This window comes from Pseudomonas lalkuanensis, assembly GCF_008807375.1.
In the GTDB taxonomy this organism is placed as follows: domain Bacteria; phylum Pseudomonadota; class Gammaproteobacteria; order Pseudomonadales; family Pseudomonadaceae; genus Metapseudomonas; species Metapseudomonas lalkuanensis.
This window is the reverse complement of the sequence record NZ_CP043311.1, coordinates 4,385,244-4,442,914: the sequence shown is the minus strand read 5'-3', so window position 1 is coordinate 4,442,914 and position 57,671 is coordinate 4,385,244. Positions and strand designations below refer to the sequence as shown.

The 57,671-nt window shown below is 64.2% G+C and carries 48 protein-coding genes and 1 tRNA gene (2 of these 49 cut by a window edge); 35 read left to right on the top strand and 14 right to left on the bottom strand.

The features are described from left to right. A protein-coding gene (gene phnN / locus FXN65_RS20610) for a phosphonate metabolism protein/1,5-bisphosphokinase (PRPP-forming) PhnN (protein WP_151135885.1) crosses the window boundary here: on the top strand, nt 1-166 show its 3' end. The gene continues 419 nt to the left of window position 1, outside the view; 166 of the gene's 585 nt are visible here — the last part of the coding sequence; the start codon falls outside the window, past its left edge; it ends in the stop codon at nt 164-166. Nucleotides 167-169: 3 nt separating this feature from the next. Here the strand turns inward: phnN and FXN65_RS20605 are convergent, their stop codons facing one another. Beyond that, nucleotides 170-637: an Lrp/AsnC family transcriptional regulator gene (locus FXN65_RS20605; protein WP_151135883.1), complete on the bottom strand. Its 468-nt coding sequence runs from the start codon at nt 635-637 to the stop codon at nt 170-172. A 200-nt stretch (nt 638-837) separates the two neighbouring features. On the opposite strand from FXN65_RS20605, the gene FXN65_RS20600 reads away from it, so the two are divergent. From FXN65_RS20600 to FXN65_RS20560, 10 genes are all read left to right on the top strand, one after another. Continuing rightward, the gene (locus tag FXN65_RS20600) at nt 838-4,305 is read left to right on the top strand and encodes an indolepyruvate ferredoxin oxidoreductase family protein (RefSeq protein WP_151135881.1); all 3,468 of its coding nucleotides are present in this window, start codon (nt 838-840) and stop codon (nt 4,303-4,305) included. A gap of 92 nt (nt 4,306-4,397) precedes the next feature. After that, nucleotides 4,398-5,450, top strand: a complete 1,053-nt coding sequence (locus FXN65_RS20595) for a Glu/Leu/Phe/Val dehydrogenase dimerization domain-containing protein (RefSeq protein WP_151135879.1) — start codon at nt 4,398-4,400, stop codon at nt 5,448-5,450. A 108-nt stretch (nt 5,451-5,558) separates the two neighbouring features. Continuing rightward, nucleotides 5,559-5,635, top strand: a tRNA-Arg gene (locus FXN65_RS20590). Nucleotides 5,636-5,753: 118 nt separating this feature from the next. After that, nucleotides 5,754-5,891, top strand: a complete 138-nt coding sequence (locus FXN65_RS28020) for a hypothetical protein (protein ID WP_178119374.1) — start codon at nt 5,754-5,756, stop codon at nt 5,889-5,891. 130 nt (nt 5,892-6,021) lie between these two features. Then, entirely contained in the window at nt 6,022-6,210 is a 189-nt protein-coding gene (locus FXN65_RS28015) for a helix-turn-helix domain-containing protein (RefSeq protein WP_178119373.1), read from the top strand. A gap of 350 nt (nt 6,211-6,560) precedes the next feature. Further along, entirely contained in the window at nt 6,561-7,427 is an 867-nt protein-coding gene (locus FXN65_RS20580) for a LysR family transcriptional regulator (protein WP_151135875.1), read from the top strand. A gap of 270 nt (nt 7,428-7,697) precedes the next feature. Then, nucleotides 7,698-8,759, top strand: coding sequence for a putative 2-aminoethylphosphonate ABC transporter ATP-binding protein (locus FXN65_RS20575; RefSeq protein ID WP_151135873.1), 1,062 nt, complete (start codon nt 7,698-7,700; stop codon nt 8,757-8,759). A 1-nt stretch (nt 8,760) separates the two neighbouring features. Continuing rightward, a complete protein-coding gene (locus FXN65_RS20570) occupies nt 8,761-10,482 on the top strand; it encodes a putative 2-aminoethylphosphonate ABC transporter permease subunit (protein ID WP_151135871.1) in 1,722 nt (573 codons plus the stop codon). Nucleotides 10,483-10,522: 40 nt separating this feature from the next. Next, nucleotides 10,523-11,542, top strand: coding sequence for a putative 2-aminoethylphosphonate ABC transporter substrate-binding protein (locus tag FXN65_RS20565; RefSeq protein ID WP_151135870.1), 1,020 nt, complete (start codon nt 10,523-10,525; stop codon nt 11,540-11,542). A 159-nt stretch (nt 11,543-11,701) separates the two neighbouring features. Then, entirely contained in the window at nt 11,702-12,832 is a 1,131-nt protein-coding gene (locus FXN65_RS20560; RefSeq protein WP_151135868.1) for a TIGR03364 family FAD-dependent oxidoreductase, read from the top strand. Between the two features lie 156 nt (nt 12,833-12,988). On the opposite strand, the gene FXN65_RS20555 is transcribed toward FXN65_RS20560, so the two are convergent. From FXN65_RS20555 to FXN65_RS20540, 4 genes are read right to left on the bottom strand one after another with little or no spacing between them, the layout of a single operon-like run. Beyond that, nucleotides 12,989-14,068 (bottom strand): ABC transporter permease, encoded by a 1,080-nt coding sequence (locus tag FXN65_RS20555; protein ID WP_151135866.1) that lies wholly within the window; start codon nt 14,066-14,068, stop codon nt 12,989-12,991. Next, entirely contained in the window at nt 14,065-15,012 is a 948-nt protein-coding gene (locus FXN65_RS20550) for an ABC transporter ATP-binding protein (RefSeq protein WP_212632319.1), read from the bottom strand. Before FXN65_RS20550 ends, FXN65_RS20555 begins: the two co-directional genes overlap by 4 nt. Beyond that, nucleotides 15,002-15,961, bottom strand: coding sequence for an HlyD family secretion protein (locus FXN65_RS20545; protein WP_151135864.1), 960 nt, complete (start codon nt 15,959-15,961; stop codon nt 15,002-15,004). Before FXN65_RS20545 ends, FXN65_RS20550 begins: the two co-directional genes overlap by 11 nt. Then, a complete protein-coding gene (locus tag FXN65_RS20540) occupies nt 15,958-16,605 on the bottom strand; it encodes a TetR/AcrR family transcriptional regulator (protein WP_226282412.1) in 648 nt (215 codons plus the stop codon). The genes FXN65_RS20545 and FXN65_RS20540 overlap by 4 nt, the downstream gene beginning before the upstream one ends. A gap of 185 nt (nt 16,606-16,790) precedes the next feature. Between FXN65_RS20540 and FXN65_RS20535 the strand changes: the two genes are divergently transcribed. From FXN65_RS20535 to FXN65_RS20525, 3 genes are read left to right on the top strand one after another with little or no spacing between them, the layout of a single operon-like run. Then, nucleotides 16,791-18,779, top strand: coding sequence for an FUSC family protein (locus FXN65_RS20535; protein WP_151135860.1), 1,989 nt, complete (start codon nt 16,791-16,793; stop codon nt 18,777-18,779). After that, a complete protein-coding gene (locus FXN65_RS20530; protein ID WP_028626407.1) occupies nt 18,766-18,972 on the top strand; it encodes a DUF1656 domain-containing protein in 207 nt (68 codons plus the stop codon). The genes FXN65_RS20535 and FXN65_RS20530 overlap by 14 nt, the downstream gene beginning before the upstream one ends. Before the next feature lie 11 nt (nt 18,973-18,983). Next, nucleotides 18,984-19,838 carry an efflux RND transporter periplasmic adaptor subunit gene (locus FXN65_RS20525; RefSeq protein WP_151135858.1) on the top strand — a complete coding sequence of 285 codons (855 nt, stop codon included), beginning with the start codon at nt 18,984-18,986 and terminating at the stop codon, nt 19,836-19,838. 240 nt (nt 19,839-20,078) lie between these two features. On the opposite strand, the gene FXN65_RS20520 is transcribed toward FXN65_RS20525, so the two are convergent. Both FXN65_RS20520 and FXN65_RS20515 read right to left on the bottom strand, forming a co-directional pair. Then, on the bottom strand, nt 20,079-20,549 hold the full coding sequence (locus FXN65_RS20520; protein ID WP_151135856.1) for a MaoC family dehydratase: 471 nt from the start codon (nt 20,547-20,549) through the stop codon (nt 20,079-20,081). Beyond that, complete coding sequence (locus FXN65_RS20515; RefSeq protein ID WP_151135854.1) at nt 20,546-21,505, bottom strand: alpha/beta hydrolase; 960 nt, start codon at nt 21,503-21,505, stop codon at nt 20,546-20,548. Before FXN65_RS20515 ends, FXN65_RS20520 begins: the two co-directional genes overlap by 4 nt. A gap of 225 nt (nt 21,506-21,730) precedes the next feature. Between FXN65_RS20515 and fadD2 the strand changes: the two genes are divergently transcribed. The 4 genes from fadD2 (at nt 21,731) to FXN65_RS20495 (ending at nt 30,186) form a co-directional block, all read left to right on the top strand. Beyond that, on the top strand, nt 21,731-23,419 hold the full coding sequence (fadD2, locus tag FXN65_RS20510; RefSeq protein WP_151135852.1) for a long-chain-fatty-acid--CoA ligase FadD2: 1,689 nt from the start codon (nt 21,731-21,733) through the stop codon (nt 23,417-23,419). A 332-nt stretch (nt 23,420-23,751) separates the two neighbouring features. Then, entirely contained in the window at nt 23,752-25,458 is a 1,707-nt protein-coding gene (fadD1, locus tag FXN65_RS20505; RefSeq protein WP_151135850.1) for a long-chain-fatty-acid--CoA ligase FadD1, read from the top strand. Between the two features lie 187 nt (nt 25,459-25,645). Beyond that, nucleotides 25,646-29,650, top strand: a complete 4,005-nt coding sequence (hrpA, locus tag FXN65_RS20500) for an ATP-dependent RNA helicase HrpA (protein ID WP_151135848.1) — start codon at nt 25,646-25,648, stop codon at nt 29,648-29,650. Further along, entirely contained in the window at nt 29,650-30,186 is a 537-nt protein-coding gene (locus FXN65_RS20495; RefSeq protein ID WP_151135846.1) for a DUF3087 domain-containing protein, read from the top strand. Before hrpA ends, FXN65_RS20495 begins: the two co-directional genes overlap by 1 nt. A 172-nt stretch (nt 30,187-30,358) precedes the next feature. Here the strand turns inward: FXN65_RS20495 and FXN65_RS20490 are convergent, their stop codons facing one another. Beyond that, nucleotides 30,359-31,309 (bottom strand): LysR family transcriptional regulator, encoded by a 951-nt coding sequence (locus FXN65_RS20490; RefSeq protein ID WP_151135844.1) that lies wholly within the window; start codon nt 31,307-31,309, stop codon nt 30,359-30,361. A gap of 178 nt (nt 31,310-31,487) precedes the next feature. Between FXN65_RS20490 and FXN65_RS20485 the strand changes: the two genes are divergently transcribed. Genes FXN65_RS20485 through FXN65_RS20470 form a run of 4 tightly spaced genes read left to right on the top strand, consistent with a single transcriptional unit; the run spans nt 31,488 to nt 36,352 of the window. Next, nucleotides 31,488-32,996 carry an efflux transporter outer membrane subunit gene (locus FXN65_RS20485; RefSeq protein ID WP_151135842.1) on the top strand — a complete coding sequence of 503 codons (1,509 nt, stop codon included), beginning with the start codon at nt 31,488-31,490 and terminating at the stop codon, nt 32,994-32,996. 9 nt (nt 32,997-33,005) lie between these two features. Then, nucleotides 33,006-35,243 carry an FUSC family protein gene (locus tag FXN65_RS20480; RefSeq protein WP_151135840.1) on the top strand — a complete coding sequence of 746 codons (2,238 nt, stop codon included), beginning with the start codon at nt 33,006-33,008 and terminating at the stop codon, nt 35,241-35,243. Continuing rightward, nucleotides 35,233-35,433 carry a DUF1656 domain-containing protein gene (locus FXN65_RS20475; protein WP_151135838.1) on the top strand — a complete coding sequence of 67 codons (201 nt, stop codon included), beginning with the start codon at nt 35,233-35,235 and terminating at the stop codon, nt 35,431-35,433. The genes FXN65_RS20480 and FXN65_RS20475 overlap by 11 nt, the downstream gene beginning before the upstream one ends. 7 nt (nt 35,434-35,440) lie before the next feature. Then, complete coding sequence (locus FXN65_RS20470; RefSeq protein ID WP_151135836.1) at nt 35,441-36,352, top strand: efflux RND transporter periplasmic adaptor subunit; 912 nt, start codon at nt 35,441-35,443, stop codon at nt 36,350-36,352. 207 nt (nt 36,353-36,559) lie between these two features. On the opposite strand, the gene FXN65_RS20465 is transcribed toward FXN65_RS20470, so the two are convergent. Beyond that, nucleotides 36,560-36,781: a helix-turn-helix domain-containing protein gene (locus tag FXN65_RS20465; RefSeq protein WP_044870091.1), complete on the bottom strand. Its 222-nt coding sequence runs from the start codon at nt 36,779-36,781 to the stop codon at nt 36,560-36,562. 104 nt (nt 36,782-36,885) lie between these two features. Between FXN65_RS20465 and FXN65_RS20460 the strand changes: the two genes are divergently transcribed. The 3 genes from FXN65_RS20460 (at nt 36,886) to FXN65_RS20450 (ending at nt 40,188) form a co-directional block, all read left to right on the top strand. Beyond that, nucleotides 36,886-37,476, top strand: a complete 591-nt coding sequence (locus FXN65_RS20460; protein WP_151135835.1) for a hypothetical protein — start codon at nt 36,886-36,888, stop codon at nt 37,474-37,476. Then, complete coding sequence (locus tag FXN65_RS20455) at nt 37,473-38,873, top strand: DEAD/DEAH box helicase (RefSeq protein WP_151135833.1); 1,401 nt, start codon at nt 37,473-37,475, stop codon at nt 38,871-38,873. The genes FXN65_RS20460 and FXN65_RS20455 overlap by 4 nt, the downstream gene beginning before the upstream one ends. Nucleotides 38,874-39,198: 325 nt before the next feature. Then, a complete protein-coding gene (locus tag FXN65_RS20450) occupies nt 39,199-40,188 on the top strand; it encodes a site-specific integrase (RefSeq protein ID WP_151135831.1) in 990 nt (329 codons plus the stop codon). A 559-nt stretch (nt 40,189-40,747) separates the two neighbouring features. Here FXN65_RS20450 and FXN65_RS28490 read toward each other — a convergent pair. The 4 genes from FXN65_RS28490 to FXN65_RS20430 all read right to left on the bottom strand — a co-directional run bounded on the left by FXN65_RS28490 (nt 40,748) and on the right by FXN65_RS20430 (nt 44,398). Then, nucleotides 40,748-41,035: a BPSL0761 family protein gene (locus FXN65_RS28490; protein ID WP_342212761.1), complete on the bottom strand. Its 288-nt coding sequence runs from the start codon at nt 41,033-41,035 to the stop codon at nt 40,748-40,750. 297 nt (nt 41,036-41,332) lie between these two features. Then, complete coding sequence (gene tatA / locus FXN65_RS20440; protein WP_151135827.1) at nt 41,333-41,539, bottom strand: twin-arginine translocase TatA/TatE family subunit; 207 nt, start codon at nt 41,537-41,539, stop codon at nt 41,333-41,335. A gap of 147 nt (nt 41,540-41,686) precedes the next feature. Beyond that, entirely contained in the window at nt 41,687-42,544 is an 858-nt protein-coding gene (locus tag FXN65_RS20435) for a GNAT family N-acetyltransferase (RefSeq protein ID WP_151135825.1), read from the bottom strand. 519 nt (nt 42,545-43,063) lie between these two features. Then, nucleotides 43,064-44,398 carry an OprD family porin gene (locus FXN65_RS20430; protein ID WP_151135823.1) on the bottom strand — a complete coding sequence of 445 codons (1,335 nt, stop codon included), beginning with the start codon at nt 44,396-44,398 and terminating at the stop codon, nt 43,064-43,066. Nucleotides 44,399-44,831: 433 nt separating this feature from the next. On the opposite strand from FXN65_RS20430, the gene FXN65_RS20425 reads away from it, so the two are divergent. Then, nucleotides 44,832-45,542 (top strand): cupin domain-containing protein, encoded by a 711-nt coding sequence (locus FXN65_RS20425; protein WP_151135821.1) that lies wholly within the window; start codon nt 44,832-44,834, stop codon nt 45,540-45,542. A gap of 259 nt (nt 45,543-45,801) precedes the next feature. Here FXN65_RS20425 and FXN65_RS20420 read toward each other — a convergent pair whose 3' ends face one another. Beyond that, the gene (locus FXN65_RS20420; protein WP_151135819.1) at nt 45,802-47,127 is read right to left on the bottom strand and encodes an NAD(P)/FAD-dependent oxidoreductase; all 1,326 of its coding nucleotides are present in this window, start codon (nt 47,125-47,127) and stop codon (nt 45,802-45,804) included. 578 nt (nt 47,128-47,705) lie between these two features. Between FXN65_RS20420 and FXN65_RS20415 the strand changes: the two genes are divergently transcribed. The 9 genes from FXN65_RS20415 to FXN65_RS20375 all read left to right on the top strand — a co-directional run. After that, on the top strand, nt 47,706-48,695 hold the full coding sequence (locus tag FXN65_RS20415; protein WP_151135817.1) for an ornithine cyclodeaminase family protein: 990 nt from the start codon (nt 47,706-47,708) through the stop codon (nt 48,693-48,695). Nucleotides 48,696-48,730: 35 nt separating this feature from the next. Next, entirely contained in the window at nt 48,731-49,729 is a 999-nt protein-coding gene (locus tag FXN65_RS20410) for a threonine/serine dehydratase (protein WP_151135815.1), read from the top strand. A 310-nt stretch (nt 49,730-50,039) separates the two neighbouring features. Then, on the top strand, nt 50,040-50,744 hold the full coding sequence (locus FXN65_RS20405) for a haloacid dehalogenase type II (protein WP_151135813.1): 705 nt from the start codon (nt 50,040-50,042) through the stop codon (nt 50,742-50,744). Beyond that, nucleotides 50,744-51,820, top strand: coding sequence for a phosphotransferase (locus tag FXN65_RS20400; RefSeq protein WP_151135811.1), 1,077 nt, complete (start codon nt 50,744-50,746; stop codon nt 51,818-51,820). Before FXN65_RS20405 ends, FXN65_RS20400 begins: the two co-directional genes overlap by 1 nt. Continuing rightward, nucleotides 51,804-53,156, top strand: a complete 1,353-nt coding sequence (locus FXN65_RS20395; RefSeq protein WP_151135809.1) for an aspartate aminotransferase family protein — start codon at nt 51,804-51,806, stop codon at nt 53,154-53,156. Before FXN65_RS20400 ends, FXN65_RS20395 begins: the two co-directional genes overlap by 17 nt. Nucleotides 53,157-53,177: 21 nt before the next feature. Next, nucleotides 53,178-53,681 (top strand): Lrp/AsnC family transcriptional regulator, encoded by a 504-nt coding sequence (locus FXN65_RS20390; RefSeq protein WP_151135807.1) that lies wholly within the window; start codon nt 53,178-53,180, stop codon nt 53,679-53,681. Nucleotides 53,682-53,979: 298 nt separating this feature from the next. Then, nucleotides 53,980-55,449, top strand: a complete 1,470-nt coding sequence (locus FXN65_RS20385; RefSeq protein ID WP_151135805.1) for an aldehyde dehydrogenase family protein — start codon at nt 53,980-53,982, stop codon at nt 55,447-55,449. Nucleotides 55,450-55,735: 286 nt separating this feature from the next. Then, a complete protein-coding gene (locus FXN65_RS20380; RefSeq protein WP_151135803.1) occupies nt 55,736-56,404 on the top strand; it encodes a haloacid dehalogenase type II in 669 nt (222 codons plus the stop codon). 26 nt (nt 56,405-56,430) lie between these two features. After that, a protein-coding gene (locus FXN65_RS20375) for an NAD(P)/FAD-dependent oxidoreductase (RefSeq protein ID WP_151135801.1) crosses the window boundary here: on the top strand, nt 56,431-57,671 show its 5' portion. The gene runs 34 nt beyond the window's last position; the window shows 1,241 of its 1,275 coding nt (coding positions 1-1,241); it begins with the start codon at nt 56,431-56,433; the stop codon falls past the right edge of the window.

The following is a 57,671-nucleotide window of genomic DNA, read 5'->3' as shown; positions in this document are numbered from 1 at the left end:
CGAAGCCCGCCTGGCGCGCAATGCCGGATTTGCCGACACCCTGCTGGCTGGCGAGAACGCCGATCTCCGCCTGCTGGACAACTCCGGCTCCCTCGCCGAGACCTGCCAGCGCCTGTTGCAGCTCATCGAAGACCACCGTCCCCTTGCCTGGCCCGACTCCGCCTGATCCTCAATCCAGCGGCAGCTCCGTGGTGCGCTTGACCTCGCTCATGGCGATGTTCGAGTGCGCTTCCAGCACGTGGGGGCGCTGCAGCAGCTGGTCCCGCAGGAAGCGCTCATAGCTGGCGATGTCCTTGGCCACCACCTTCAACAGGTAATCCGAACCGCCGGCCATGGTGTAGCACTCCAGCACTTCCGGATAGCCAACGATCGCCTCCTCGAATTCCGTGAGGTTGTTGCGCCCGTGGGCGGACAGCTTGATGTTCACGAAGACCGTGATCGAGAAACCCAGCAGCCTGGGGTTGAGCAGGGCGACTTTGCGCTCGATCAGACCTTCCTCCTGCATGCGGTGAATACGCCGCCAGCAGGGGGACTGGGACAGTTCCACCTTCTCGGCCACCTCGGCGGCGGACAGGTCGGCGTCGTGCTGCAACAAGCGCAGGATCTTGCGGTCGATGGGGCTAAGCGGGTTTTGCATGAATCAGTCCGAAATCTTGTACTTGTTGGAAGGATCATGCGCAAGTCTGGCGTTGGAACGCGAAAATAGAAAGAAAAAATCAGCACCGTCCGGTCATAGTCTTGGCATGTGTCCGACACAGCGATCCTGCGTCGGGCTGAACAAGAGATGGCACTCACCGTTGCCATCTAGGTCGCCATAAAAATAAAAGGAGCGCCCGCATGTCTCTGGCCGAGATCCGCCTGGATGACAAATACCGCCTCGAAACCGGTCACCTCTACCTCACCGGCACCCAGGCACTCACCCGCCTGCCGATGCTGCAGAAGCAACGGGACAAGGCCCACGGCCTGAATACCGCCTGCTTCATCTCCGGCTACCGGGGCTCGCCGCTCGGCAACCTCGACAAGAGCCTCTGGGAGGCCAAGTCCTTCCTCAAGGAAAACCACGTCCACTTCCAGCCCGGCGTCAACGAAGAACTGGCCGCCACCGCCTGCTGGGGCAGCCAGCAGACCAGCCTGTTCCCCGGTGCCCGCTACGACGGCGTGTTCTCCATGTGGTACGGCAAGGGCCCGGGTGTCGATCGCTGCGGCGACGTCTTCAAGCACGGCAACTCCGCCGGCGTATCGCCCCACGGAGGCGTCCTGCTGCTGGCCGGTGACGACCACGGCTGCAAATCCTCCAGCATCGCCAACCAGAGCGAGCACGCCTTCATCGGCGCATCCATTCCCGTACTGAACCCGGCCAACGTCCAGGAAATCCTCGACTACGGCATCATCGGCTGGGAGCTGTCGCGCTACAGCGGCTGCTGGGTGGCGCTCAAGACCATCGCCGAGAACGTCGACTCCTCCGCCGTGGTGGAAGTGGACCCGCTGCGGGTCGAGGTGAAGATTCCGCAAGACTTCGTCCTGCCGGAAGACGGCGTGCATATCCGCTGGCCCGATCCGCCCCTGGCGCAGGAAAAGCGCCTGAACATGTACAAGATCTACGCCGCTCGCGCCTTCGCCCGCGCCAACAATCTCAACCAGGTGATGCTGGACTCGCCCAACCCGCGCCTTGGCATCATCACCACCGGCAAGTCCTACCTCGACGTGCGCCAGGCCCTCAATGACCTGGGCCTGGACGAGGAACTCTGCGCCAAGGTCGGCCTGCGGGTGCTCAAGGTCGGCATGAGCTGGCCGCTGGAGCCCGTCTCCGTCCACGAATTCGCCGAAGGCCTGGATGAAATCCTGGTGGTAGAAGAGAAGCGCAGCGTCATCGAGGACCAGGTCACCGGCCAGCTCTACAACTGGCCTGTGGACAAGCGTCCGCGCGTCGTGGGCGAGTTCGACGAAGAGGGCGTATCGCTGCTGCCCAACCTCAGCGAACTGACCCCGGCAATGATCGCCCGCGTCATCGCCAAGCGCCTGGCGCCCATCTACTCCAGCGAGCAGATCGAATCCCGCCTGGCCTTCCTCGCCGCCAAGGAAAAGGCGCTCGCCGCGCCCAAGCACACGACCACCCGCACGCCGCACTTCTGCTCCGGCTGCCCGCACAACAGCTCCACCAAACTGCCCGAAGGCAGCCGCGCCCAGGGGGGTATCGGCTGCCACTACATGACCCAGTGGATGGACCGCAACACCGATACCTACACCCAGATGGGCGGGGAGGGCGCCACCTGGATCGGCCAGGCGCCGTTCACCGATACCCCGCACATCTTCCAGAACCTGGGTGATGGCACCTACTTCCACTCCGGCCAGCTGGCCCTGCGCGCGGCCGTCGCCGCTGGGGTCAACATCACCTACAAGATCCTCTACAACGACGCCGTGGCCATGACCGGCGGTCAGCCCATAGACGGCGAGTTGCGCGTCGACCAGCTCAGCCAGCAGGTCTTCGCCGAAGGCGTGAAGCGCATCGCCCTGGTCACCGACGAGCCGGAGAAATACCCGACCCGCGATACCTTCGCGCCCATCGTCACCTTCCACCATCGCCGCGAACTGGATGCCGTGCAGCGCGAGCTGCGCGAGTTCAAGGGCGTGTCGGTGCTGATCTACGACCAGACCTGCGCCACTGAAAAGCGTCGTCGCCGCAAGCGCGGCAAGCTGGTGGACCCGGCCAAGCGCGCGTTCATCAACCCGGCTGTGTGCGAAGGCTGCGGCGACTGCAGCGTCAAATCCAACTGCCTGTCCGTGCTGCCGCTGGAAACCGAGCTGGGGCGCAAGCGCCAGATCGACCAGAACGCTTGCAACAAGGACTTCTCCTGCGTGGAAGGCTTTTGTCCGAGCTTCGTCACCGTGCATGGCGGCAGCCTGCGCAAGCCCGAGGCCGCCGGTGCCAAGGCGCTGTTCGTGGCCCTGCCGGAACCGCGCCAGCCGAGCCTGGAGCGTCCCTGGAACATCCTCCTGCCGGGCGTTGGCGGCAGTGGCGTGACCACCGTTGGCGCGCTGCTGGGCATGGCCGCGCACATCGAAGGCAAGGGCTGCACCGTACTCGACCAGGCCGGCCTGGCGCAGAAGTTCGGCCCGGTGATCACCCACATCCGCATCGCCGCCAAGCAGGACGATATCTACGCCGTTCGCATCGCGGCCGGTGAGACCGACCTGCTGCTGGGCTGCGACCTGGTAGTAGCCGCCAGCGAGGAAGCGCTGGCCAAGCTCAACGACCGTATCGCCCACGCGGTGGTCAACAGCCATGAGGCCGCCACCGCCGAGTTCACCCGCAACCCCGACGCCCAGGTCCCCGGCCAGGCCATGCGCGACGCGCTGGTTGAGGCGGTTGGCAGTGCCAAGACTCACTTCGTCGACGCCACCCGCCTGGCCACCCGCCTGCTGGGCGACAGCATCGCCACCAACCTGTTCATGCTGGGCTTCGCGTACCAGCGTGGCCTGGTGCCGATCTCTGCCGAAGCCATCGAGAAGGCCATCGAGCTCAACGGTGTCTCCGTCACCCTCAACCAGCAGGCGTTCCTCTGGGGCCGCCGCGCCGCCCACGATCTCGTGGCGGTGGAAAAGCTGGCCAAGCCGGCGGAAGTGGAAGCGCCGCGCTGCGAAACCCTGGAAGAGATCGTCCAGCATCGCGCCGATCACCTGCGTGCCTACCAGAACGCCGACTATGCCGAGCGCTACCGCGCCCTGGTGGAGCGCGTGCGTCAGGCCGACAGTGGCGAAGACAAGGCCCTGAGCCGCGCCGTCGCCCGCTACTACGCCAAGCTGCTGGCCTACAAGGACGAGTACGAAGTGGCGCGCCTCTACAGCGACGACGCCTTCCGCAAGCAGCTCGAAGCCCAGTTCGAGGGTGACTTCCACCTGGAGTTCTACCTGGCGCCGTCCTGGCTGGCCAAGCCCGACCCGGTCACCGGCGAACCGCGCAAGCGCCGCTTCGGACCCTGGATGCTCAAGGCGTTCGGCGTGCTGGCGCGCTTCAAGTTCCTGCGTGGCACCGCCTTCGACCCCTTCGGCCATAGCGAGGAGCGCAAGGTCGAGCGCGAGCTGATCGCCGGGTACGAAGCCACGGTCGACCTGCTCATCAAGGAGCTGAAGCCGAGCAACTACGCCACCGCCGTCGCCCTCGCGGAACTGCCGGAGCAGATCCGTGGCTACGGCCCGGTGAAGGAGCGCGCCCTGGCCAAGGTCCGCGAGCAGGAGAAGCAGCTCCGCAACCGCCTCACCGCCAGCGACATCCAGGTGCTGCACCTGTTCGACCCGGCTGCCTGAGTCCAAACCCCTTCAGCCCTTCTCCTTTCCTTCGGGAAAGGGGAGGGCGCTCTTCGACTTGAAACACGCCTACACCGATTCGAGGTACATCCATGTCCGTCTTCACCCATGTCGAGTTCGATCATCACGAGCAGGTGGTCTTCGGCCACGACAAGGCCACCGGTCTCAAGGCCATCATCGCCGTCCACAACAGCAACCTCGGTCCGGCCCTCGGCGGCTGCCGCATGTGGCCTTACCTGAATGACGAGCAGGCCCTTCGCGATGTGCTGCGCCTGTCCCGTGGCATGACCTACAAATCCGCCCTGGCCAACCTGCCGCTGGGCGGCGGCAAGGCCGTGATCATCGGCGACCCGCACCGCGACAAGAGCGAAGCGCTGTTCCAGGCCATGGGCGATTTCGTCGACAGCCTGGGTGGCCGCTACATCACCGCCGCCGACTCCGGCACCGGCGTCACCGAGATGCGCATCATGGCCGAGCGCAGCCGCCACGTGGCCGGCGCCGGCACCCGCGAGGCCCTGGGCGGCGGTGTGCGTGACGGCAACCCCTCGCCGTCCACCGCCTACGGCACCTTCGTTGGCATCCGCGTGGCGGCCAAACATCGCCTCGGCCGCGACGACCTGACCGGCCTGCGCGTGGCCATCCAGGGCGTCGGCCAGGTCGGCTTCAGCCTGGCCCAGTACCTCAAGGAGGCCGGAGCGCAGCTCTGGGTCTGCGATATCCACGAAGCCAACGCCCGCAAAGCCGCCGAGCAGCTGGGCGCCCAGGTGGTGGGGCAGAACGAGATCTATGGTCTGGACGTGGACGTTTTCGCGCCCTGCGCCATGGGCGGCATCATCAACCCGCAGACGCTGGAAGCCCTGCGCGCGCCCATCATCGCCGGCGCCGCCAACAACCAGCTGGCCGACGCCGGCCTGGCCGAGGAACTGCGTCGTCGCGGCACCCTCTATGCACCGGATTACGCCATCAATGCCGGCGGTATCATCGACGTCTGGTACGAGCGCAGCGGCGGCAGCGAGGCCGAATTGCGCAAGCACGTGGAAGGCATCGGCGAGACCCTGCGGGAAATCTTCGTCCGCGCCGACAGCGAAGGCCGCACCACCACGGCCGTGGCGGACCGCCTGGCCGAAGAGCGCTTCGGACGTTGACGGAAGTGCCTCGCGGGGCGAGTGTTCCGCGAGGCATGACAAATTGCGCGGACGTCGCTAACATGCCGGCCGTCCTCAGGACCTCGCCCCCCCTGGCGAACCCGCCGCGTCCCAGTAGCTCAATTGGATAGAGCATCCCCCTCCTAAGGGGAAGGTTGGTGGTTCGAACCCACTCTGGGACGCCATTTTCCCTGCACCTTCATGACTCCTCATCGCCCCATGCCGCTTGCCGCCTGTGCTTGCGGGGCCTTGTGCTGCACGCTTGACTGAAAGATGGGGGACTCACCTCTCGGGAGAACTCAGATGCTCAAGCGCTTGATCCCCTTGGTAATGGTGGCGTTGTTCATCGCGATCAGTGGCTCGACTTGCGATGGCGGCAACGGTGGTGGCGGTGGCTCGCAGCAGAGCGAGCCCATGGGCGGCGGAGGCGGCGGTTACTAGTAGGAACGAGCCCCGCCTGGTGTGCGGCTTTTCATGTCCCGCGCCCGTTGCAGGCGTCTACCCCGATCACATGCTGGTGGATGAAAGCCGCGGCAGTGAGCACCGCTTGCGTTCACGGGAGGCCGAGGTCATGCACGGGCGGCACGTGGATCGCGCCATCGCCCGGATGAGGCAACTGATGGCTTCGGCCAACGGCGCTGACGAACTGTCTGAGGTGGTCGGCATCAGCCGCCGCCAGCTGGACCGGCTGTTCCAGGCCAGCCAGGGGGTGACGGTGAAGGCCTACTGGACCGAGATGCGGCTGAACCATGCGAGGTGACGCCTGCTGAGTTCCAGCCACATCCTTGCGCTGATCGCCGAAATTGGCGCGGTGGATACCCGCCACCTCGCAAGGCTGTTCCGCAAGCGCTTCGGCCTCTCCCAGGCCGCCTTCCGGCAGCAGGCCCAAGTGCGCGGATACTGTTGTTCCGACGGCTTTTCCTGCAAATAGCTTCACCAGCGCTGCGCCAGCCGTGCCGATCAGTCCTGGAGCCTTGCCTGTTCGCTGAGCGTCCGAGGACGGGCAGGACTGTGTCCAGCATCGCGAATGAATTCGCCCCCACAGCTATCGGAGCTGTCCTGCTGTACGGCTAGAATGCCCGCACTTCCCCGTTCCGAGGTTCCGTCGCCATGCTCAGCGCCGAGCTCAAGGCCTTCTACATGGTCGCCCGCCTGGGCAGCATCACCCAGGCGGCGAAGAAGCTTGGCCTCAGCCAGCCGACCGTGACCACGCAGATCCGCAACCTGGAAGGCCAGTACGGCGTCGAGCTGTTTCATCGCGGCGGGCGCCGCCTGACGGTGAGCGAAGAGGGCGCGAAGCTGCTGCCCATGGTCAAGGTGCTGCTGCAGCAGGAGGCCGACATCGAGTTCTTCCTGCGCAATTGCGGGCAGATGCAGGGCACCCTGCGCATCGGCGCCACCGCGCCTTACTACATCCTCGACCTGGTGCGCAGCTTCCGCGAACGCTTTCCGCAGATCGACGTTTCCCTGGATATCGGCAACTCCCAGCAAGTGGTCGAAGCCCTGGAGGAATATCGCGTCGACCTCGCCGCTTCCTCGCAGAAACTGGACGACGCCCGCCTGGTGCGCATGGTGCTGGGCAGCGACCCGCTGGTGCTGGCCGTGCACCGTGAACACCCCCTGGCGCGACGCAAGTCGGTGAGCCTGGAGGACCTGAAGGGCCATTGCCTGCTGATGCGCGAACCGGGCTCCACCACCCGCCAGCTCACCGAGGACATGCTCAAGGACGCGGGCATCGCCATCGGCCCGCTGCTGGAAATCGGTAGCCGCGAATCCATCCGTGAAGCGGTGATCCGTAACCTCGGCATCAGCATCATCGCCCGCCATGAAGTGCCGGATAACCCGGAGCTACGGGTTATCGAACTCAAGGGCGCGCCGCAGATAGACGAATACCTCTACTGCCTCAAGGAGCGGCGACAGGCGCGTCTGCCGGCCGCATTCCTGGCGGTGGCGCGGGAAACGGCTGACCAGCCGTAGGCTGGCGCTGTAGGCGCGAATTCATTCGCGAAGCGGGCCGAAGGACACGTCCTGCGTGTCTCAAGGAAACGGGAAGCGGAGCTGCCCTTCGCGATTGAAATCGCTCCCATGAGGATTGCGCAAACGCCGATCCGGGGCACATCCAAAATCCGCCAATGACACTATCGGCGTAATTTGCCCAAACGCCATCTGGCGTTCGCATTGCCTCCCTAGCATCAACCTCGTCGAGTCGTGCCCCCGTGCACGCCAACTGCTCAACGAGGTACCGCCATGTCCCATTCCGACCAGCACGCCACCCATATGCGGGTGCGAGATATCCACAAGCGCTTCGGCCAGTTCACCGCCTTGGGCGGAGTGTCCCTGGATATCGCCGAAGGCGAGCTGGTGTGCCTGCTGGGGCCGTCCGGTTGTGGCAAGACCACGCTGCTGCGCTGCATTGCCGGCCTGGAGCAACAGGACAGTGGCACGCTGCATATCGGCCAGCGCGACATTTCGCGCCTGCCGCCGCAGGCCCGTGACTACGGCATCCTGTTCCAGTCCTATGCGTTGTTTCCCAACCTCACCGTCGAGCAGAACATCGCTTACGGCCTCTCTGGCAGCGGCCGCGAGCAGGTGCGTGCCCGCGTGGCCGAGATGCTGGAGCTGGTGGGCCTGGCAGGTAGCGAGAAGAAATTCCCCGGCCAGCTCTCCGGTGGCCAGCAGCAGCGCGTGGCCCTGGCCCGCGCACTGGCGCCGGCACCGTCCCTGCTGCTCCTCGACGAGCCGATGTCGGCGCTGGACGCCCGCGTTCGCGAGCATCTGTGCACCGAGCTGCGACAGCTGCAGAAGAGCCTCGGCATCACCACGCTGATGGTGACCCACAACCAGGACGAGGCGATGCTCATGGCCGATCGCATCGCCGTGATGAACCAGGGTCGCGTCGAGCAGTACGGCACCCCCCGGGACATCTACCGCCAGCCCGCCACGCCCTTCGTCGCCGAGTTCGTCGGCCAGGGCAACTGGTTGCCCTTCGAGTCGCGCTTCAACGGTCACGCCCGTGTCGGCAGCCTGGCGCTGCGCCTGCCGGAGTCGGCCAATGGCGCCGCCAGCGGCCGCCTGTTCTGCCGCCCCGAGGCCGTCGCCATCAACCCCTCCGAGCAGCAGGACAATCGCTTCCGCGCCCAGGTACGGGAGATCACCTTCCTCGGCAACCGCTGCCGCATGAGCTTCGAGCTGGAGCAACTGCCGGGCCATGCGCTGCTGGCCGAGCTGGACCCGGAAAGCCTGCCACGTCTCGGCACCCCGGATATCTGGGTAGCGCTGCCCTCCCGCAGCCTTCAGGTGTTCGCCTGAGATGGAGGCGGTGATCAAGCTGGACAAGATCCCGGCCAGGGACGCTGCGCGCGGCGACCTGGGCGACCGCCTTTTTGTACAGGGTGGAAAATACCTGTTCCTCGGCCTGCTGATCCTCGCGGTGCTGCTGCCACTGCTGGCGATCTTCTGGCGCGGCTTCAGTGGTGACGCGGGGCAGGGCGGCGGTTTCGTCGCGGCCCGTGAGCTGTTCGCCAGCGCCAACTTCCACTGGCTGCTGGGCAACAGCCTGAAGGTGTCTTTCAGCGTGGCCACCATCGTGGTGCCCTGCGCCTACCTGTTCGCCTATGCCTTGCAACGCACCCTGATTCCGGCCAAGGGCCTGTGGCGGGGGATTTCCCTGCTGCCGCTGTTGGCGCCGTCGATGCTGCCGGGCATTGCGCTGATCTACCTGTTCGGCAACCAGGGCCTGCTGCGCGACTGGCTGCCGGACAATATCTACGGCTTCTGGGGCATTGTCCTCGGTGAAGCCATCTACACCTTCCCTCATGCGCTGATGGTGCTGCTCTCGGCCCTGGGCGTGGCCGACGCGCGCCTGTTCGACGCCGCCGCCAGCATGGGCGCCGGCCCCTGGAAGGCCTTCCGCAGCATCACCTGGCCGGCCACCCGCCAGGCGGTGTTCGCCGCCTTTTGCCTGGTGTTCACCCTGACCATCACCGACTTCGGCGTGCCCGTGGTGGTGGGCGGCGACTATCAGGTGCTGGCGTTGGAAGCCTACAAGGCGGTGGTCGGCCAGCAGCAGTTCGGCCGTGGCGCGCTGATCGGCATGGTGCTGCTATTGCCCGCGCTGCTCAGCTTCGGCGTCGATGCCTGGCTGCGCCGCCGCCAGGGCGAGGCCATGAGCGGCCGAGCGCAGGTTTTCCACCCGGCGCCGTCGAAGGTCCGCGATGCCTGCTTCCTGGCGCTGGTGCTGGTGGTCTGCGCCATCCTCCTGCTGGTGCTGGGGATGGCGGTGTATTCGTCGCTGGTGAAGTTCTGGCCGTACAACCTGTCGCTGTCCCTGCGTCACTATGCCTTCGAGGAAACCGCCGGCGGCGGCTGGCTCGCCTATCGCAATAGCCTGACCCTGGCCACCTGCACCGCGATGTTCGGCGGCGCGCTGATCTTCACCGGTGCCTACCTGATGGAGAAAACCCGTGGCCAGCAGTGGCTGAACCAGACGCTGCGCCTGCTCAGCTTCGTGCCTATGGCCGTGCCGGGCCTCGTGCTCGGCCTTGGCTACGTGTTCTTCTTCAACCTGCCGGGCAACCCGCTGCACGCCCTCTACGGCAGCATGACCCTGCTGGTGATCTGCTCCATCGCCCACTTCCTCACCACCGCGCAGATGACCGCCAGCACCGCGCTGCGCCAGCTGGACGGCGAGTTCGAAGCCGCCGCGCTGTCGCTCAAGGCTCCGCTCTGGCGCCACTACCTGCGGGTTACGGTGCCGATCTGCCTGCCGGCGCTGCTGGACATCATTCGCTACCTGTTCGTGTCGCCCATGACCACGGTGTCCGCCGCCATCTTCCTCTACAGCCCCGACAGCGTCCTCGCCGCCGTGGCCGTGCTGAACATGGACGACGCCGGCAACGTCGGCGGTGCTGCCGCCATGTCCACCCTGATCCTGCTTACCTCGGCCGGCGTATCCCTGCTGCTGGCCTGGGCTTCGCGCGGCCTGCTGCGCCGCTCGCAGGCCTGGCGCCAGGGCGTGCCGGGCACCCACTGAACAACCACAACCCCAAGCCATTACCGACAAGGAGCTTTCCATGTTCAAACGCCTCGCACTCGCCGCCGCCGTTGCGGCCGGATTCAGCTTCCAGGCCCAGGCCGCTACCACGCTTACCGTGTACACCGCCCTGGAAGCCGAGCAGCTGTCGGCCTACAAGAAGGCCTTCGAAGCGCAGAACCCGGATATCGAGATCAAGTGGGTGCGTGATTCCACCGGCATCATCACCGCCAAGCTGCTGGCCGAGAAAGACCGCCCGCAAGCCGACGCCGTGTGGGGCCTGGCCGCTTCCAGCCTGGCCATCCTCGATGCGCAAGGCATGCTGGAGAAGTACGCACCCGAGCACCTGGAAACCATCGGCGCCAACTACCGCGACGCGGCCAACCCGCCGGCCTGGGTGGGCATGGACGTGTGGGCCGCGACCATCTGCTTCAACACCGTGGAAGCCGAGAAGCAGGGCCTGGCCAAGCCCGGCAGCTGGGAAGACCTGACCAAGCCCGAGTACAAGGGCAAGATCGTGATGCCGAACCCGGCGTCCTCCGGTACCGGCTTCCTCGACGTCAGCGCCTGGCTGCAGACCTTCGGCGAGAAGCAGGGCTGGGCCTACATGGATGGCCTGCACCAGAACATCGGCCAGTACGTCCATTCCGGCTCCAAGCCTTGCAAGCTGGCCGCCGCCGGCGAGTTTCCCATCGGCATCTCCTTCGAATACCCGGCCGTGCAGCTCAAGCGCCAGGGCGCACCGCTGGACATCGTCCTGCCGAAGGAAGGCCTGGGCTGGGAAATCGAAGCCACCGGCATCGTCAAGGGCACCGACCAGATGGAAGCCGCGAAGAAACTTGCCGACTTCTCAGCCAGCCCGGCGGCCATGGAGCTGTACAAGGAAAACTTCGCCGTGCTCGCCGCCCCCGGCATCGCCAAGCCGCAGACCGAACTGCCGGCTGACTACGAGCAGCGCCTGATCAAGAACGACTTCGCCTGGGCCTCGCAGAACCGCGACCAGATCCTGGCCGAATGGCGCAAGCGCTACGACGGCAAGTCCGAGAAGCTGCCGCAGTAACCCGAGGTATCAGCCAGCGCCCTTGCTCTTTCCGCCTCTCCCTCTGGGGCCAATAGGCACGCTTTTGGACGCACGGCTTCCAGTGCCTGTGAGCGTCTGGGCGCGAAGCGGGGCCAGGGTGAGGGAATCTGGACGGCACGAGCTTTCAAGGAGAACCCCATGCCCCTGCAAGACACCGACATCGCCATAGTCGGCGCCGGCATCCTCGGCCTTTCCCACGCGTACGCCGCCGCCCGGCGCGGCTTGCGCGTCAGCGTCTTCGAGCGCAGCACCACGCCGCTGGGCGCGTCGGTGCGCAACTTCGGCCAGGCGCTGGTCACCGGCCAGCCGCCGGGCCCCATGCATGCGCTGGCTCGCGCAAGCCGCGAAATCTGGGCTGGCTGGGCCGAGGCCGCCGGCTTCGACATCCGCCGCAATGGCTCTCTGCTGTTCGCTCGCACCCGCGCGGAAGAGGAACTGCTGGAAGCCTTCTGCGAAGTGCGCGCCCCCGAGCACGGCTATCACGTCGAATTGCTACGTGGCGAACGCCTGCACGATCTCTACCAGGGCCAGTTCAGCCATCACCGCGCCGCGCTGCTGGGGCTGGATGACCAGCAGATCCATTCCCGCGAGGCGATTCCCGCACTGGTGGACTACCTGCGCCGCGAGCATGGCGTCCAGTTCCACTTCTCCACCCTGGTGCGCGATGTCGAACCGGGGATTATCCACAGCACGAGAGGCAGCTGGCGCGCCCAGCAGATCGTGGTCTGCTCGGGGCACGACTACCAGACGCTGCTGGCCGAATACATCGTCCCGCTGCAGCCCCAGGTCTGCCGTCTGCAGATGCTGCGCGTACGCCCGGAGCGCGACTTCGGCCTGAACCAGGCGGTGCTCACGGGACTCTCCTGCGTGCACTACGGCGCCTTCGCCGACCTGCCGGAGGCCGAAGCCATCCGCGAGCAGATCCAGAACGAGCAGCCGGAGCTGGAGGAACACGGCATCCACTTGCTGGTCAGTCCGACGCCCTATGGCGAGCTGATCGTCGGTGATTCTCACCACTACGGCAGCGATGCCTCGCCCTTCAACGCCGAAGCGGTGGACGACATCATGCTGGCCCTGGCCGAGCACACCCTGGCTACCCGCCTGACGGTGGTGGAGCGTTGGCAGGGCGTCTACGGCGCACGAGGGCCGGGCCCGTTCTCGGTGCTCAAAGCCGCGCCGGGGGTGACCGCCGTGCTGATGCACAGCGGTGTCGGCATGAGCGTCGGCCCGGCGCTGGGTGAGCGGACCATGGCGGGGTTGCTGGGCTGATTCTGCAGGGGCGAGAGACCGCAGGTTGGTCCGAGGGACGAGGCCCGACGCAATGGTGCCGGGCCGTGGATCGTTGGGTTTCGCTTCGCTCAGTTGTGGGAGCGAGTTCATTCGCGAATGAATTCGCTCCCACAAGAGCAAGTCGGCTGATGGAGTTCAATCCAACCGCTTGTGCACCCGCATCACCGCAACGGTGAGCATCACCAGGGCGAACACCACCAGCACCACCAGTTCCAGCCAGAGGTCGGCCAGGCCCGCGCCGCGCAGCATGATGCCGCGGGTCAGGCGCAGGAAGTGGGTCAGCGGCAGGATTTCCGCTATCCACTGCGCCGCATGCGGCATGCCGGCGAAGGGGAACATGAAGCCCGACAGCAGGATTTGCGGCAGGAAGGTGAAGAAGGCCATTTGCATGGCCTGGAACTGGCTGCGTGCGAGGGTGGAGATGAACACGCCCAGGGTCAGGCTGGCGAAGATGAACACCAGGGATGCGCCGTAGAGTTCCAGCAGCGAACCGCGCACCGGCACCTCGAACAGCCACAGCCCCACCAGCAGGATCACCGTCACCTGCACCAGGCCGATGCCGACGAAGGGCAGTACCTTGCCCAGGGTCAGTTCCCAAGGGGAAACCGGCGTGGTGATCAGCAACTCCATGTTGCCGCGCTCGCGCTCGCGCACCAGGGCGATGGCGGTGAAGAGCACCATGGTCATGGTCAGGATCACCCCGATCAGCCCCGGCACCGTGTTCAGCGGCGCCAGGCGTTCCGGGTTGTAGAAGTTCACCACCTGCACGCCGGTGAGGTTCGGCCAGCCGGGCAGGGGATAGGCCGCCAGTTGCCGGGCCGAGGCCTGCACCACCTGGTCGGCGCCATCCACCACCAGTTGCAGCGGCGGGCGGTCCTTGCGTTGCAGGCGCGCTTCGAAGTCCGGCGGTACCACCAGGGCAGCGCTGATGCTGCCTTCGCGCAGCAGTTTGTCCAGTTGCTGCGGGGTGGCGAGCTGGTAGCGGAAGTCCAGCACCTGGCTGGCCCCGAGTTCGGCCACCACTTCGCGGGAGCGGGCGGTGTCCGCCTGGTCCAGCACGGCGGCGTGCAGGCCGCGCACGTCCATGTTGATGGCGTAACCGAAGAGCACCAGCTGCATGATCGGGATGCCGACGATCATGGCGAAGGTCAGGCGGTCGCGGCGCAACTGGCGCAGTTCCTTGAGGACGATGGCCCCCAGGCGGCGCAGGTTCATGACGAGGCTCCGGCCCGCTCCAGCGGACGGTGGGTGACGGCGACGAAGACGTCCTCGAGGTTGGCTTCGGTGGGCTTCACCGTGGCTTCGATGCTTTGTTCGGCCAGGCGCCGGGCGATGCGCTCGTGGGCATCGTCGACGGCGCTGAGCACCCGCAGCGTGGCGCCGATCTGGGCCATGGCGATGACTTCCTCGGCACCTTGCAGGGCACGCTGGGCCTGGCGTGGCTGGGCGCACTCCACCACCAATGGGCGGCCGGGCAGGGCGGCCATCAGTTCGGCGGGGCTGCCATCGGCCACCAGGCGGCCGGCGTCGAGAATGCCGAGGCGGGTGCAGCGTTCGGCTTCGTCCATGTAGTGGGTGGACACCAGCAGGGTGGTGCCGGCTTCGGCCAGTTCGAACAGTGAATCCCAGAATTCCCGGCGCGACTGCGGGTCCACGGCGCTGGTGGGCTCGTCGAGCAGCAGCAGGTCGGGCTTGTGCAGCACCGCGCCAGCGAGCGCGAGGCGCTGTTTCTGGCCGCCGCTCATGGTGCCGGCGAGCTGCTTGCGGCGGTCCGCCAGCCAGTAGCGTTCCAGCAGTTCGTCGATGCGCTGGCGGGCTTCGCGGCGATCCAGGCCCTGGACGGTGGCGAGGAATTCCAGGTTCTCTCCCACCGTCAGGTCCTCGTAGAGGGAGAACTTCTGGGTCATGTAGCCGATGTGCCGCTTCAGCGGTTCGGCGTCCTGGGGGATGCGGCAGCCGAGCACTTCGATTTCGCCAGCGCTGGGCAACAGCAAGCCGCAGAGCATGCGGATGGTGGTGGACTTGCCGCAACCATTGGGGCCGAGGAAACCGAATACCTCGGCGCGGTTGACGCGCAGGTTCAGCCCATCAACGGCGGTGAGCTGGCCGAAGCGCTTGGTCAGGCCGCTCGCGCGGATCACCGCATCGTTACTGTTCATGGCTCATTCGCTCCGCCTGCACCGGCAGGCCGGCGGGCAGCCTGCGCGCCGCCTCGCCCTTGAGCACCAGCTCGGCGCGGTAGACCAGGCGGCTGGCGTCTTCGCCGGTCAGGGCGAAATAAGGGGTGAAGCTGGACTCGCTGGCGATGCTGCGCACGGTGGCCTCGAAGGGCTCGTCCACACCTTCCACTTTCACTCTGAGGGAGTCGCCGATGGCGATGTTCGGCCGCACGGAGGCCGGCACGTAAACCCGCGCGTAGGGCGCATCGCCCACCAGCAGGCTGACCAGTTCGGCATTCAGCGGCGGCTGGTCGCCGGGCTTGAATGGCAGGGCGTCGACCCTTCCGGCGCGGGGTGCGCGCAGGCTGAGGTGTTCGCGGGTGACCTTCAGTTGCGCCAGGCGGCCCTGGGCGGCCTGGAGCAGTGCGGTGGCCTGTTCGATCTGCTCCGGGCGGGTGCCGTTGGTGAGTTCGCGGAGCTGGGCATCGGCGTTGTTCACCGCGGCGCTGGCCTGGTCGCGGGCGGCGCGGGCGCGGTCGAGTTCGGCGATGGCCACCTGGCGGCGCTGATAGAGGGAGGCGATGCGCTGGAAGTTGCGCTCGGCGTCGGTCAGCTCCGCGCGGTTGCGATTGAGGGTGGCGCGGGCGGCATCCACGGTCTCGCTGCGGGCACCGTTGCTCAATTCGTCCAGGCGCGCCCGGGCCTGGCCGACATCGCCTTCGGCCTCGGTGACGCGGGCGTCGAGACGGCGCGGGTCCAGTTCCAGCAACAACTGGCCTTCCTGGACCTGGTCGCCCTCGGCCACGCGCCAGGCGAGGATCGTTTCCGAGGCTTCGGCGGGCAGGCCGATGCGGTCCCATTCCAGTGTGCCGAGCAGCGCCTGTTGGGCAGGGTCTTCACAGCCGGCGAGCAGGGTGACGGCCAGCAGGCAGGGGAGCAGGCGTTTCATGGCTTCACCTCCAGGCCCCGTTCGAGCAGCGCCAGTATGTGTTTCACCATGGCTTCGTCGCCCAGTTCCGGGCTGGCGAAAATGCCGCGCCAGATCGGGCCGGCGGCATAGGGCAGCATCACCATGCCCACCAGCGAGACCACCAGCAGGCGCGGGTCGATGTCGGGGTTCAGGCGGCCGCCGGCCTGGGCCCTGGCGAAGCGCTCGGCCAGCAGGACCGGCACCATTGGCGCGAAGCGGCTGGCGAGCATGTCGCGCAGGGCGCCGCCTTCGCAGAGCACTTCACGCACCCACAGCGGCGGCAGCCAGGGATTGCGGCTGAGGTTGGCGCTCATGCCGCGCACGAAGGCGCTGACCAGGTCCAGTGGATCGTCGCCGACCTGATGCAGACGCTCGGCCATGCCCTGGAACAGGGGGAGCAGGCGCTCTTCCACCAGGGCATCCACCAGGCGTTCCTTGTTGCCGAAGTAGTAGTTGACCAGGGCAGGGGTCACGCCGGCCTGCTGGGCGATGCCACGCAGGCTGGCTGCGTGGATGCCGATGTGGGCGAAGGCGTCGGTGGCGGCGTCCAGCAGGCGTTCGCGCTGGAGCTGGGAATCGCCCGTGGGGCGGCCTGGGGAACGAGGGCGGGTCACGGTAACCATCTCCGGGCAGGTGGGGATGATTTATTTAAATAGCCATTTAATTAATTAACAACCGGAAGCCGACGAACGTAAAAGCCGCCTCTGGACGGCCTAATGTTAGGAAGCTAATAATAAGCCTTGTGTATAGCCTGCCGACTCCGACGGGCTATCTTCAATTTCACACTCACCATCCCTGGACCTTGCCCGTGCGCGAAACCTTGCGTGCCTTCGTGGCGCCCGACATCCCGGCGCTGCAGTTCGCGATCAAGACCCTGCTGGGCGGCGCGCTCGCGCTCTGGTGCGCCTTTCGTTTCGACCTACAGCAGCCGCAGTGGGCGCTGATGACGGCGTTCATCGTCGCCCAGCCGCTGTCCGGCATGGTGGTGCAGAAGGGGCTGGCGCGGTTGCTCGGCACTCTGGTTGGGACGGTGATGTCGGTGACCATCGTCGGTCTCTTCGCCCAGACACCCTGGCTGTTCCTGCTGGCGCTGGCGACCTGGCTGGGCATCTGCACCGCCGCGTCCACCATGATGCGCAGCGCCTGGTCCTATTCCTTCGTGCTGGCCGGCTACACGGTCGCCATCATCGGCCTGCCGGCCATCGCCCACCCGTTGACGGTGTTCGACCAGGCGGTGGCGCGCTCCACGGAAATCTGCCTGGGCATTATCTGCGCCACGCTCACCAGCGCGCTGCTCTGGCCGCAGCGGGTGGAGCGCCAGTTGGCCCGCCAGGCGCGGGATGCCTGGCAATGCGGCATCCAGGCGTCGCTCTCGGCCCTGAAAGGGGAACGCCAGGAGCGCCAGGGCCTGCTCGGCGTGCTCGGCCGCATAGTGGCCGTGGACGCCCAGCGTGAACACGCCTGGTTCGAGGGCAACCGTGGCCGCCAGCGCGCGGTGGCGTTGCAGGTGCTCAGCCGCGATCTGCTCAGCCTGTTGCGCCTGGCCCGTGGCGTGGCACGCCAGTGGCGTCAGCTTGGGGAGGGCGAGGCCGAACGGTTGCGGCCCTGGCTGGAAGAGGTGGAACTGGCCCTTGCCGAACCCGACCCCGCTCGCCTGGATGACTTGCGTGACCGCTTGCTGGCGGCGTCCGAAGACGAGGCGCTGACCACCGTGCAGCAGTATTGCCTGGGCCGCATGGCGATGGTGATGCGCCAGGCTTCCTCCGCCGTGACCGCCATGCACGCGGTGGAGCAGGGACAGGCCCCGACGGATGCGCCGCCGCCGCTGTCCACCCACCGTGATGTGCAGACCGCCGCCATCTACGGCCTACGCAGCGGCCTGGCCTTTCTCGGCCTGTCGGCCTTCTGGCTGGCTACTGCCTGGACTTCGGCAGTCGGCGCGCTGACCCTGACTTGCGTGATCTGCGGTCTGTTCGCCAGCCGCGAGAACGCCGAGCAGATCGGCATGATGTTCCTGCGCGGAATCGTCTATGCGCTACCGGTGGCCTTCATCGTCGGCCAGGTGTTCCTGCCCCAGCTCAGCGGCTTCCCGATGCTCTGCATGGCCCTCGGTGTGCCGCTGTTCTTCGGTGCTCTGGGCATGGCCAAGCCGGCGCTGGGCGCGACTGCCACCTCCTTCTGCCTGCATTTCATCGTGCTCTGCGCGCCGCAGAACCTGATGCGCTTCGACGTCGGACTGTTCTTAAACGAGGCCATCTCCATGCTGCTGGGCGTGGGCTTCGCGGTATTCACCTTCCGCCTGATTCCGCTGCGCAACCCGGTGTGGCACGGCCGGCGCCTGCTCAAGGCATCGCTGTCCGACCTGGCGCGCCTCACCGGTGTGCGGCTGGCCGGTGCGGAGAACTGGTTCGGCGGCCGCATGGCCGACCGCCTGCTGCAACTGGCGCGGCTGTATCCGGTGTTGCCGGAGCAGAGCCGCAGCCGCTGGGACGACGGCATCGCCAGCCTGGACCTGGGCGACGAACTGCTGCACCTGCGGCGCTGCCTGGCGGCGGCGGACCGATCACTGGGCGTCTCCGAGGACCGCTTCCTGCGCAACCTGGAGCGTGTCCTGATGCAGGGGCCGGCGCCCGGTCGCGCCCAGGCCCTCGACGAACCCGTCGGTGATTTGCTGGAGGCCCTGCGTGGAGCGGGTCGCAGCATCGACCGCCGCCTGGCCCAGGCGGCGCTGTTGCAGTTGCAGCAGAGCTGGCGGCAATGGTGTGAACAACAGGAGGCGAGCCATGGGCTTGCGTGAATGGTCCCTGGGCGGCGTGTTGCTCAGCCCTTTCCTGCTTTATGCACTGCTGGCCCTGCTGGTGACCGGCGTGCTGCGCATTGGTCTGGCGCGAGTCGGGCTGGCGCGCTGGATCTGGCACGAGGCGTTGTTCGATTGTGCCCTGTATGTCTGTGTACTGGCCGCGCTGGTCGCGCTGACCGGACACTGGTGAAGGAGAGAATGATGCGTTCGATGTTACGCGTGCTGGTAACCCTCACCCTGGTCGTGGTGGCCCTGGTGGCCGGCTATGGTCTCTGGCAGCACTACATGCTTGCGCCCTGGACCCGCGATGCGCGGGTGCGTGCCGATGTGGTGGTGATATCGCCGGACGTATCCGGCTGGGTCATGGAACTCAAGGTCCAGGACAACCAGCAGGTGAAGGCGGGCGACCTGTTGCTGAGCATCGACCGCGAGCGCTACCAGGCAGCCCTGGAGAAGGCTCGCGCGGTGGCCGACACTCGCCAGCACCAGTTGCGCCTGCGTGAACACGAGGCGTCCCGCCGCGAGCACCTGGGGCCCCAGGCCATCAGCGCGGAACTGCGCGAGAACGCCCTGATCACCGCCGAAGTGGCCCGCGCCGAGTTCCGCGAGGCCCAGGCGGAAGTGAAGGTGGCCGAGCTGAACCTGGCCCGCAGCGAACTGCGCGCGCCCCGCAATGGCCAGGTGACCAACCTGCGCCTGGCCCAGGGCAACTACGTCGGCGCCGGCCAGCCGGTGATGGCGCTGGTGGACGATGGCTCCTTCTACGTCCAGGCCTATTTCGAGGAAACCAAACTGCCGCGCATCAAGGTCGGCGCGCCGGTGAAGGTCTGGCTGATGAGCGCGGGCGAACCGCTCGCCGGCAAGGTGGAAAGCATCAGCCGCGGCATCACCGACCGCAACGCGATTCCCGATACCCAGTTGCTGGCGAACGTCGAGCCGACCTTCAACTGGGTGCGCCTGGCCCAGCGGATCCCGGTGCGGATCAAACTGGACAAGGTGCCGGATGATGTTCAGCTCAGTGCTGGCATGACGGCCAGTGTGACGGTGGAGGAGTAGGGCGGGGCGGTCTTCGCGAATGAATTCGCTCCCACAGGGAGCGTGCAAAGCTTGTTGGGCCTCGTTCCCCGGACCAACCTGCGGCAGGACTGCGTCCTGTAGGGGCGAATGAATTCGCCCCTACAGGAAAAGCGGATGACTGCCCCCTCTCCCGCAAGCGGGAGAGGGGTGGGGTGAGGGCAGACGAATGCCCAACAAAAAAGCCCGGATTCGATCCGGGCTTTTTCGTGTCCAGCGCAATCAGCCGATGGTGATCGGCGGCAGTTCCGGCAATTCCACGGAGAGCTGCTGCTTGGGCGCCAGTACTTCGGCTTCGCCATCCACCACCTGGTCGGAGTTCTGGTTGAACACACGGGTCGCGATGCGCACACGGTTCTTCGGCAGCTTCTCGAGGATTTCCAGTTCCACGGTCAGGGTGTCGCCCAGCTTCACCGGACGGGTGAACTTGAGCTGCTGGCCAAGGTAAATACTGCCCGGGCCGGGCATTTCGCAGGCGATGGCCGCGCTGATCAGGGCGCCGGTGAACATGCCATGGGCGATGCGCTCCTTGAACAGGGTGGTGGCGGCGTATTCAGCGTCCAGGTGCACCGGGTTGCGGTCGCCGGAGACGGCGGCGAATAGCTGGATGTGACGCTCTTCGACGGTGGTGGAGAAGGTGGCTTTCTGGCCGACTTCCAGGGCGTCGTAAGTGAAGTTGGTTACCTGGCTCATGCGGTCTCCTTGGCTTGCGTTGGGTGATGCCGGCTGTGGGCGAGGGCCTGTTCCAGCCAGTCGATCAGGTCGTTGGTCACCTCGTCGCGGTTGCTCTCGTTGAGCAGCTCGTGGCGGGCGTCGGGGTAGATGTTCAGTTGCACGTCCCTGATGCCGGCCCGGCGCAACGCCTGGGCCAGATCCTGCAGGCGGCGGCCTTCGCTGACCGGGTCGCGCTCGCCGCCGATCACCAGCAGCGGCAAGTCGGGGTCGATCTGCGCCAGGTGCTTGGGCGGGGTGATGTTCTGAAGCCCGCCGAGCAGGTCGAGCCACAACTGGTTGGTGCAGCGGAAGCCGCAGAGCGGGTCGCCCACGTACTTGTCCACTTCCGCCGGATCGCGGCTCAGCCAGTCGAAGGCCGTGCGGTTGGGCTTGAAGGCCTTGTTGAAGGAGCCGAACGAGAGGAACTCGATCAGCGCGCTGCGGCCTTCCTTGCCCTGGCGCCAGCGCTCGAAGCGGGCCACCAGTGCGGCCACCTTGTACAGCGCCACCGGCTGGTAGTTGGAGCCGGACAGGATGGCGCCCTGCAGGCTGGAGCTGTGCTGCATCAGGTAGGCCTGGCCGATGTAGCTGCCCATGCTGTGGCCCAGCAGGAATATGGGCGCCTGCGGGTGTTGCTGGCGGATATGGTGGTTGAGGCTGGCCAGGTCTCCGATGACCTTGTTCCAGCCGTCATCTGCAGCGTACTGGCCGAGGACGCCATGCTCGGCGCTGCGGCCGTGGCCGCGCTGGTCCAGTGCGTAAAGCTCGAAGCCGGCGGCCACCAGCGCCTCGCCCAGTCGCGCATAGCGGCCGCCATGTTCGGCCATGCCGTGGGAGAGCATGACCACCGCCCTCGGCGGGGTTTCGCCGGACCAGTGGTTGACGTACAGGGGCACTGCATCGCTGGCGTCGAGCCAGAAGGCATCGTGGCGCATGGCCGATCCTTTTGCCGGGGAATCGGCGCATTGTGCACGGGCGCGGGAGTGGCGCAAAGCGTCCGAGCGTGACCGACGGGTTCTGCAGGGCGCACGGCTTGAGCGGCAAGATTCACATCGTCAATGACGTGTTCCGGAGTATTTGCGCTACGCCGGGGAGCTGCTAAGTTCCGGGCAGTCCCGCAGCGCGGGCCAGACAATTTCAGGGCTTAGAGGATAAGAACAATGCAACCTGATTTCTGGAGCGACAAACGCCCGGCCGGCGTGCCCAACCAAATCGATCTGGCCGCCTACAAGTCAGTGATCGAGGTGTTCGAGCGATCCTGCAAGAAATTCGCCGACCGTCCCGCCTTCAGCAACCTGGGCGTGACCCTGACCTACGCCGAGCTGGATCGCCTGTCCGCCGCCTTCGCCGCCTACCTGCAGAAAAACACCGATCTTGCGCCCGGCGACCGCATCGCCGTACAGATGCCCAACGTCCTGCAATACCCGATCGCCGTGTTCGGCGCCCTGCGCGCCGGGCTCATCGTGGTCAACACCAACCCGCTGTATACCGCCCGCGAGATGCGTCACCAGTTCAAGGACGCCGGGGTGCGCGCGCTGGTCTACATCAACCTGTTCGGCAAGCTGGTCGAAGAGGTGCTTCCCGATACCGAGATCGAATACCTGATCGAAGCGCGCATGGGCGACCTGCTGCCGAGCCTGAAGGGCTGGCTGGTCAATACCGTGGTGAAGTCGCTGAAGAAGATGGTCCCCGACTACCACCTGCCCCAGGCGGTCCACTTCAAGGACGTGCTGAAGCAGGGGCAGGGCCATGCGCTGAAACCAGTGCGCGTGGGCCTGGAAGACATCGCCGTGCTGCAGTACACCGGCGGCACCACGGGCGTTGCCAAGGGCGCGATGCTGACCCACGGCAACCTGGTGGCCAATATGCAGCAGGTGGACGCCTGCCTGTCGCAGCTCGGCCCGGATGGTTCGCCGCTGATGAAGCAGGGCCAGGAGATCATGATTGCGCCGCTGCCGCTGTACCACATCTATGCATTCACCGCGAACTGCATGTGCATGATGGTCAACGGCAACCACAACATCCTCATCACCAATCCGCGCGATATCGGCGGCTTCATCAAGGAGCTGAAGAAGTGGCGCTTCTCCGCGCTGCTGGGCCTGAACACCCTGTTCGTGGCGCTGATGGACCACCCCGAATTCAAGAACCTCGACTTCTCCAACCTGAAGGTCACCAATTCCGGCGGTACCGCGCTGGTCAAGGCCACCGCCGAGCGCTGGCAGTCCCTCACCGGTTGCTCGGTGGTGGAAGGCTACGGCCTGACCGAAACCTCGCCGGTGGCCAGCACCAACCCCTATGGCAACCTGGCGCGCCTCGGCACCGTGGGCATCCCGGTACCGGGCACCGCCTTCAAGACCATCGACGACGCAGGCAACGAACTGCCCCTGGGCGAACGTGGCGAGCTGTGCATCAAGGGGCCGCAGGTAATGAAAGGTTACTGGCAGCGCCCTGAAGCGACCGCCGAGGTGCTGGATGCCGAGGGGTGGCTGAAGACCGGCGACATCGCCGTCATCGATCCCGACGGCTTCGTGCGCATAGTCGATCGCAAGAAGGACCTGATCATCGTCTCCGGCTTCAACGTCTACCCGAACGAGATCGAGGACGTGGTGATGGCTCACCCGAAGGTGGCCAACTGCGCGGCCATCGGCGTGCCGGACGAGAAGTCCGGCGAGGCGGTGAAGCTCTTCGTGGTGCCGCGCGAGGGCGGCGTCAGCGTCGAGGAGCTGAAGGCCTACTGCAAGGAAAACTTCACCGGCTACAAGGTGCCCAAGCACATCGTGCTCAAGGACGCCCTGCCGATGACTCCGGTGGGCAAGATCCTGCGTCGCGAGCTGCGCGACATCGCCTGACCGGAAAGGGCAGGGCGGTCCGCCGTCCTGCCCTCGCTTTTCCCCCTCCCGCGACTCGCATCCCCTGCCGGCATCACCCTCAGCACCCGCGAAAGCCCCGGTCTACGCCGTTTGTCGGCATTTTAGAGCTCGGACTCCAAAAGTGACCGATGCTGAGGCTTTCGGTCATTATTTTGACTGATTGGGGCTGGTTTGGTGCTGGTGAGCCTGTTTTAAAGCTGCTACTCTCGGCGCGTTTTTTTGCCCGTTCGGGCGCACAATCGCACAGAACACAACAAACAACTGTCCCTTGGAGGACAGTGAAATCAGCTGTTGCTTAGGAGTGGGCCTCCATGACCGAAAACTTCTGGAAGGACAAATATCCAGCGGGCGTTCCTGCCGAGATCAACGCCGACCAATACCCCAACGTCCAGGCGGTATTGAAGGAGTCCTGCCAACGCTTTGCCGACAAGCCCGCATTCAGCAACCTGGGCAAGACCCTCACCTACGGTGAGCTCTACGAACTTTCCGGTGCCTTCGCCGCCTACCTGCAGAATCACACCGACCTCAAGCCCGGCGATCGCATCGCCGTGCAGCTGCCGAACATCCTGCAATACCCGGTAGTGGTCTTCGGCGCCATGCGTGCCGGCCTGATCGTGGTCAACACCAACCCGCTGTACACCGCGCGGGAAATGGAGCACCAGTTCAACGACGCCGGCGCCAAGGCGCTGGTCTGCCTGGCCAACATGGCCCACCTGGCCGAGGAAGTGCTGCCCCGCACCGGCGTGAAGCACGTGATCGTCACCGAAGTCGGCGACCTGCTGCCGGCCTTCAAGCGCCTGCTGGTCAACGCCGTGATCAAGCACGTGAAGAAGATGGTGCCGCCGTTCAGCCTGCCCCAGGCGGTCAAGCTCAACGATGCCCTGGCCAAGGGCCGTGGCCGCGCCGTCCGCGAAGTCAGCCCGCAGAGCGGCGACATCGCCGTGCTGCAATACACCGGCGGCACCACTGGCGTGGCCAAGGGCGCGATGCTGACCCACCGCAACCTGATCGCCAACATGCTGCAGTGCAAGGCGCTGATGGGCGCCAACCTGAACGACGGTTGCGAGATCCTGATCACCCCGCTGCCGCTCTATCACATCTACGCCTTCACCTTCCATTGCATGGCGATGATGCTGACCGGCAACCACAACATCCTCATTTCCAACCCGCGCGACCTGCCGGCCATGACCAGGGAACTGTCGAAGTACAGGTTCACCGGCTTCGTCGGCCTGAACACCCTCTTCGTCGCCCTGTGCAACAACGAGGACTTCCGCAAGCTGGACTTCTCCGCCCTGAAGCTGACCCTGTCCGGCGGCATGGCCCTGCAACTGGCCACCGCCGAGCGCTGGAAGCAGGTCACCGGTTGCGCCATCAGCGAAGGCTACGGCATGACCGAGACCAGCCCGGTGGTATCGGTGAACCCCTTCCAGAGCATCCAGATCGGCACCATCGGCATCCCGGTCCCGTCCACCCAGTGCAAGGTGGTGGACGAAGAGGGCAAGGACGTCGGCCTGGGCGCGCCCGGCGAGCTGTGCGTGAAGGGCCCGCAGGTAATGAAGGGCTACTGGCAGCGCCAGGAAGCCACCGACGAAATCCTCGATGCCGACGGCTGGCTGAAGACCGGTGACATCGCGGTGATCCAGGACGACGGCTTCATGCGCATCGTCGACCGCAAGAAGGACATGATCCTGGTGTCGGGCTTCAACGTGTACCCGAACGAACTGGAAGACGTGCTGGCGACCCTGCCGGGCGTGCTGCAGTGCGCCGCCATCGGCGTGCCGGACGAGAAGTCCGGCGAGGCGATCAAGATGTTCGTGGTGGCCAAGCCTGGCGTCAGCCTGACCAAGGAGCAGGTGTTGGAGCACATGCGCAGCAACGTCACCGGCTACAAGGTGCCGCGCGCCATCGAGTTCCGTGAAGCGCTGCCGACCACCAACGTCGGCAAGATCCTGCGCCGCGAACTGCGTGACGAAGAGCTGAAGAAGCTCAAGGCGAAGCAGGAGAAGGCCCAGGCCTGATCCCGCCGAACCACCAGACAAGGCCCCGCACTCGCGGGGCCTTGTCGTTTCAGGCGGTCTACGGCGCTGATGGGGCGGTTCACCTGTAGGGGCGAATGAATTCGCCCCTACAGGTCCAAGCCCGCGCCGGGGGAAATCTGCGACAATTCCGCCCTTGCCGAAAACGACAGCAGAATCAGCGGAACCGATGAGCGAGCAATCCCCCAGCCCCGAACAACTCCTGCAACGCCTCGACCAGGCCATGGGCGCCGACCGCCATCGCCTGCGCCGGCAGCTCCATGAACTGCGCAAGCAGCCGGATGCCACCAAGCTGGCGCAGTGGGCCGAGCGCTTCCAGGCCTCGGTGTCGCGGGCGGAGGCGCGGCGTGCCAGCGTGCCGGTAATGCGCTACGACGATGCCCTGCCCATCGCGGCCAAGCGCGACGAGATCAAGGCGGCCCTGGAAAAGCACCAGGTGCTGGTGATCGCCGGCGAAACCGGTTCGGGCAAGACCACCCAGTTGCCGAAGATCTGCCTGGAGATCGGTCGCGGCACCCACGGCCTGATCGGCCATACCCAGCCGCGCCGGCTGGCGGCACGCAGCGTCGCCACGCGGGTGGCCGAGGAAATCGGCAGCCCCCTGGGCGAGCTGGTGGGCTACCAGGTGCGCTTCGAGGACCAGTCCAACGAACGCAGCCTGATCAAGCTGATGACCGACGGCATCCTGCTGGCCGAAACCCAGCACGACCGCTTCCTCGAACGCTACGACACCATCATCGTCGACGAGGCCCACGAGCGCAGCCTGAACATCGACTTCCTCCTCGGCTACCTCAAGACCCTGCTGCCGCGCCGGCCCGACCTCAAGTTGATCATCACCTCGGCCACCATCGACCTGGAGCGCTTTTCGAAACATTTCGGCGATGCGCCGATCATCGAGGTGTCCGGCCGCACCTACCCGGTGGAAACCTGGTACCGGCCGCTGGCCGCCGAGGTGGACGAGGATGGCGAGGCGCTGTTCGACGACCTGTCCGTGGACCAGGGCATCCTCCGTGCCCTGGACGAGATCGCCGCGCATGAACGCGAAGTGGGCAAGCGCCCCGGCGACGTGCTGGTGTTTCTCCCTGGCGAGCGGGAAATCCGCGACTGCGCCGAAGTGCTGCGCAAGGCTCAACTCAAGCACACCGAAGTGCTGCCGCTGTACGCGCGCCTGACGCCCGCCGAGCAGCAGAAGATCTTCCAGCCCATGCCGGGCCGCAAGATCGTGCTTTCCACCAACGTCGCGGAAACCTCGCTGACGGTGCCGGGCATCCGCTATGTGATCGACAGCGGCACCGCGCGCATCAGCCGCTACAGCTACCGCGCCAAGGTTCAGCGCCTGCCGGTGGAAGCGGTGTCCCAGGCCAGCGCCAACCAGCGCAAGGGCCGTTGCGGCCGGGTCGAGCCCGGCATCTGCGTACGCCTCTACAGCGAGGAGGATTTCCTTTCCCGCCCGACCTTTACCGATCCGGAGATCCTGCGTACCAACCTCGCGGCGGTGATCCTGCAGATGCTCCACCTGCGCCTGGGCGATATCGAAGCCTTCCCCTTCATCGAGCCGCCGGACGGCAAGGCGATCAAGGACGGCTTCACCCTGCTGCAGGAGCTTTCGGCGGTGAATCGCGAGAGCCAGCTCACCCCCATCGGTCGCCAGTTGGCGCGCCTGCCCATCGACCCGCGCCTGGGGCGCATGGTGCTGGAAGGGGCTCGCCAGGGCAGCCTGGACGAAGTGCTGGTGATCACCGCCGCGCTGTCGGTGCAGGACCCGCGTGAACGGCCGATCGAACGCCAGCAGGCCGCCGACCAGGCGCACGCGCAATGGAAGGATGTGGATTCCGATTTCGCCGCGCTGATCAACCTCTGGCGCGGTTTCGAAGAACAGCGCCAGGCGCTGGGTTCCAACGCCCTGCGCACCTGGTGTCGGAAGAATTTCCTAAACTACCTGCGTCTGCGCGAATGGCGCGACGCCCACCGCCAACTGGTGCTGATCTGCCGCGAGCTGAAGCTCTTCCCCGTGGCCGGCAAGGGCGAGAGCACCGAAGCTGCCAAGCCACAGAAAGACGCCAAACCACGTCCGCAGCCGGCGCCCGGCAAGGCGGGTGAAGCCCCCGAGCGCAGCATCGATTACGCCAAGGTGCACAAGGCGATCCTCTGCGGCCTGCTGAGCCAGATCGGCCAGAAGACCGAGGACGGCGACTACCTCGGCGCGCGTCAGCGGCGCTTCTGGATCCATCCGGGCACTGCCATCGCCAGGAAGCGCCCGCAGTGGGTGATGACCGCCGAGCTGGTGGAAACCACCAAGCTGTTCGCGCGGATGGTCGCGAAGATCGAGCCGGACTGGCTGGAACCCCTGGCCGGTCACCTGGTGAAGAAGAATCACCTGGAACCGCACTGGGAGAAGCGTCGTGGCCAGGTCGTGGCCTTCGAGCAGATCACCCTCTACGGCCTGATCATCGTCGGCCGCCGCGCCGTGCACTATGGCCCGGTGGACCCGGAAGTCTCCCGTGAGCTGTTCATCCGCGAAGGCCTGGTACGCGGCGAAATCCACAGCAAGGCGAAGTGCCTCGCCGCCAACCGCCAGTTGCTGGAGAAGCTCGACGAACTGGAAGCCAAGGCCCGCCGCCGTGACATCCTCGCCGACGAGGAAACCCTGTTCGCCTACTACGCGGCGCGCCTGCCGGCGGACATCTACCAGACCGCCAGCTTCGAGAAATGGTACGAGCGCGAAAGGGCGAACAACCCGAACCTGCTGATCATGCGCGAGGAAGACGTGCTGGCCCGTGAAGCCAGCGAAGTCACCGCCGCGCAGTACCCGGACAAACTGCGCCTGGGCGAGCTGCAGCTGCCGCTGACCTACCACTTCGAACCCGGCCACCCGCGTGACGGCGTGACCCTGCGGGTGCCGGCGCCGCTGCTGCCGCAACTGCCGGCGGAGCGCCTGGAATGGCTGGTGCCGGGTCTGCTGGAGGCCAAGTGCGTCGCCCTGGTGCGCAACCTGCCCAAGGCCATCCGCAAGAACTTCGTACCGGTGCCGGACTTCGTGAAGGCGGCGCTGGACAAGATTGTCTTCGGCCAGGGTTCTTTGCCTGAATCCCTGGGCCGCGAACTCACCCGCATGACCGGCGCCCGCGTGCCGGAAGAAGCCTGGGTCGAGGCCGCCGTGCAGCTGGAAAACCACCTGAAGATGAACCTCGAGGTGGTGGACGCCCGTGGCAAGTTCCTCGGCGAAGGACGCGACCTGGCCGAGATCACCGCGCGCTTTGCCGAAGCCAGCCAGGCCGCCCTGGCCATTCCGCAGGCGCAGCAGGAGCAGAAGCCGGTGGAGGCCAAGGGCTTCGCCCAGGTGGCTTCAAGCACCCAGCAGAAGGTCGCCGGCCTTTCCATGACCGTCTACCCCGCGCTGGTGGAGGAGGGTGGCAGCGTCAAGGAAAGCCGCTTCCCGACCCAGGTCGAAGCTGACTGGCAACACCGTCGCGCCCTGCAGCGCCTCTTGCTGCAGCAACTGGCGGAAACCGCCAAGTTCCTCCGCGGCAAGTTGCCGGGCCTTACCGAGCTGGGCCTGCTGTATCGCGACATGGGCCGCGTCGATGCGCTGGTGGAAGACATTCTCCTGGCCAGCCTGGACAGCTGCATCCTCGACGGCGAAGCCAGCCTGCCCCGCGACGGCGCGGCCCTGGCCTCGCTCGCCGAGAAGAAGCGCGGCGCCTGGGCCGAGCATGCCGAACGCCTGGCGCGCCTGACCCTGGAAATCCTCAAGCTCTGGCATGCCCTGCAGAAACGCTTCAAGGGCCGCATCGACCTGGCCCAGGCGGTGGCGCTCAACGACATCAAGGCGCAGCTGGGCAACCTGGTCTATCCGGGCTTCGTCCGCGAAACCCCGGCGGAATGGCTGAAGGAACTGCCGCGCTACCTCAAGGCCATCGAGCAGCGTTTCGACAAGATCGCCGCCCAGCTGCAGCGCGACCGCGTCTGGTCCGGCGAGCTGGCCGGCTACTGGGAGCAATACCAGGCCCGCCTGGCCAAGCACGCCCAGGAAGGCAAGCGCGATCCGGAGCTGGTGCTCTATCGCTGGATGCTGGAGGAATACCGCGTCTCGCTGTTCGCCCAGCAACTGGGCACGAAGATGGCGGTATCCGACAAGCGCCTGAACAAACAGTGGAGCCAGGTAGAAGCCTGATGAGCGAGTCCTTCGAAATCCGCCCCATGAGCCCCGAGCTCTACCGCAAGCAGACCCGCCGCATCACCCTGGTGGTCGCGGCGATCTTCATCGCCCTGGCGCTGCTGATGTCCACCTTCTGCGTGCAGGTGTTCGGCACGCCCGGCGGCGACAATTTCCGCTGGAACCTGATCGGTGTGCTGGCCGGGCTGGCGATCACCGTCGCCGTGGTGCGCATCCAGCTCTGGCCGCGTCCCTGGATGGCGCCGGCCGTTTACGGCTGGCAGCTCAAGCGCAGCCTGATGCGCGTTACCAACGTCATGCACAAGGTCAAGGCGGGGGTGGCGGCGGGTGATCCGGCGGCGATGAAGCTGCTGCGCTTCTACCACCTGGGCCTGACCCAGATGCACCAGCTGGACGGCAACAGCGCCGACCTCAGCCATCACGTGCGCGAGATCGACCAGCACCGTGAAGCGATGGAGGCACAGGGTCTGGAAGTGGAGCAGAACCGTCTGGAGCTGAGCTGGCTGGAGGCGGTGAAGGGATACGGTAAGTAGCTCCGCCACCTTCCTACTTCCGGGAGAGCGGCTGATGGCACGGAGCTGCGCAGGGAAATGTTGGGCTTCGTTCCTCAGCACCAACCTACGGCAGAACTTCGTTCTGCCTGGCGAATGAATTCGCCCCCACAGGGCTCCTGCCAGGGCAGGGTGGTTGGCCAGCGCGACGCCCCTATCGCCCCCCCAACCTCAAGCTGTACTCCGCCACTGCCTTCTCATCCGCCGCCACGCGCTCCGGCAGGAATTCACGGAGGAATTCCACCCAGGTGCGGATCTTCGCGTCGAGGAATTGCCGCGACGGGTAGAGGGCGTAGATGCCCAGGGGAAAGAGGCTGTGGTTGGGCAGGACGCGCACCAGGCTGCCGTCCCTCAGGCCGCTGATGGCTGAGTACACCGGCACCACGCCAACCCCTATGCCGGCCTTGATGGCTTCGGTCATGGCGTCGGCGGTGTTCACCTGGAAGGGCGTCTGGTTGACGCTGACCATCTCCTGGCCGTCCGGTCCTTCGAACAGCCACTTGTCCAGGGACATCACGTTGTTCACCAGGCGCAGGCAGCGGTGCTTCGCCAGCTCAGCGGGCAGGCGCGGCGCGCCGTGCTTCTCGATGTAGCCGGGCGATGCGCAGAGCACGCTGTAGGTGGTGCCGAGCTGCTTGGAAATGAACCCCGAGTCCGGCAGTTCCTGGGCGATCACCACCGAGATGTCGTAACCCTCGTCGAGGATGTCGGTGGTGCGGTTGGCCAGGGTCAGGTCGAAGCTCACGTCCGGGTACTTCTCGCTGTACCCGGCGATGGCCTTGATCAGGTAGTGCTGGCCGATGCCGGTCATGGCATGCACCTTCAGATTGCCCACTGGGCGTGCATGAGCCTCGCTGGCCTCGGCTTCGGCCTCTTCGATATAGCCAAGGATCTGCTCGCAGCGCAGCAGGTAGCGCTGGCCGGCTTCGGTCAGGGCGATGCGGCGGGTGGTACGGTGCAGCAGGCGGGTGCGCAGGTGGGTTTCGAGGGTGGCGACGGCGCGGGAAATGTACGAGGTGGTGAGGTCCATGCGCTGGGCAGCCGCAGTGAAGCTGCCGGTTTCCGCCACGCAGACGAAGGCGCGCATGTTGAAAAGGATGTCCATGTAGGGTCCTGGCCCGGAAGGGAGCCGAATTTTGTCACGAAGTATGTCGGTGGATTATGGCTGATTCAGTACACAATCCTTTATCTATCCGTCGCCTTATCGCCGAGAGTGCCCAGTTCTAGAATCGCCGCCGTTCCAGGCATCAGCCCTGGTTACCCAGCATTCAGGATATGCCGCAGTGCACCGCAACCCTTGGCCCGGCGTCGCCCGCGCCAGTCTGTTCTCCGTCGTTTCGCTCCTCTGCGCTTGTATCGATAGTCAGGGCATAGCCCCCCAGGCCGAGCGCCTGGACGCCAGCCAACTGGACCCCGGTTCGGCCATTCGCCGCGCCGAGCGCGATGCCGCCTGGCCCAGCGCCCAGTGGTGGCGCGCCTATGGCGATCCGCAGTTGGACGTCTGGATGGAGCAGGCGCTGGCGGGCAGTCCCAGCCTGGCCATGGCCGCCGCCCGCGTGCGCCAGGCCCGCGCCCTGGCCGGGGTGGTGGAGTCGGCCGAGCAGCCCCAGGTCAACTTCGATGCCAACCTGCAGCGCAAGCGCTGGCCCGACGATTACTTCTACGGCCCCGGCGAGCTCGCCCGCACCACCAGTTGGAACAACACCAGCCTGCTGGGCTTTTCCTACGACCTCGACCTCTGGGGCCGTGAGCGCAGCCGCAGCCACCAGGCCCTGGACCAGACCCGCGTAGCGGTGGCCGAGGCGCGCCTGGCCGCGCTGGAGCTGCAGGGCAACCTGGTGCGCAGCTACATCCGGCTGGCGCTGTTGCACGCGGAGAGGGATATTGCCCGGGCCAATCTTTCCCAACAGGAACAAGTCCTGCAGCTGGCTGAGCGTCGCCTGCGCGACGGTATCGGTACGCGCCTGGACGTCAGTCGCGCCGAAGCGCCCCTGCCGGAAAGCCATCGGCAGATCGACGCCCTGGACGAGTCCATCGCCCTGACCCGCAACCAGCTCGCCGCCCTGGCCGGCAAGGGGCCGGGGGAGGGCGAACGCTTGCAGCGTCCCACACTCGATCTGCAGAACATGCCCGGTCTGCCGGCGCAGCTGCCGCTGGAACTGCTCGGGCGCCGGCCGGACCTGGTGGCCAGCCGCTGGCAGGTGGCGGCGCAGGCGCGCGGCATCGAAGTCGCCAAGGCAGGCTTCTACCCCAACGTCAACCTGCTGGGCGGCATCGGCTCCAACGCTACCCAGGGCGGTGTGCTGGATTTCCTGCGCTACGACAAGCTCACCTACAACCTCGGCCCGGCCCTCAGCCTGCCGGTGTTCGATGGCGGCCTGCGCCGGGGCGAGCTTGGCGCTGCCGCTGCCGAGTACGACCTGGCGGTGGAGCAGTACAACCAGACCCTGGTCACCGCGCTGCAACAGGTGGCCGATGCCCTGGTGCGCATCAAGTCGCTGCATCAGCAGCAGGCACTGGCCGCCGAAGCGGTGGCCGCCGCGCAGAAGACCTGCGACCTCGCGTTGCTGGCCCAGCAACGCGGCCTGACCGGCTTCGATACGGTGCTGGAAACCCAGCCCGATCTGTTCCAGCGCCAGCTCCAGCAACAGCAGGTACGCGCGGCGCTGCTCGGCGCCCAGGCCGACCTGCTGCTGGCCCTTGGCGGCGGCGTGATGCCCGAGGCGGGCGGCCCTTCCGATGCCGGCCTGGCACCGCAGGCACCGCGCCTGCGCTTTCTTCCCAAGTCCTGAGGTCCCTTCATGGTGCAAACCTTCAACCGCGCGCTGGCCGACTGGGCGCGCAGTGACGGCCTGACCTGGGCCTTCATCTTCAAGGCGCTGCTCACCGCCTTCCTTGCGCTGTGGCTGGCCTATCGCCTGGAACTGCCGCAGCCGGGAACCGTGCTGGTGACCGTGTTCATCGTCATGCAGCCGCAGAGCGGGCAGGTCCTGGCCAAGAGCTTCTACCGCATCATCGGGACCCTGCTGGGGCTGACGGTGATGGTGGCGCTGATCGCCCTGTTCAACCAGGAACGGGTGCTGTTCATGCTTTGCCTGGCGGTCTGGATCGGCCTGTGCACCGCTGGTGCCGCGCGCTATCGCGATTTTCGCGGCTATGCCTGCGTGCTGGCCGGCTACACGGCGGTGATGATCGGCCTGCCGGCCACGACCCACCCCGACGATGCCTTCATGCTCGCGCTCTGGCGGGTGCTGGAAATCAGCCTGGGCATTCTCTGCACCGGCCTGGTCAACGGGCTGATCCTGCCGCAGAGCACCCGTACCGACCTGCGCAACACCCTGCACGGACGCTTCCGCGACTTCGCCGCCTTCGCCTGCGAAGGGCTGGCCGGCGGCCTGGATACTGCGCGCTTCGACGCCAGCACCGCGCGCTTTGCCGCCGCCGCCGTGAGCCTGGAGAACATGCGCAGCGCCACCGCCTTCGAAGACCCGCACATGCGCATGCGCAGCGGGCGCCTGGCGCGGCTGAACAACGAGTTCATGGTGCTCTCCACCCGTTTCCACGGCCTGCACCAGTTGCTCCGGCGCCTGGCCAACGCGCCTGCATCTGACGTAGGAGCGAGCTCTGCTCGCGAGACCTCAGAGGACTCGATGTCCGCCAGCAGGGCTGGCTCCTACGGCGGGATCGTGCTCGCTGCATTGCAGCCGTGCCTGGCCGAAGTCTCCGGTCTGCTCGCGCCACTGCGCGATCGCCTCAGCAGCGAAGCCGATGCGGCGCAGCTCGCCATCCGCCTGGAGGCCTGCAAGCAGGAACTGATGCAACTGATCCGCAGCGGTCGGGCACAGCTCGCCATGCAGCACCCCAGCGAAGCCCAGAGCCTGGACTACGACACCGCCGCCGAGCTGCTCTATCGCTTCGCCGACGACCTGCACAACTACGCCCAGACCCACGCCTCGCTGCTGGACGACCACCACGCCCGCGAGCAGTGGAAGGAGAACTTCCGGCCCCGCGCCAATGCCGTGGCCGCCGCCGTGGCGGGACTGCGCAGCAGCCTGCTGATCCTGGTGCTCAGTGTGTTCTGGATGGCCACCGCCTGGCCCAGCGGCGGGACCTTCGCCATGACCATCGGCATGGTTTCGGCCCTGGCGTCGTCCTCGTCCAATCCCCGGCGACTGTCGCTGCAGCTCACCCTGGGCGCTTCCGCTGGCGCTTGCCTCGGCATCTTCATGACCTTCCGGGTGTTGCCCGAGATCGACGGATTCGCGCTGCTCTGCTGTGCATTGGCACCGGTGGTCGCCCTGGGCGCCTGGATGCTCGCGCGGCCGCAAGTGGCCGGTGCCGGCCTGGGCCTGCTGGTGTGGTTCGCCATGACCTCCATGCCGGGCAACCAGACCCTGTTCGACCCCCATCGGGTGCTCAACGAGTACCTCGCCTCGGTGCTGTCCATGGCCTTGGCCACTGCGGCGGCTGCCGTGCTGCTACCGCCCAACCGGCCCTGGCTCTGGCGTCGCCTGGAGCATGATCTGCGCATGTGCGTGGTACGCGCGGTGAGCGGCCGGATGAAGGGGCTGGTCTCCGGCTTCGAAAGCGGCACCCGCGACCTGCTGAACCAGGCTTACCTGTATTCCGCCGGCCGCCCGGATGTGCAGCGCCAGCTGTTGCGCTGGATGTTCCTGGTGCAGGAGGTGGGGCATGCGGTGATCGAGCTGCGCCTGGAACAGGCGCGCCTGCCGGCGCTGTCCTGCTACGCCGAATCCATGCCCTGGCGCAATGCTATCCGCGCCATGGGGCGTGCGCTGGTGCGGCTGTTCATCCAGCCCTCGGAAGCCAACCGCCAGCGCGCCCTGGCCGCCGTGGAACAGGCCATCGACAGCGTGCGCAGCACCGCCGAGCCCTGCGCACCGCAGTTCGATACATCCCCCCTGCGCAGGCTGCAGAGCTACCTGCACTTCATCCGCACGTCCCTGCTGGACCCACAGACCCCGCTGGCCGGCGACGCCATGCCGGCACGCCTGCAAGGAGCCGCCCATGCCGCGTGAGATCGTCCTGCACGGCGTCTATATGCCGAGCCTGACCCTGCTGTTCCTGGCGGCATTCCTGCTCGGCTGGGGGCTGGACCGCCTGTTCGCCTGGTGCGGCCTCTACCGCCACGCCTGGCACCCGGCGCTGCTGCGCGTCGGCCTGTTCACCTGCCTGTACTGCGCCCTGGCGCTGACCATCTACCGTTGAGGCCCCCATGTCCCTGAAACGCATCATCAGTGTCGGCGCGACCCTGCTCATCCTCACCGTGGCGGTCGTGCTGGTGCGCACCCTCTGGCTGCATTACATGGATTCCCCCTGGACCCGCGACGGCCGGGTGCGCGCCGACGTGATCAACATCGCCCCGGACGTGGCCGGGCTGGTGGCTGATGTACTGGTGCGGGACAACCAGAAGGTGAAGGCCGGGGACCTGCTGCTGCGCATCGACCCCGCGCACTACCAGGTGGCGGTGAAACAGGCCGAGGCCCTGGTGGCGGCGCGCAAGGCCGCATTGGACATGCGCAAGGTGAATGCCGACCGCCGCGCCGACATGGACGACCTGGTGGTCTCCCGCGAGAGCCGCGAGGATGCCGGTCACCTGGCCGCCTCCGCCCTGGCCGAATACCAGGAAGCGGTCGCCGCCCTGGACGCCGCGAAGCTCAACCTCGCCCGCAGCGAAGTGCGCGCGCCGGTGTCCGGCCATATCACCAACCTCAACGTCTACAAGGGCGACTACGCCGCACGCGGTGAAGCGAGCATGGCGCTGGTGGATGACAGCTCCTTTTACGTCAATGGCTACTTCGAAGAGACGCGCCTGCCGCACATCAAGGTGGGCGATCGTGCCGAGCTGCGCCTGATGAGCGGCGAGCACCTCAGTGGTCACGTGGACAGCATCGCCCGCGGCATCTACGACCGCGACAACCCGCAAAGCCGCGAGCTGATCGCCGATGTGAACCCCACCTTCAACTGGGTGCGCCTGGCCCAGCGGGTGCCGGTGCGCATCCACCTGGACGAGGTGCCTCAGGGCGTGCTGCTGGCCGCCGGCATGACCTGCACCGTGGTGATCGGAGAAGAGGGCAGGGAACCGGAAACGTCGGGCCTGCTCAACCGATTGTTGTTCGCGCACTGATTCCGGAACCCTACTAACTGTTAGGTAAGATTTATTTTTTAAAAATTAATCGCTTACCAGATTTAACTTTTTTCGAGTTTTTTGTGCAGAGCGTGTCAGCCTACAGGAGGCCACGCGCTAACGACTGGCGGTGAAAGCTTCCGGGCAAGGTAAGAGCGGTGGTAATTTCAGGCGTTTTTACGTGCTGGTCTCGATCAGATACTGGGGCTACAGCTCTGACATCTGAGGCAGAAGAGAGGATGGGTCACAGGCAAGCTCGTTGGCGATCCGATATAGCTTTTCGACGGTAATGTTTACTTCACCCCGCTCGATCCGTCCCATGTAGCTGCGGTCGATACTGCAGGCCAGCGCTAGAGCATCTTGCGAAATCCGGGAGGCCTTCCTCTGTGCCCGGATGCGTCCCCCTAACGCTTTCGCCAAGTTGTCCATGACCGTCTCAATTTCACTTGAGGCGGAACTATCGTGCGTTTGCGGACGAACAGGCCACGGATTATAATCCGTATTTCTTTCGCGTTAACTCTTGTGGTTCCTCGATGAAAACGGCCTCGTTTACCTTCGACAGGCGTCTGTATGAGCTGCTTCAGGAGGAAGCGCGGGCAAGGTTCACAACACGTGAACTGCGTGATGCCTATGCCAAGCGCTTGGGTGGCATGACTTTCCGTATCGGCGATCTACGTCGCTATGTGTACGAGCAAATTCGCCGAATGCTGCGCATCGGCTGGGTTGTACTCGACGAGGAGCGTCGGTCGCGGGGACAGGTCTACTGCCTGCAACCCACGCCGGCCCATCTGCAGCTGGAGCTGATCGACAATGGGTTCGAGAACAGTCTCAAAACTGCATCTGAGCCCATGCAGGAATCTTCAGGTCCTGATGTTCCGCCTAAACAGCTGGAACCTTCATCCGATGCGGAGCAGCACTTAGAAGCGCTCCACAACGAGATCCGGTTGGACTTCCTGTCGTCGATGGGCGAGGCGGAGCGATACAAGCTGCTCCTGGATGAGTTGCCGCATCTGCGTGACAAGGTCGAAGCCGAGTACCTGGAGGCTAGAGACCGCAGTTCACGCCTGCTGGGGCATCTCCGGGCTATCGAGAAGACACTCAAGACGCTTGCTGCTGCACGATGACTAGATCGCTACGAGACTGGCAGTTCAGTTGCATCAAAAGGGCGTTGGAGCACTTTACCGTCACGCCGCACTTCTTCTGCCAGGCAACGCCGGGTGCCGGCAAGACGCGTATGGCGGCAGAGCTGGCCGGCAGACTGCTTGAGCAGGACAAGATCGATCTGGTGTTGTGCTTTGCGCCATCTTGCCAAGTTGTTGAAGGCTTTCGCTCGACCTTTGCGGCGGTGCTCGGCAGGCGTCTGGATGGCCAGATGGGCGCAGTGGGAGCGGCGTTCACCTACCAGGCCATGGAGTACCGAGATGAGGGGTTCTGGCAGCTTCTTGATGACTATCGAGTGCTCGTGGTCTTCGATGAAATTCACCACTGTGCTGGTCATGACCCACTGCTCAGCAACGCCTGGGGTCAGCAGATACTCCGCCGGATACAAGACCGGGCGGCCTTCACCTTGGCTCTCTCCGGCACACCATGGCGTTCGGACGACAGGGCCATTGCACTGGCACGTTATTCGACGCCCGAAAGGCACTTGATATGCGACTACCGCTACGGCCTGAAAGAAGCCATCGCCGACGGAGTGTGCCGTTCTCCTCGCATTGTCCTGCTCGACAATCAGAAAGTGAAACTCACCGAGGAGGTGGGCACTGATAGCACTGTGAGGATGTTTCCCAGCATCGTGAAGCTGTTGGGGGAATCACCCGTTACCTACGAAGAACTGCTGCGGCACGACGAGGTGATCGAGCAACTGCTTGACCTCGGCTGCAGCAAACTGGATGAGCTTCGCCAGATCAAACCTGATGCGGCTGGTTTGGTGGTTGCCACCGATATTGAGCACGCCCAGCAAATTGCTCAAGCCCTGGGCGCCAGGGGTGAAGGCTGCCATATCGTGACCAACAAAACCCCCGATGCGCAGCAGATAATCAATGCGTTCAGGCACGGCGCCTGCCGGTGGATTGTCGCGGTTGGAATGATCAGCGAAGGCACGGACATCCCACGGCTGCAAGTGTGCTGCTATCTCAGCCGCATTCGTACCGAGTTGCACTACCGGCAAGTGCTGGGACGAGTGCTTCGGCGCACAGGCGAGTCCGATGATCAGGCTTGGTTGTTTATGCTCGCGGAGTTGACGTTGCAGGGTTTTGCGGAGCGCATTGCGGATGACCTGCCGGAAGACCTGGCGGTGCTAAAGGCGGTGCAGATACCAGCCTTCACCACGGATGCAAAGCCTGGTTCGATTGGTACTGTTGGCAATATCAGTGGACTAGAACGAAACATTGGAAGTAACTCCGATCAGCCTATTGGAACAGGCTCTGCGGGTATCGTTTCTCTTGGGAGCTTTATAGCCGAGGCAAGTTACCACGTGAGTTTTTCTCAGCATTACAGGCAGCAGCTACTCGCTTGCTTTTAATACCGCGACGCCTTGCTCAATTCGAGTCGTGTCCACTTTGGAGAGCGGACAAGATCGTCTACTCCATTGGTTAGCTAATGATCGGGAGAGTTGGGGAATCAAAATTCAGGCGCTAATGCTGTTTTGATTCCGCCGCGGGCCCTGATGCCTGCCCTCTGGCGATTTCGTGCTGTGTTACGGAGTATGGAAGTACGCCGGTAATGATGCCTGTTGTATTCCAATTGGGCTGACGGACTAACATGGGATAATGCGGAGTTATCTCATGTGAGAGCGCAATTCGACCCAATTCCGGCCTTGAGGCGGTATGCCAAGGCAGGGAGGCGCGATGAATGAGGCGGTGGAGCGCTATCTGCAGGCCGGTACCCGGGCCAACACCCGACGCAGTTACCAGCAGGCGATCGAGCATTTCGAAGTGAGCTGGGGCGGTTTCCTCCCCGCCACCAGCGACGCCATCGTGCGCTACCTGGTCGAGCATGCCGGCACGCTGGCCGCCAATACGCTGAAGCTGCGTCTGGCCGCGCTCGCGCAGTGGCACGTCGCTCAGGGCTTTCCGGATCCGACCAAGAGTCCCCTGGTGCGCCAGGTGCTGAAGGGCATCCGCACCCTGCACCCGAAGCCGGAAAAGCAGGCCGAGCCGCTGCAGTTGCGCGAGCTGGAGCAATGTGTCGCCTGGCTGGAGCGGATAGGGGAAGCGGCTCGGGTCGCGGGTGACCAGCCGCGCGTGCTGCGCTGTTGGCGGGACCGGGCCTTGCTGCTGATTGGCTTCTGGCGGGCCTTTCGCAGTGACGAGTTATGCCGACTGCGGGTCGAGCATATCCAAGCGCGAGCCGGGGAGGGCATGCAGTTGTTTCTGCCCTGGAGCAAGAGCGATCGTGACAATCAGGGCCAGTCCTTTAGCGCGCCAGCGCTCGCGCGCTTGTGTCCAGTACAGGCCTATCTCGACTGGATCGAAGTGGCAGAGATGACCGATGGGGCGGTCTTCCCGGGCATCGATCGCTGGGGGCATTTGAGCAAGCAAGCGTTGCACCCACATAGCGTGATTCCCCTGTTGCGGGCGGTGTTGCACGGCGCCGGGCTGCCGGCTGTGCTGTACAGCAGTCACTCGTTGCGTCGCGGCTTCGCCACCTGGGCGACGTGCAATGGTTGGGACATAAAGGCGCTGATGAGCTATGTGGGGTGGCGCGATGCCAAGTCCGCGTTGCGCTATGTCGAAAGCGTGGGGGCCTTCCCCGGGCAACTCCACCCATGGACGCCCGGTTTTGAGGCCGAGTTCAGGCCGGGCCTGCCGAACCTAACTACGCCGCCAGGTGGTTGATCGACTTTAGTGGTTTGGCTTTCTATCCCCTTTGGCCGACATACGGTCTGGCGAGGTGCGGGGCATCAGTTTGGCATCCGCGGGGTTGAGGGCTGGATCGCGCTGATGATGCTGTGTGGGCTGTTTTGACCGCGTAGCGGGATGGCTGCATTGTCGTCAGGTCGGTCATTAGAACGCTCTGCCAGCCAGTCAACGAAATACCTGCAGATGCGTACCCTCGTGCCTGTCTTAGCGGAATCTTCCATGGCGAGTTGGGTCTTTTGGAGCGAGTCGTCAGCCAGCAAATCTAGCCTTGTGGCCTAATCATTAGCCAAAACCCATGATTAGCTGGACAGCTAAACAAGCCTTTCGAGCTAAGAAAAGGCCACTGCTTGGATCTTGGCGGGTTGACCCGCTCGTCGTCCCCCGCTTCAGGGACGGCAGGTCAGATCAGGACTTCGGCGGTAACCCAGCGCGGATGAACCGCAAGGTCTTGTGCGCGAGCAAGGTGCGTCTACAGGCTGTCCTCCCGTAGTCAGCGGGCTATTTGCTGGCCCGTGGGGAGCGATCGTGTGGCCAGTCATTTCTGACAACTTAACAAGATGGCGGCCAAATTGCGGCAGAGCCTGTCCCGCCAGCGATCGGTTGGTCGGTACGTGGGCGTCGAAGCGAAAAATGGGGAAAGAAGAAGCTTCGCTGGGAGCCTTTCTTCGAGCAGGCCTTGCAGCAGGACTTCCGCCCGACTGGGGTAATGGCGTAGCAGCTGCGTGGCCATGCAGCGAACTTCCTCGCTTACCGACGCGTCTCCTTCCAATCGCTGCAGAAACGCATGGGTCTGAATGACGGCTCGGGTTCGCTCATGAGGCATTGTCATATGACAACCTCCTCTCAAGGATTGTGCGCAACAACCCAAAAACAAACCCCCTGGTGCGCAGTACGGGAGCGTCCCGCCCGAGGCGTGGGGGTTATGGTCAGCGGTCATCCTAACCGAGGATCGCTAGGCATTCTACCTACGGTGACCAGACGTTGCTCGCCGCAGGTTAACTGACCGCGTGAGCAACATGTTCAGCAGCCCTTCCATGACGTCGCGCTGTCGGACCTGAGCGGCCCCTGCACCCTGCTTGTCCCTGTTTCGGTACGGAGTCAAAGGCATGAAGTTCCAGCGTTAGTTCACCGAATCGTCCTTTCGGTTAATGACTGATGTTCTTGGTTCTGATTCGCCCGAGTCGCAAGGCGAGTCGGCTATCGATCTGCGGAAACCCCTGACAGCTTCTCCCAGGTCTCCGCCGAGGTGCCTCAGGCGTTTGCCGCCAAAAAGCACCAGTGCTATCAGAAAAATCACTGCCCAGTGTTTCCAATCAAATATGCCCATTCTTAATTCTCCACGGGTTGTGCGACTGATTTTTCCGGACCTTAGTACTGGCACGGCGATGACGTGACTGATGTCCGCAAAGCGAAAGCGACTCGACAAGGTCGGAGCTAAATCCTGTCTCCGACACTAAATGCCTACCAACACAGATCAGCCGATGGCCTGGGTTACTAGCGCGAACTGCCGGACACCACCAAGGGGTACGGGCGGCGTTCCTCGGGCCATCTGTGCGACGCTATCGACGTGCCGTAATCCCGCATCGCTCAACCAGTCGCCGAGACCGATGTCCGCCAAGACATCCAGGCGCACGAATTCCCCCTGGACGTGGTCAAGCAGCTCGGCGATCAGATGCTTGGCCTGTTCCGGCGTCTCCGCGACAATTGGGCCGATGACGTGGCCACGGCCGAAGGCGCGGAGCATCGCGAAGGCGCGCAATCGACCATCGCGCTCTATGACGGTCGTCCGCTCGATCGCGTCTTGGAGATCCTGGAATACACGGGTTCTGTCGAGGCCGCTGCCCGCATGGGCCAGTTCGAGTACCTGTGACCAGTCCTCGACGCAGGAATCTCTGCAGTGTTCGCCCGCCGCCAGGGCAGGGCGCGCAATGTATTGCACGTGACCTTGGTGCTGATGAATCTCGCCGAACTCGACAAAGCCCTGGCTGGCATACAGTGGCACGCCAGCGAGGGTGGCGTTAAGTATCGCAATAGTCGAACCGCAGGCCAGCAGAGCCTGCTCCATTAACTTGCGCCCGATACCTTGTCCCTGATACTCGTCGCTAACGATGACCAGGCCGATGGTGGCGTAGTCCCCTTGCCGGCAGGAGAAAGCCGTTCCGATTAGGCGACCGGCATCCTCCACAATGAACCCTTCAGCGACGCGTTGCAGCATGGCCCAGTCGTCCAAGCGATGCGGCCATTTGAGCTGCACAGACAAGGTATGGGCTGCCGGCACGTCGGCGGCAGTCATGGGGCGATAGGTATACCGATGATTCTGCGAGTTGGACATGACAGGTCTCCGTGGATGGGCCGCACGGCTTTGATTGCGGGTTAGATTGAGCCTGTATCCCACCTGCGCCGAAGCGTGGCAATAGGCTCCGGCCAATTCGGCATATTCGCCCAGCGGACAGTTCTGCAGGCCATAGTTGCTGCTCGAACGGGCGTAGGGATCAGCAGTAAATGCCGGGCGAGATTTTGCCTTGTAGCTCGTGGTTGTAGCTCTCCAGGAGGATATGGACTCACCTTCGATCGTGCCCGTGGCGAGCCATGATTCATCCATGATTGATACACGAGGCCTTCGTCGTCGAGGACATCCCTGCCACTCGACATTGGACTATTTGAATCAGCAGGGTGTTATCAGCAAGGAGGCGACAGCCGTGCGAATAGCCGCTGCCGTCACGCAACCACCTTCACAAGTACGGTTGGGCACAAAAAAGACGCCCGGTTGGGCGTCTGGAGGCAAAGGAGCGTGGAGGATGCCTTCGAAAAGAACTTGCCGATCCCTGGCAGAACAAGGCGATGACTGCGCTTACAGGATGCTCAATGGGTACTCGATGATCAGGCGTACTTCATCGACATCATTGTCGAACGAGCTGGAGCGATGGGTGGCCTGGCGCACGCGGAAGGACAGGTCTTTGGCCGCGCCTTCTTGGACCACATACTTGGCTTCCAGGTCGCGCTCCCAGTGATGTTCATCGTCCGCTCCGGCGCGGAAAGAGGTGCCAGTCGGATCAGCTTTGGTGAAGTCGATCTGATCGCCTTTGATGTAGCGCGCCATCAAGGTCAGGCCCGGCACGCCGAAGCTTGCCATGTTGAGGTCGTAGCGGATTTGCACCGATCGCTCGTTGGGGGCGTTGAAGTCCGAGTACTGAACGGAGTTGGCCAGCCAGATCGAGTCGACGCCGATGTAGTCGAAAGTTTCGTCACCGTCGATTTTCTGATAGGCCAGAGTCAGCTTATGCGGCCCGAAAGCATACGCGGCTTTGGCCGACCAACTGGTGGTGTCCAATTCACCGGCACGTGCTTCTCCTTCGTCACTGGTCTTGTACGCAGTCAGACCGAACGACAGGGCGTGTTGGTCGGCAAGTGGGAGGATGTACGATGCGCTGCCGAAGTATTGTCGCCAGACCTCCTCGGCTTCGCTGGCGTAGGCCATGAAGACGAGCCGGTCGTTGACCTTGTAGGAGCCTCCGAGAAAGTCAACGCTGTCCGCTTCTACGCCTCCGTACGTGGTTAGCAGCTTGTCGTCGGAGTTGGTCGAGTTTCTGCCGTTGTAAGCGGTGAAATGGCCAGCCTCAAAGAGGAGGTTGTCGAGCTCGCTGCTGGACAGTTGGAAGCCGGTGGCCACTTCCGGCAGCAGGCGGTTGTCACCCATAGCGAATACTGGTGCGGTCGGGCGCTGTTCGCCGTACTTCAGTACGGTGGAGGAGACACGCATCTTCACTGCGCCGCCGATCTCACCGAATGCATCCGGTACTTCAGCGTCAGCCGTCTGGTTGTTGCTGATCGGCAGCAGGCCAGCGCCGGCGCGGCCGCGACCGGTATCAAGCTTGACCCCGCCATAGGCGAAGGCATCTGTGCCGAACCCGACCGTGCCCTGCGTGAAGCCGGAAGTGAAGTTGAGCATGGCTCCGTGCGCCCACTCCTCACGATAACCATTGCGCTCGCTGACGGGCTTCGAGCGGTTGATCCCCTGGCTGTTACTGCCGCCGTGACGGAAATCTCGGTTCATGTAGAAGTTGCGGTTGAGCAGAGTGAGGCTGCTGTCTTCGATGAAGCCTTTGGCTTGTTCCTGGCCCGCTACGGCCAATTGCGAGACGGCGGTGATCGCCAGGGCGAGACAGCTCGGTTTAAGGGCGCTCATGGAGTACTCCATTGATCTTATTAGTGTTCATTGCCCAGATGGGGGACAACGCTTTTATGGCAGCTCAGATGAATCGCGTCGGTTCGAGGTGTGACGACGTTAGGTTCGTTCGGTCATTGAAATCGACTTAGAACGTGGCTGGCCGGCGAGGACCGAACCCGTCCTCCCCTCGAACGCGGTGGCTATATCTCAGCTGCAAATAAGGCCTGGCAAGGGGGGCGGATCAATTCGGTGGATTACATAAGTTTCGGATTTTCAGGCAGCAGCTAATGCTCGAGCGGGGTGGGAAGTCCGCAGCAAATATCGGGTGATATTTCCTAGCATGAGACCTGGCAGCGGAGCCCACCAAGCCGGTGCCACACCTTCTTTTCGACCTCCTTCATGAGTCGCCGATGCGCGCCTCGTCTACTCCCCATCATTGGAGACACTATCCATGTCACACCCTATTGCTTCGCTGCTGGTGCACGCCGACGGCATTCCCGCTGCAGAGTTTCCCCCCGCCTCCCTGAGTTCGTCCGATCCCTTCGGCGACGTTCGTCAAGTGGCCTATCAGGGCGACGATGGCATTTCCGCTGGCACTGTCCAGGCAAGTGGAGAGCTAGTCGTCGAGGATTACCCGCACACTGAAATGCTGGTCGTCCACTCCGGACAGGTCACGCTGCAGGACGAGCAGCAGATAATCGAACTGAGCGTCGGAGCCAGCGTGGTGATCGGTCGTGGCACGGCGCTGCGCGTGCGGGCGCAGGCTGGCAGCCTCTGGGCGTTCTTCGCGTTGAGCCAGGCCAGCGGTGAGCGCAAACCCGGCCTGACTCCACTCAATCCGCGTGCGGCGCTGAACCCCTCGCAAGGGCCGGATGCGCAGATCCTGATCAGCCCCGCCCCGCAATGCCGTTCCCATAACGCGTTCGTGGACAGTGCCAGCAATCTGCTCATCGGTGTCTGGGATTCGACGCCCTACACGCGTCACGCTCGTCCGCACAAGGTGCATGAGCTGATGCACCTGATCGAAGGCAGCGTCACCCTGCAGCTCGCCGACGGCGTCGAGCTGAAGGTCAATACCGGCGATACGGTATTCGTGACCCAGGGCACACCCTGCGCCTGGGAGAGCAGCGTCTACGTTCGCAAGCTGTACGTCGTCAAATAAGCCTTGGTGGTCGGCGCTTGCGCGATAGCGATCCGCAGGCGCTTTACCAGTTGGCCCCCGGCTCTTCTGCTCTCTTTATGGCGTAATTGTCCCGAGCGGCACGCCGGGGCTGCCGCGTTTCAGCCAACTGGATTGGATTGCAGAAGAGGGGCAGGGTTGCCCAAGGCAGTCCGATACTCGCTCACAGGTTCGAGCAGCTCGGTCGATAACGAAGGGGAGAAGAGGCGGGAGCGAGGCTCCCGCCAGAGCGGCGAGGTGCTCAGAACTCCGAGACCTTGCCCCAGACGCCTTTGTTCAGGCGTGCGAGGCTGTACTGGGTATGGTCCACGAACGGCGTCTGCCCCTGTGCCAGTTCGGCGATCAGGCGCCCGGCGCCGGGGCCGATGCCGAAGCCGTGACCCGAGAAGCCTGCGGCCAGAATGAAGCCAGGCAGGTTTTGCGCCTCATCGATGACTGGTACACCATCGGGGGTACTGTCGATATAGCCGGCCCAGCCTGCCTGAACCGGTACGCTGCCCAGAGCGGGCAGTAGTCGGCGCGCGCGGGCCAGCGTATCGCGCAGTATCGATTCCGACGGGCGCGGATCGAGGATGCGCACCCGCTCCATCGGTGTGGGCCGGTCGAGCGCCCATTTGCTGCGCGTCTCGTGTCCGTATTGCCAACCCTGCAGGTCACCCGGTGAGAGCATTTGCCAGCGCTTGGCGAACATCGGCAGAAAGTACGAGGAGAAGCGTAGTTGCTGTGGCGTCGGATCCACGCAGGCACGTCCGGAAATGGCCAAGGTATAGCCGCCGTCGCCCCGCCGAGTGACGGTCACCTCACTGGTATGCAGCGCATCTGGAATCCCCTGTATACCCGGCATAACCGAGAGAATGGAGGAGCGCACCGAGGCCTGAGGAAAGCGAATCCCAAGCTGGGCGCAGAAAGAGGAGGCCCAGGCACCGCCGGCCATCACCACCTGGCGGGTCTTGATCACGCCTTTTTCGGTGATGACTCCCGATACGCGGCCGGCCTCGGTCTCAACGCCGCGGGCGGCGCAAAACTGATGGATCGTGCCGCCATGCTTGATGACGCCCTTGGCGATCAGCGGTGCAGCCCGCGCCGGATCGGCGATGCCGTCGGATGGCGAGAATACCCCACCCAGCCAGGGCTTGCCGGTGGCCGCGCCACGTTGGGTGGCTTCGGCGCTGCTTAGCATATGGGTGGTGACTCCCTGGGTGATGGCGAAGTCGCGCCACTTGGCCCAGCCATCGAGTTCGGCCTGGTCATCCGACAGATAGAACAGCCCACAGCGGCGGAAACCGAGGTCTTCGCCGAGGTCGGCGCTGATCTCCTCCCAGAGCGCAAGGCTCTTGGTCGATAACGGCAGTTCGCGCGCATCGCGGTTCTGCTGGCGGCACCAGCCCCAGTTGCGGCTGGATTGTTCTGCGCCAATACGTCCCTTCTCCACCAGGGCAACACTCATGCCCTGGCGCGACATGAAATAGGCGGCGCATACGCCAATGATGCCGCCGCCGATGACGACGACATCGGCGCTTTTTGGCAGCTCCGGACTGGACTGCATGGTGATCAAGGGAGCCGGCATTCTGTTCTCCTAGCCTGGAACCTGTTGTTTTACGGCTTTGCAGAAATCGGTGCAGACCAGCGCTGCAAGGCCGTGTCGGCGCGCGCCGATTAAGTTGATCGATGCGCACCAGAGCGGATGATCGAAACTGAGATTCGGGTCTCCCGCCTTGTCGCTCGTTTCGGCGTGGCAGACCAGGCTCCGGCAGTCATCGATGCCGTTGCGCTGATCCTAATCTTAGGCATCACGCCCCGGCGGGGGCTGTCGTATTGGCCGTGTGCAATCGCAGAATCGGGTGTTTTCGAGGTTGCCCTCGGAAGTTTCTGCTGCGGTGTTGGGGGCGCCAGGTTCTGTAGCTACGGGAATGCCTGCTGCACGGCCTGGGGAGCGATGCGTGAGTTGCAGGAGTGGAGCGATAGCTTTCGCCGATGGCGATAAAAATGATCGGAAGTTGCGCAGTCGCCTGGTATCCGAAATTTTCTGCCGATTGCTCGGCGGCATACTGAGCGCAGCAGATAGGCACGGCACTCTCGAGTTATTTGCGCTGATCATGCCTGTACGAATCCCTGCCCCGATTAGAGAGCAACGAGATCCCGTAGATGAAAACACTGCTGCTCAGCAAAGAAGAAGTCGGCAGATTGATATCCATGAAGGAAGTCATAGGTGCTGTGGAAGAGGCCTATAAGGCTTTCAGCGGTGGGCAGGTGGAACAGCCCGATTACATAGGCATACATCTGCCGGAGCCGCGCGGCGAGATCGACTTCAAGGTCGGTTACTGCAAGACCAATGAAATCATCTCGATGAAGGCCTCGTCCGGCGGCTTCCTCGATAACCCGGACGCGCATGGTGTGCCCAACGGTATGGGTAGCGTTCTGCTGTTCGATGCCAGGAGCTGCGCGCTGATCTGCGTGATGGATGGAAGCCTGCTCACCGGCCTCAGGACGGGCGCGTCGGGCGCCGTCTCGGTCAAGGCGCTGGCGAGAAAGAACGCCAAGAAGATCACCTGCATAGGCACCGGCAACCAGGCGCGGATGCAGATTCGCGCCATCAGCCTGGTGATGCAGATCGAAGAGATCCATGCCTGGAGCAGAAGCCCGGAAACGCGCGAGCGCTTCAAGGCGGATATCGAAGGCGAGTTCGGCATCCCGGTGATCCTGGCGGACTCGAAGCAGGAGGCGGTCGAGCAGGCCGACATCCTCATCACCACCACCCGTGGCAAGGGCTCGCTGGTAGAGGCGAGCTGGGTGAAACCCGGCACTCATATCGTCGCCATCGGTACTGATATGAAAGGCAAGCAGGAGCTGGATCCCGAGATATTCAGGCACGCCAAGATAGTCAACGACTCGATCTCGCAGTGCATCGACAAAGGGGAAACCTGGCATCCGCTCAACCAGAAGATCATCGGTCTGGACGATATCCACGCCGAGCTCGGCGAGATCCTGCTGGGCAGAAAACCGGGCCGGGAGAACGATGATGAGATCACCATTTTCGACTCCACCGGCATGGCCATACAGGACAACACCACGGCCGAAAAAATCTATCGCAATGCGCTGGAAAACAACGTCGGAACCTTCTTCGCGTTCCTTTGAGACGTGATTTTCGGAAGTAGGAGAGAGGACATCATATGCGCGACCATCCGACCATTCAGGACATTCGAGAAGCCCAACAGCGGCTCAAACCCCATATCAAACATACGCCGCTACTGCGCGCGGAGAAGATAGAAAAAGCCGCCGGTTGCCAGCTCTATCTGAAGCCCGAAACCCTGCAGATCACCGGGGCGTTCAAGATTCGCGGCGCGTTGAACAAGACACTGTCGCTACCCAGGGAAGAGATCGCCAACGGCATCATCGCCACCTCGTCCGGCAATCACGCCCAGGGCCTTGCCTATGCTGCCCGCATGCTGGGCGTGAAAGCTATTCTGGTGTTGCCGGTGACCACACCCAAGATCAAGATCGCCAATACCGAAGCCCTCGGGGCGGAGGTCATTCTTTTCGATGGCGACACCGCTGCCCGCTGGAAAAGGGTGTATGAGATCGCCGAGGAGAACGGCTATGTGCCCGTCCATGCTTTCGAGGACCCGTTGGTGATGGCCGGCCAGGGCACCATCGGCTGCGAGATCCTCGAAGACCTGGCGGATGTCGATACGGTCATCATCCCCATGGGCGGCGGCGGCCTGATATCAGGCATCGCCACCGCCATCAAGGAAACCCGGCCATCGGTGCGCGTCGTCGGTGCGGAGCCGGCGCTGACGCCTAAGTACTACCACAGCCGGTTGAACAAGCAGCGCACCACGCTGCCCTTGAAGAACACTATCGCTGATGGATTGCGCATCAGCGTGCCGGGGCAGAACCCCTATCCGATCATCGAGCGCTACGTTGACGAGATCGTCCTGGTGGAGGACGAGCACATCGTCCAAGGCATGCGCGCCCTGGCCAAGGACGCGAAACTAATCGCCGAGCCCGCCGCCGCGATCGGTATCGGTGCGCTGCTGGCGGGTGTGGTCAAGGTCCGGCCGGATGAGAAGGTCTGCGTGGTGCTGACCGGTGGCAACTGGGACCTGTGCGACCTGGCCGAGGTCTACGCCTCTGCCTACGCAATGGACAGTCCGCATAGAAAACCGTGATGCCGCGTACTGCCGAACGCCCTTCCTTAATGGAGGGGCGTTTTGTTTTGCCAAGCAGGAAAAGAATGGGTCGCGCTGCCCAGAAAAACTTACTGGCCAACGCAGCTGCTACCCCCGTCTGAATGCGTGGGTGTGACGACGCCACGCCGGCCGATCACGGCCCTTCAAGGGAGGGCCGCAGATCCTGCCAGCATGCTCCGGATCAAGCAGGAATCTGCCTGAGTCACCCGGCAATAGAGCATTTCCGTAGGGCTGAGATTCATAGACTTGTAGTCACCAACCTGTCATCCACCTGTAGGAGATCGACCAAGTGACATACAAACCGAAATTCATCAGCTTCGATTGCTACGGCACGCTCATCAACTTCGAAATGGGCCCGACCGCGAAAAAGCTCTTCGAAGATCGCGTTCCGAGCGAGCGGATGCCGGCCTTCCTGGACAGCTTTCGCTTCTACCGTCTCGATGAGGTACTGGGTGAGTGGAAGCCGTTCTTCGATGTGGTGGAGAACTCCATTCAACGCACGTGCAAGAAGCACGGCGTGGAATATCGTGCATCCGATGCGCTCGCCCTGTACGAGGCCGTGCCGACTTGGCAGCCGCACCCGAACGTCGTCGAGACGCTTGAGGCAATCGCTCCGCATGTTCCGCTGGTAATTCTGTCGAACTCGATGGTCGATCTGATCCCGCACAGCGTCGCCCACCTCAAGGCGCCTTTCCACGCGGTCTACACCGCCGAAGAGGCTCGCGCCTACAAGCCGCGGGCGCAGATGTTCGAGTACATGTTCGACCAGCTCGGCTGCGGGCCGGAGCAGATGATGCACGTCTCGTCGTGCTTCCGTTACGACCTGATGACCGCGTCGGATCTCGGATTCATGGCCAAGGCCTTTATCGACCGCGGTCACGCGCCTGCCTGCGACGGCTATGGTGTCAACCGCCTGACGGATATTCGCCAACTTCCCGGTTTGCTCGGCCTCGATTGCCTAGCCCAGACCGCCCCGATGAAACGGGGCGAGTGATGGCAGACAATCGTCCGATGGCGGCAGCGGCGTTGAGCACGGCGGCACCCAACCTCGCCCCGAACGAGGTGCGGGCCTTGGTTCGCTGTCTCTACGGCATCGATGGCAGCGTTAAATCACTGGTGGGCGAACGCGACCAGAACTGTTGCGTGGAGACGGCCGACGGCAGGCGTTACGTCGTTAAGATCAGCAATCCATCGGAGCCGCTTGCGGTGGTGGATTTTCAGATCGCGGCGCTCGAGCACATCGCCCGCGTCGCGCCCGGCCTGCCGGCGCCGCGGGTGGTGCGCACGCTTGGCGGGCGTGCGCGCGACAGCGTAGCGCTGGCCGGCGGGGTGCAGACCAGCGTGCGGATGCTGACCTATCTCGAAGGCGTACAGATCCGCGAAACCCCGCGTACCGCCGCGCAGCGTCGGGCCATGGGACGATTGCTCGCGGAACTGAACCTGGCACTGCGTGATTTCAACCATCCTTCGGCGACGCACGATCTGCTGTGGAACGTTTCCGCGGCGCAGCGCCTGGCATCCAAGCTCGATGCCATCGAGGACGCCCCGCGCCGCGCGCTCGCCGAGTCGTTCATGACGCGCTTCACCGAGCATGTGCTGCCGCGTCTGCCGGCGCTCAGGTCGCAGGTCATCCACAACGATTACCACCTCTACAACGTGCTGGTCGCCCCAGAGGACCATCAGCGCATCGTGGGAATCATCGACTTCGGCGATATGCTGCATGCCCCGCTGGTGGGGGAGGTCGCCACGGCGGCGGCCTTTCACATGACTGGCAGCGCCGATCCGTTCGAGGGGGCGGCGCAGTTCGTCGGCGCTTATCACGCCACGCTGCCGCTCAGCGAAATGGAGCAGGAGGTCGTTACCGATCTCATGGCCACACGTCATCTGATCACCGTGTTGATTTCGGAGTGGCGGGCCAGGCGCTACCCGGAGAACCGCGCCTACATCATGCGCCACAACCCCGCCTCGTGGGAGGCGCTGTCGCTGATGGCCGACCTTTCCCGCGATCAGGCGCGCGACCTATTACTCACCGAAGTACGCAAAGGACAAACCAATGAAGAGCACCACTGACCTCAACATGGTCAACGCTTATATCCCTGGACGCGCCGAACTAAGCCCCGCAACCGCGGCGATGATCGAGCGGCGCGACGCTTTGCTCGGCCCGGCCTATCGGCTGATGTACGAGCACCCACTGCATATCGTGCGCGGCGAGGGCGTGTGGCTGATCGATCCGGAGGGGCGCCGTTACCTCGACGTGTACAACAACGTGGCCTCGCTCGGGCATTGCCACCCGGCCGTGACCGAGGCAATCTGCCGGCAGGTGCAGACGCTGGCGACCAACACCCGCTATCTGCACAATACCATTCTCGAACTGGCCGAGCGCCTGCTCGCCACGGTGCCCGAGACCGAGCTCGCGCATCTGATGCTGACCTGCACGGGTAGCGAGGCAAACGACGTCGCCTATCGCATCGCCCAGGTGCGCACCGGCGGCACCGGAGTGATCGTCACTGAGACCGCCTATCACGGCTTCACCGATGCGGTGTCGAAGTTCTCGCCTTCGCTCGGCGTGACGGTTGATCTCGGGGCCCACGTTCGCCTGGTGCCGGCGCCGCGTCTCTACCATGCCGAGGGTGCCGATCTCTGCGAACGCTTCACCCGCGATGTCGAGGTGGCGATCGCCGATCTGCAGCGTCACGGCATCAAGCCGGCGGCACTCATCGTCGATTCGCTGTTCACCAGTGATGGCATCCTGCCTGAGCCAGCGGGCCTGTTGAAGGGCGCGGTCGAGGCGATCAAGCGGGCCGGTGGCATTTTCATCGCCGACGAGGTCCAGCCTGGATTCGGCCGGACGGGCGAGCACATGTGGGGCTTCCAGCGTCATGGCGTGATCCCCGACATCGTCACCCTGGGCAAGCCGATGGGCAACGGGCAACCTATCGCGGGACTGCTGGCCACCGCTGAGGTGTTGGCGGAGTTCGGCAAGAACTCCAGGTACTTCAATACTTTCGCCGGCAATACCGTCTCTTGCGCCGCAGCGTTGGCCGTGCTCGATACGATCGAGAAGGAAGGCCTGGTGCAGCATGCCGCCAGGGTCGGGAAGATTCTGCGCGAAGGTATCGCCGCGCTTGCCGACCGGCACGAGGCCATCGGTGATGTACGAGGTGCGGGCATGTTCGTCGCTGTGGAACTCGTCGCGGACCGCACAACGCGAGCCCCCGACCGCGAGCTCACCACCCGGGTGGTCAATTTGATGCGCGACAAAGGTGTCCTGCTCAGCGCCTGTGCGATGGGACACAATGTGCTGAAGATTCGACCACCGTTGGTGCTGACGGCAGAGCAAGCCGGTATGGTGATCGAGACGCTCGACGCAGCGCTGACTGAAGCACAATCTGCAAAGGCGCGCTAACCGGCCTCGAAGGTAATCGACATGCGACCTACGGCTTCCCTCGACCTGTTCGATATCAAGATTCTTTTGCATCTTCAGCGCGAGGGGCGCTGTTCCAATGTCGATCTGTCGGCAGCCATCGGCCTCAGTGAGAGCCCGTGTCTGCTGCGCACCAAACGTCTGCAGGATACCGCCGTCATCCGCGGCTACCGTGCGGAGGTTGCGCTGGAGAAGCTGGGCAGCCACGTCGTGGTGTTTTCCGAGGTGACCATCAGCAGCCATCGACCCCGCGACTTCCGCAAGTTCGAAGCCGGGGTTGGCAAGTATCAGGAGATAGTCGAGTGCTACAACGTCAGCGGCGGTTACGACTACCTACTGAAAATCGTGGCACCCAGCATTACCTGGTTCCAGGCACTGATGGATCGGCTGCTGGATGACGAGATCGGCATCGAGAAATTTGCCAGCCGTATCGTACTGCGTGAGCCGCTCGATCGACGCGGGTATCCGCTGAACACCATCGCAACCGGAAAGCCAAGTTGGGACTGATCAAGCGTCACGTTGGCGCATGAATTTCGTCCTTGCAGCGCTATGAGTCTGCGGATGGAGTTTGTGTTCGGTCGTGCTTCTAACCTTTCGCGGCGGGCCGGATAAGGCGGCTATACGCAGCTGCTGCCATGTGCGATGAGGGATTTCGGTATATTGCGCAAATGGCGGCTCGACAAGCCGCAGCTACTGCTCAAATGGGGGGTAAGGTCGGCAGCATATATCGGGCAATGTTTCCTAGGATGGAGGCCTGGTCACGTACGCACCGAGCCGGTGCCAAGCCCTTATCCTGGAGTCCTTTATGAACAGCTTCGACCCTAGCATCGTCAAGGTCCGTAGTGCCCACTTCATTGGTGGCAGATACCGCGACGGCCTTCCGGGGCTGGAGGTGGCGCGCCCCTCCGATGGCCGTTATTACGCGCCGCTGCCGGTCGCCGATGTGGCATTGGTTGACGAGGCAGTGGAGAACGCCTGGCAGGCCTTTTGCCGCAGCGACTGGGCAACCCGTCCGCCGCGCGAGCGCTGCCGTGTCCTGCGCCGCTGGGCAGACCTGATCGAGGCCGATGCAGCCACGCTGGCGTCGATGGAGGCGGTCGGTTCGACCCGTCCGCATAAAGATGTGCTGGGCTGGGACATTCCCTATGTGGCTGAGGTGCTGCGCTTCTTCGCCGAGCTGGCGGACAAGCATGGCGGGCAGGTGGCGGCCACCCAGCGCGATCGTCTCGGGATGCAGATCGCCGAACCCTATGGGGTGATCGGTGCCATCGCTCCGTGGAATTTCCCGCTGAGCATGGCCAACTGGAAGGTCGCACCCGCCCTGGCGGCTGGTAATGCCGTCGTCCTCAAGCCGTCGGAGCTCACGCCATTCTCCATCCTGCGTTACGCCGAATTGGCAGTGCAGGCCGGCCTCCCGCCGGGCATCCTCAATGTGGTGCAGGGCGATGGCCGGCTCACCGGCGATGCACTGTGCCGCCATCCGCGAATCAGCAAAGTGACCTTCACCGGCTCCACCGCCACCGGCGCGAGCATCATGTCGACCTGCGCCAAGTTCGGACCCAAGCCGGTCACCCTAGAGCTAGGCGGCAAGAGCCCGCAACTGGTGTTCGCCGATGTTCCGGACCTGCGCAGGACCGCCCTCAGCGTTGCCAAGGGAATCACCGGAAACGCCGGTCAGGTCTGCGTCTCCGGTTCGCGCCTGATCATCGAGCGCTCAATTCTGGATCCCTTCGTCGAGTACCTGCGGGACTATTTCCGCGAACTGCGCCCCGGCCATACCTGGGCGACGCAGACGAGTCTGTCGCCGATCATCTCGCGTCAGCAGGCCGAGCGCATCGACGGGATCGTCCAGCGTTCACGCCAGGCCGGCGCCGAAGTTCTCGAGGGTGGTGGGTCGATCGACGGCCTAGGCGGCGCCTACTACCAGCCCACCCTGTTGGGCGTGGCGGACAGCCGCAACCCGGCGGTGCTCGAAGAAATCTTCGGCCCGGTGCTGACCATTCAGACCTTCCAAGACGAACAGCAGGCGCTGCAACTGGCCGAACACCCCACCTATGGCCTGGCGGCCGGGGTGCACACCGCCGACCTCAATCGCGCATTGCGCCTGATCCGCGGTCTCGAGGTCGGCACGGTGTGGGTCAATCGTTATGGTCGCAGCGACGACCATGTACTACCTACCGGAGGCTACAAGCGTTCGGGTATTGGCAAGGACCTTGGCAGCGAGGCCTTCGAGGCCAATTTGCGGCACAAAAGTGTGCTGATCGATATCGGTTGATTCTGCTGCGATGTGACTCACAAGGGCGCCCGATGGGCGCCCTTTGCGTTTGTGTGGACCTGTGAAAGGCGCATGGACCGTGGTTTTTCACGTTTTAAGTTCGATCCGCAAAGTCTGCTGAGGCGAGCCTGCAAAACGGTTTTTTGTATCGAGGGGGCGGCGCTTTTAACCTCATCTGCTGGGGTCACAGTGCTGTAATGATCAGGCAGTACAGCGCGACGTCAGAGTTTCTCCAGTGGAGTCGATGTTGACTGCAATAACTTCAACAAGACATCAGGACTGCGCCATGAGCTTTCTTCGACCCAAGTACATCACCTTCGACTGCTACGGCACTCTGACCAACTTCCAGATGGGCCCTTTGACCCGAGAGCTGTTCGCTGATCGCGTGCCGGCCGAGCAGATGGACCAGTTCGTTCAGGACTTCGCCGCTTATCGCCTGGATCAGGTGATGGGCGACTGGCGGCCTTATGATGAAATTCTGAAGACCGCCCTTGCTCGGGTGTGCAAGCGCTGGGGTGTCGAGTATCGCGGCGAAGGCCAGCTCTACTACGATGCCGTGCCGACGTGGGGGCCGCATGCCGATGTTACGGCCGGTCTGTCGAAGATCGCTGACAAGATCCCGCTGGTGATCTTCTCCAACGCGATGGACGAGCAGATCATGTCCAACGTCGACAAGCTGGGCGTTCCTTTCCACAAGGTCTTCACTGCCCAACAAGCCCAGGCCTACAAGCCTCGCCTGGCCGCCTTCGAATACATGCTCGACAACCTCGGTTGCGGTCCGGAAGACGTACTGCACGTGTCTTCAAGCTTCCGCTACGACCTGATGTCGGCCCACGACATGAAGATCAAGAACAAGGCCTTCGTCGCCCGTGGCCACGAACAGCCGGGTAATACCTGCTACAGCTACCACCAGATCTCCGACATCGGCGGCCTGCCTGCCCTGGTTGGGCTCTGATCGCCACTTCGCACGAGGAGCTGGAGATGCACAGCGATTCCTACTGGCTCGACACGGCGCCTGCATTCACTGGGGCGCAGACCGGATCGCTTCCGGCTCGGGTCGACGTGGTTGTTGTCGGCGGAGGTTTCACCGGTCTTTCGGCTGCCCGTTCTCTGGCCATGAAAGGGGCCAGCGTAGCAGTGCTGGAAGCCGGGCGGGTGATCGGCGAGGCGTCCGGGCGCAACGGCGGTCATTGCAGCACCGGGGTTGCTCATGACTACGTGGGGCTGGCCGCCAGCCTTGGAACCGAGCGGGCGCGCCGCTACTACCGTGCTTACGAAAGCGCGGTGCAGAGCGTGGTCGCGCTGGTCGAGCAGGAACGAATTGCCTGTGATCTCACCCGCAACGGCAAGCTCAAGCTGGCCGCCAAGCCTCATCACTACGAGGGGCTGGCGCGGACTTGTGAGGTGATCCGCCAGGAGGTCGATGCCGAGGTCGAGTTGCTGTCCGCCGATCAGGTGCGCAGCGAAGTCGATTCGGCCGAGTTCCATGGCGGTCTGCTGCAGCGCAACGGTGTGCAGATGCATATCGGCCGCTTCGGTATCGGTCTGGCGGAGGCGGCGGCGCGGCACGGCGCGTTGGTCTACGAGCAGACCACCGTGCAGGGCTGGAAGGCCGCCGCTGGTGGCTACCGGGTCGATACTAGCCGCGGCAGCCTTCAGGCCGGCCAGGTGCTGATGGCGACCGGCGCCAGCCAGCATGGCGGCCTGGGCTGGTACCGGCGTCGGATCGTGCCTGTGGGCAGCTTCATCATCGCCACCGAGAAGTTGTCCGACGCCATGATCGAGCAGATGTTGCCGCAGCGTCGCTCGTACGTCACCAGTCGCACCATCGGCAACTACTTCCGTCTTACCCCGGATAACCGTCTGCTGTTCGGTGGACGGGCGCGGTTCGCCATGTCCGGCGGAAGTTCCGACGTGAAGAGCGGCAAGGTGCTACAGGCGGCTTTGACGCAGATGTTTCCGCAATTGGCCCACGTAAAAGTCGACTACTGCTGGGGCGGGTTGGTGGATATGACCTCTGACCGCCTGCCACGCGCCGGCCAGCATGGTGGCGTGTACCACTCCATGGGCTACAGCGGCCATGGCGTGCAGATGTCGGTGCACATGGGCCAGGTGATGGCTGAGGTGATGGACGGCAAGGTCGAGGCCAATCCCTGGGGTGAACTGAGCTGGCCGGCGATTCCCGGCCATTTCGGCAAGCCGTGGTTCCTGCCGCTGGTGGG

Coding starts and splice junctions, on each gene's coding strand:
- FXN65_RS20605 (WP_151135883.1), bottom strand. CDS start 637: ATGCAAAACCCGCTTAGCCCCATCGACCGCAAGATCCTGCGCTTGTTG.
- FXN65_RS20600 (WP_151135881.1), top strand. CDS start 838: ATGTCTCTGGCCGAGATCCGCCTGGATGACAAATACCGCCTCGAAACC.
- FXN65_RS20595 (WP_151135879.1), top strand. CDS start 4,398: ATGTCCGTCTTCACCCATGTCGAGTTCGATCATCACGAGCAGGTGGTC.
- FXN65_RS28020 (WP_178119374.1), top strand. CDS start 5,754: ATGCTCAAGCGCTTGATCCCCTTGGTAATGGTGGCGTTGTTCATCGCG.
- FXN65_RS28015 (WP_178119373.1), top strand. CDS start 6,022: ATGCACGGGCGGCACGTGGATCGCGCCATCGCCCGGATGAGGCAACTG.
- FXN65_RS20580 (WP_151135875.1), top strand. CDS start 6,561: ATGCTCAGCGCCGAGCTCAAGGCCTTCTACATGGTCGCCCGCCTGGGC.
- FXN65_RS20575 (WP_151135873.1), top strand. CDS start 7,698: ATGTCCCATTCCGACCAGCACGCCACCCATATGCGGGTGCGAGATATC.
- FXN65_RS20570 (WP_151135871.1), top strand. CDS start 8,761: ATGGAGGCGGTGATCAAGCTGGACAAGATCCCGGCCAGGGACGCTGCG.
- FXN65_RS20565 (WP_151135870.1), top strand. CDS start 10,523: ATGTTCAAACGCCTCGCACTCGCCGCCGCCGTTGCGGCCGGATTCAGC.
- FXN65_RS20560 (WP_151135868.1), top strand. CDS start 11,702: ATGCCCCTGCAAGACACCGACATCGCCATAGTCGGCGCCGGCATCCTC.
- FXN65_RS20555 (WP_151135866.1), bottom strand. CDS start 14,068: ATGAACCTGCGCCGCCTGGGGGCCATCGTCCTCAAGGAACTGCGCCAG.
- FXN65_RS20550 (WP_212632319.1), bottom strand. CDS start 15,012: ATGAACAGTAACGATGCGGTGATCCGCGCGAGCGGCCTGACCAAGCGC.
- FXN65_RS20545 (WP_151135864.1), bottom strand. CDS start 15,961: ATGAAACGCCTGCTCCCCTGCCTGCTGGCCGTCACCCTGCTCGCCGGC.
- FXN65_RS20540 (WP_226282412.1), bottom strand. CDS start 16,605: ATGGTTACCGTGACCCGCCCTCGTTCCCCAGGCCGCCCCACGGGCGAT.
- FXN65_RS20530 (WP_028626407.1), top strand. CDS start 18,766: ATGGGCTTGCGTGAATGGTCCCTGGGCGGCGTGTTGCTCAGCCCTTTC.
- FXN65_RS20525 (WP_151135858.1), top strand. CDS start 18,984: ATGCGTTCGATGTTACGCGTGCTGGTAACCCTCACCCTGGTCGTGGTG.
- FXN65_RS20520 (WP_151135856.1), bottom strand. CDS start 20,549: ATGAGCCAGGTAACCAACTTCACTTACGACGCCCTGGAAGTCGGCCAG.
- FXN65_RS20515 (WP_151135854.1), bottom strand. CDS start 21,505: ATGCGCCACGATGCCTTCTGGCTCGACGCCAGCGATGCAGTGCCCCTG.
- fadD2 (WP_151135852.1), top strand. CDS start 21,731: ATGCAACCTGATTTCTGGAGCGACAAACGCCCGGCCGGCGTGCCCAAC.
- fadD1 (WP_151135850.1), top strand. CDS start 23,752: ATGACCGAAAACTTCTGGAAGGACAAATATCCAGCGGGCGTTCCTGCC.
- hrpA (WP_151135848.1), top strand. CDS start 25,646: ATGAGCGAGCAATCCCCCAGCCCCGAACAACTCCTGCAACGCCTCGAC.
- FXN65_RS20495 (WP_151135846.1), top strand. CDS start 29,650: ATGAGCGAGTCCTTCGAAATCCGCCCCATGAGCCCCGAGCTCTACCGC.
- FXN65_RS20490 (WP_151135844.1), bottom strand. CDS start 31,309: ATGGACATCCTTTTCAACATGCGCGCCTTCGTCTGCGTGGCGGAAACC.
- FXN65_RS20480 (WP_151135840.1), top strand. CDS start 33,006: ATGGTGCAAACCTTCAACCGCGCGCTGGCCGACTGGGCGCGCAGTGAC.
- FXN65_RS20475 (WP_151135838.1), top strand. CDS start 35,233: ATGCCGCGTGAGATCGTCCTGCACGGCGTCTATATGCCGAGCCTGACC.
- FXN65_RS20470 (WP_151135836.1), top strand. CDS start 35,441: ATGTCCCTGAAACGCATCATCAGTGTCGGCGCGACCCTGCTCATCCTC.
- FXN65_RS20465 (WP_044870091.1), bottom strand. CDS start 36,781: ATGGACAACTTGGCGAAAGCGTTAGGGGGACGCATCCGGGCACAGAGG.
- FXN65_RS20460 (WP_151135835.1), top strand. CDS start 36,886: ATGAAAACGGCCTCGTTTACCTTCGACAGGCGTCTGTATGAGCTGCTT.
- FXN65_RS20455 (WP_151135833.1), top strand. CDS start 37,473: ATGACTAGATCGCTACGAGACTGGCAGTTCAGTTGCATCAAAAGGGCG.
- FXN65_RS20450 (WP_151135831.1), top strand. CDS start 39,199: ATGAATGAGGCGGTGGAGCGCTATCTGCAGGCCGGTACCCGGGCCAAC.
- FXN65_RS28490 (WP_342212761.1), bottom strand. CDS start 41,035: ATGCCTCATGAGCGAACCCGAGCCGTCATTCAGACCCATGCGTTTCTG.
- tatA (WP_151135827.1), bottom strand. CDS start 41,539: ATGGGCATATTTGATTGGAAACACTGGGCAGTGATTTTTCTGATAGCA.
- FXN65_RS20435 (WP_151135825.1), bottom strand. CDS start 42,544: ATGTCCAACTCGCAGAATCATCGGTATACCTATCGCCCCATGACTGCC.
- FXN65_RS20430 (WP_151135823.1), bottom strand. CDS start 44,398: ATGAGCGCCCTTAAACCGAGCTGTCTCGCCCTGGCGATCACCGCCGTC.
- FXN65_RS20425 (WP_151135821.1), top strand. CDS start 44,832: ATGTCACACCCTATTGCTTCGCTGCTGGTGCACGCCGACGGCATTCCC.
- FXN65_RS20420 (WP_151135819.1), bottom strand. CDS start 47,127: ATGCCGGCTCCCTTGATCACCATGCAGTCCAGTCCGGAGCTGCCAAAA.
- FXN65_RS20415 (WP_151135817.1), top strand. CDS start 47,706: ATGAAAACACTGCTGCTCAGCAAAGAAGAAGTCGGCAGATTGATATCC.
- FXN65_RS20410 (WP_151135815.1), top strand. CDS start 48,731: ATGCGCGACCATCCGACCATTCAGGACATTCGAGAAGCCCAACAGCGG.
- FXN65_RS20400 (WP_151135811.1), top strand. CDS start 50,744: ATGGCAGACAATCGTCCGATGGCGGCAGCGGCGTTGAGCACGGCGGCA.
- FXN65_RS20395 (WP_151135809.1), top strand. CDS start 51,804: ATGAAGAGCACCACTGACCTCAACATGGTCAACGCTTATATCCCTGGA.
- FXN65_RS20390 (WP_151135807.1), top strand. CDS start 53,178: ATGCGACCTACGGCTTCCCTCGACCTGTTCGATATCAAGATTCTTTTG.
- FXN65_RS20385 (WP_151135805.1), top strand. CDS start 53,980: ATGAACAGCTTCGACCCTAGCATCGTCAAGGTCCGTAGTGCCCACTTC.
- FXN65_RS20380 (WP_151135803.1), top strand. CDS start 55,736: ATGAGCTTTCTTCGACCCAAGTACATCACCTTCGACTGCTACGGCACT.